This window comes from Pseudomonas sp. FSL R10-2189 (assembly GCF_009600325.1).
GTDB lineage: Bacteria > Pseudomonadota > Gammaproteobacteria > Pseudomonadales > Pseudomonadaceae > Aquipseudomonas > Aquipseudomonas helleri.
Genome location: NZ_WIVZ01000001.1, coordinates 228,773 through 286,443, shown reverse-complemented (window position 1 = coordinate 286,443; position 57,671 = coordinate 228,773). Strand labels below are relative to the sequence as shown.

Sequence of the window (57,671 nt, the reverse complement as noted above, 5' to 3'; positions counted from 1 at the left end):
TGCTGGACTACGCTCCACGCTTCAAACAGGCGAGCGCCCTCAATGCACGTATCGCCAAGTTTTTAGGAAAAAAGACCCGCCAATGGCTGCTTAAAGCCAACGATGCTGACCGTCAGGCCTGGTTTGAGGCGGCTGCGCATTACCGAACCCTCAGTTTCATTGCCAACGACAATGGCGAGCCCTCAGCCCATCAATATGGCGACAGAGCGTTTTTGCTGCGCTACGCCCACGATCAGTTGCAGAACTACATCCAGGCAGAATATGGCCTGATCGTTGACCCGGACACCGTCTTTATCACCACAACGGTGGCCGAGCGCGGTTCTGGACCCATTATCCCGATCAGTGCGTATGGCACGTCGTCCTACACGGCCGTGAACAGCCTGTCGCGCACCGGCCCGTCCATCAGGCTGGTCAGTACGTCCCGAACACTGTCGCAACTGGCCCTGGAGAACGTCGGTAGCCTGGACATTGACTACGCATTGACCGCCACCGTAACAACGGGCAGCGCCAATGGCCCACGGATGGACGCGTTGAGCGCTGCGCAAATCAAGCACATCGTTCGCACGGTCAATATCGGCGATAGCTATGAAGCCTTCTTGCGGGACCGGTTCATCGAGTCCCCCCAAGCCCTCTCTCGTCGCGATACTGCCGCTCAATTGCTGATCGCCCAGATGCGCGTTGATGCACTTGAAGCGAAGATTTCCGGTGACTTCTCGCCAGATCGCCTGGACCGCGGTTATCGCTGGGTTGAGGCCGTTCTCAATGAGGCTGATAACTCTGAGCAACCCGCCATTGTTGAAGGGCATCGCCTTAAGGTTCATCAATTGCTGATCGGTGAGGCCACGGTACGCGGGGTACTGATTATCCCGGCACCGCCTTCAGGGGCTTATGCGCCTGAACCTTTGGAATTGAACCTCATCACACGGCAACCGCTGTCGTCCATCAGCGCCCTGGTTGTCTATACCCCTGAAGCACCTGACGGCAAGCGGTTTCGCGAGTTTGAAAATCGCGCGCACATGGCGAATAAATTCCTCAATGCCCCTGAAATGGCCGGTTATCTGGTTGGACGCGTCAGCGAAGGCACTCAGGCCCGAGTCCAACTACTGGTGACTGAAGGGCTCAGAGCAGCCAATGTTCGGGACACCGCGATTACCGGTAACTTCATAGAGAAAACCTGTTTGGCCGAGATCGAGCATGCCTTGGCCAGCGCAGATGCCTTGAGCCTGTCGACCACAGAAAGCAACCGCCTGGCCGTGTGGAGCGGCATAGAAACAGCGGTGGATATCGTCACGATTATCCTGCCATTTAAGGTCACGGCCATGATTGCTCTGGGGCGCAGTTTGACCGAGATGTGGCATGGCTTTGATGCGTTGAAACGCGGCAATCAGAGTGAAGCGATTGGGCATTTTGTCGGCATGATTGAACGCTGGGTGGATGCCGGGGTGGACATTGGAACCGCTCTCGCCAAATTACCCGCGAAAGGTACCTTGGCCTTACATTCGAAATTGGCCTACAAACAGGGCGTCGAAGGGCTGACCAAGCGCACAGACGGCGCCTATGCAGGCATCTATGAAAGGACGCCGAAACATGGCGGTTTCTCCCAATACTTTATCCAGCAGCAAAAGCACTGGTTTCAGGTGGTGTATGACGCGGACCGCCTGACTTGGCGGGTAATCGATATGCGTCGCCCGCGCGCTTGGTACCGCTCTGCGATTCGTCAGGGCACGGATGGTCTGTGGCGTATCGGCACACCGAAGTTGAGCGTGCTTGGGGGCGGAAAATATTCGCTGGCCACTTTCAAGGTACGTGAGGCTTTTCCACGCTTCAGCCTTGATGAAGCCAAAAAACTGCTCGACCAATACAACTTTCCTGCACCTCGCCGAGACAAGATGGAACTTTATCTGGCCGAGTTCCTGCTAGAGCATAAAGAGCTGCCCCGGTGGGCCCAGCACTATCTCAAGCCAGGGCTAGATGGTGCCCCAGCGCAAGCCCTCACCCCTGCGCCCGGCACTTCGAGCGCCGTCCCGTTAAGCAACAAGCGCAAGCGCCCCATTGTGGATGATGAGCCGGTACAACCTAGACCGCCTCAACCGGTTCCCTCCAGCGGCACTTACGCACCGGGCACCGTCAGCAGCAGCGAATGGCAAAACTGGGCCCGATCGGCTCCCGGCGAAACTTATACCTCGGTCAGCCTGAATCCGCCTATTTCTGAAATAGGCAGCGGCTCTAATCTTCGAGTGATTAAAAAAGACAGTAAGTGGTTCGACATTTTGCCTCAGGGCAACCTGCCACTGGATATACAGGTGTACCTGAAAAAGCCTGGTCAGGTGATCTCGACCTATGAGCAACTGGAAAAGCTGCTCTTGAAAAACAAGTACTTGCAACCGCGCCTGGCCGAATTTGAGAGAGGAGCGTGGGCGGTCAAGGAGCCGCTGCTGCAAAAACCGATCTGGCATTACGTCCTCAAGTCTCTGCCGGGCCTGACGCCAGACTCTGCACAGGTAGTGGCCAAGCGTCTTTTTATGTTGTCCGACAGCAGCACTTGGTTGCTCACACAAACCCGTATGCGCACGTTGACCGAAACGTTGTATGGCTGGTTTACCGGCCATTTGACACATGGCTCCGGAGCATTGCGTGATCCCTTGGCCCTCTTGACGCCAGCTTTGGGCATTCGCCCTAAAACGTTGCTGGTTCGAACACGAGCTTCACCGACCTGGTTTGACCGGATCGACTTCTCATTGAAAGCCGGCGATTTATTAAAACTGAGCACTGCCACTGGACTCAATGAAGTCATGCGTAGCCTGCTTCAGCGGCTCGGCTACACCATTTATGCGGACATCCCCGGGGTCAGTGAGTTGGTGTTCAGGCGATCAGGTATGCAAACCATCAACTTCATGCAGTTGCACAGGGCGGTCGGAGCGGAGCTGGCGCTTGTCATCGAGCTGGAGGATGCGGTCACTCTTATGATCAATAAAAACCCGTTGTCACCCTTATCCCTGGCCCTCACCAATGCACGGGCCGAGGGCAAACTCTTGACCTTTGTGGGAGGCGTCCAGAACACACCGCCGTACGGTCTCACACAGGGCTTTATTTGCCGGACCTAGAGCAGTAACCGGCCAGTCCGTTAGCTGGCCGGGTTTGGGCAACTAGCGAAATACTTTTGCAGCACAAGATGAATGCCTCACGCATTATCTGAACAATTTTTTTCACTACTTATAGCTGAAGGCGCCATATAAATTCGATTTTTTGCTTTAAACGCGCAATTCTCCTAATGTTTTTCAGGCCGCTTGCCAACCTCTGACGCAATGGTTAGGGTTGATCCTATGAAAACACCTCACACCCTCATTCAATTACGCCAGCACCGAAGCCTCTGCCTCGTCAGTGCACGACTGCAAAGCTGAAACGCGCTGCCTCGTCCTCCCCTGCTTTGTATTTCTTCAGCGAGCCACTTTTCGCTATACGGCCCGCACATTAAAGGATTGCCTGATGACCATGCTCAAAGACCCTTCTTCCAAATATCGCGCCTTTCCGGTCATTGATTTACCTGACCGTACCTGGCCATCGAAAACCATCACCCAAGCGCCTATCTGGTGCAGCTCTGACCTGCGCGACGGCAACCAGTCGCTGATCGAGCCGATGGATGCAGTAAAAAAACTGCGCTTCTGGAAGACCTTGGTCAGCGTTGGCGTAAAAGAAATTGAGGCGTCGTTCCCGGCCGCTTCGCAGACCGACTTTGACTTCGTACGTACGTTGATCGAAGACGGCCACATCCCGGACGACACCACCATTCAAGTGTTGACCCAAGGCCGTGAAGACCTGATCGCACGCACATTCGAATCGCTGCGCGGTGCGAAAAAAGCCATCGTGCACTTGTACAACGCGACCTCGCCGTCGTTCCGCCGCATCGTGTTCAACCAGGACAAAGCCGGCATCAAGGAAATCGCTGTCAGCGCGGCCAAGCTGTTCGTCAAATACGCCGCTCAACAGCCAGAAACCCAGTGGACCTTCGAATACTCCCCAGAGACCTTCAGCGCCACTGAACTGGAGTTCGCCAAAGAAGTGTGTGACGCGGTGATCGAGGTCTGGAACCCGACGCCTGAGCACAAAGTGATCCTCAACTTGCCTGCCACCGTTGAGTGCGCCACCCCGAACATCTATGCCGACCAGATTGAATGGTTCGGTCGCCACATCAATCGCCGTGACAGCGTGATCATCAGCCTGCACACCCACAACGACCGTGGCACCGGTGTTGCCGCCACCGAACTGGGCTTGATGGCCGGTGCAGACCGCGTCGAAGGCTGCCTGTTCGGTAACGGCGAGCGTACCGGCAACGTTGACCTGGTGACCGTGGCCCTGAACATGTACACCCAAGGCCTCGACCCGCAGCTGGACTTCTCTGACATCGACGGCGTGCGTAAAGTCGTTGAAGAGTGCAACCAGATCCCGGTTCACCCTCGCCACCCATATGTGGGTGACTTGGTGCACACCGCGTTCTCGGGCTCGCACCAGGACGCCATCCGCAAAGGTTTCGCTCAGCAGAAGCCCGATGCACTGTGGGAAGTGCCGTACCTGCCGATCGACCCGGCAGACATTGGCCGTAGCTATGAGGCCGTGATTCGGGTGAACAGCCAGTCCGGTAAAGGCGGGATTGCTTACTTGCTGGAGCAGGAATACGGCATCAGCTTGCCACGCCGCATGCAGATCGAGTTCAGCCAGGTTGTTCAGCGCGAGACTGACCGTCTTGGCCTTGAAATGACCGCGCAGCAGATCCACAGCTTGTTGCACAGCGAGTATCTGCAGGCCAACACCCCGTACGCGCTGGTCAGCCATCGCCTGCAGGAAGAAAACGGCCACAGCGCGGTTGAAGTTGAAGTGTCGGCTAAAGGCGCTGGCGAGACCAACCTGCGCTGGAACGGTAAAGGCAATGGTGCCCTGGAAGCCCTGGTTGCCGGCCTGCCGGTCAAAGCTGAAATCATGGACTACAACGAGCATGCGATCGGTGCTGGCACCAACGCCAAGGCAGCGGCCTACATCGAGCTGCGGGTGAATGGTGAGCGTGCCGTGCACGGTGTGGGCATTGATGAAAACATCACCACCGCCAGCTTCAAGGCCCTGTTCAGCGCCCTGAACCGCTCACTGAGCGAAGCCGACGCTAAAGCTGCCTAAACGTCTGCTGAAATGCAAAAAGGCCCTGAGGTGCGAACCTCAGGGCCTTTTTTGTTGGGTTCTGTAGGAGCGAGCTTGTCTCGCGATCTTTTGATCTTTCACAGCCTTCGTACCTCGTCAGCGACTACAGCCGGACGTAGCGTCGCAAGGCTCGTCAACTGCTACGGGCGTACGCAGCTCGCGATCTTGTAAAAGATCGCGAGGATGTGTCAGTTAAATCAGGTCGAAGTTGTCAGCATCCATGTACGCCGGGAAGCGTTCACGGTAGGCACCCAACTCGCTCGCGCTCAGGCTGACCTGGAACACGCCGTCGGCCTCGCCCGCACTGAGCAAGGTTTCGCCCTGGAAGTCGAGGATCTGGCTGTCGCCGCTGTAGACCAACCCTTTGCCGTCAGTGCCCACGCGGTTAACTGCACCGACGTAGCAGAGATTTTCAATCGCCCGGGCCGGTAACAGGCGGTTCCAGTGCAAACGGCGCGCACCCGGCCAGTTGGCCGTGTAGAGCAGCAAGTCCGTGTCGTGGGGGTCGCTGCTCCACACCGGGAAGCGTAGGTCGTAGCAAATCAACGGGCGAATACGCCAGCCTTTGACCTCAAACTGAACCTGCCGCTCGCCCGGCGTAAAGTGCTCGTGCTCGCCAGCCATACGGAACAAGTGGCGTTTGTCGTAGTGCAGCACTTCGCCATCAGGCCGCGCCCACAGCAGGCGGTTACGGTGGCTGCCGTCTGCCGCCTGGACGATGACACTGCCGGTCACCACCGCATTGAGTTTTGCCGCCTGGGCCCGCAACCACTGAGTGGCCGGCCCGCCTTCTGGCTCAGCAAGGGTCTTGGACTCCATGCTGAAACCGGTGGTGAACATTTCTGGCAACACCACCAGGTCTGCGCCACGCGCCTGTTCAAGCAACTCTTCGAAGTGCTCGAAATTGGCCTGACGGTCGTGCCACACCAAGGTGGTTTGCACCAACGCCAGGGTTAAATCGGGTAAACCACTTAGATCACGCATAGTTTCTCTGCTGCTTCGCGCAGCGTCTCCTCGCGTTTGGCAAAACACAGACGGACCAGCCGCTGCCCTTCGGGCGGGGTCTGGTAGAACACCGACACCGGAATGGTCGCCACACCGTGTTCACGGGTCAGCCATACGGCCATGTCGACGTCATTGAGGTCCGGACGAATGTGAGCGTAGTCGACCAACTGGAAGTACGTGCCTGCTACCGGCGTGAAGGTAAAACGCGATGGCTTTAACAAATCACAGAACAGATCACGCTTGGCCTGGTAAAACCCGGGCAGTTCTTCAACGTGCTCGGGGCTGGCCGCCATATAGTCGGCCAATGCGTACTGCAACGGCGTCACACCGCAAAAACTCACGTATTGGTGCACCTTGCGCAACTCGGCGGTCAACGCGGGCGGCGCCACCACATAACCGGTTTTCCAGCCCGTCACGTGGTAGGTTTTGCCGAACGAGCTGACAACGAAAGCACGATGGTACAGCTCGGGGTGTGACAAAACACTGACGTGAGGCACGCCGTCGTACACCAGATGCTCGTACACCTCATCGCTGATCAGATAGATGTCGCGATCGGCGATCAAGGCCGCCAACTGGTCCAGCTCTGCACGGCTGATCAACGCGCCGCTGGGGTTGTGCGGGGTATTCAGGATGATCATGCGGGTGCGCGGCGTCAGCGCGTCGGTGAGTTTTTGCCAGTCGATAGAGAAGTCGTCGAGCCCCAACTGCACATGCACGCAACGACCGCCGGCCAACTCGACCGAAGGTTCATAGCTGTCGTAGCACGGGTCGAACACGATGACTTCGTCGCCGGCGTGAATCACCGCCTGGATGGCACAGAAGATCGCTTGGGTAGCGCCCGGGGTGATGGTCACCTCGGTATCGGCATCCACGTGCACGCCATAACTACGGGCAATTTTGGCCGCCACTTGTGTACGCAAGGCGGGCAATCCGGTCATGGGCGAATATTGGTTGTGGCCACTGGCAATGTGTCGGCCGACGGCATCGCGCAACGCTTGCGGGCCATCAAAGTCAGGGAAACCCTGAGACAAGTTGAGCGCGCCGGTTTCAGCCGCGAGTTGCGACATGCGCGTGAAGATGGTGGTGCCGACATTCGGCAACTTGCTGATAATCATGGCCGTTCCCTGATGAGTTCCCGGCTCTGACTACGGCACAGGACCTAGCGAGAATAGCCCAAACGCCAGACACGAAAAAGGGCTCCTAAAGGTGGGATGCCCGTCAGTGCAGACACCTGCAATCTGAACAGTAGGAGCGAGCTTGTTGTGGCTCAATGATTTTGGACCATGATGTAGGAGTATCGACCTAAGGAAAAATCATGGGATATCGGGTTGTTAACGCCGAGGAAAAAGCAGAAGCCATTCGCTTGGTTGTAGAGATGAAGTGCTCTGTACCTCAAGCTTGTGAGCTTACGGGAGTGGGCCCTACAGCTCTACGCCGGTGGGTTCTGCACTGGCGCCGAGAGCACGCAGGAAGTATGCAGCTCCCTCGGCCCCAGGATCAGGATCTGATCGAGTCATTGCAGGCTCAGTTGGCGCTGCTTGAGGCCGAGAACCAAGTGCTAAAAAAGCAATTGCCCTCTCATCTGAAGGTTCTGTTCAATCGAACCAAGTGATTGATGGCGTTAGAGGGGCGATGTCGGTTCGACGTGCGTGTTCGATCTTGAACCTGCCTCGCAGTAGCTTTTACGCGAAACGTAAGCCTGCGGCGCCTCGTGTTATCGAGAAGAGTCTTGAGTCGAAAATTCGTGCGCTGCACAGAGAACATCGCGAGGCGCTGGGCGCCCGCGGCTTATCCAAGGAGCTGAAAAAAGGTGGGATTTCTATCGGGCGTCACCGAATGAGCTCCTTGATAAGCACCCTTGGGCTTACAAGGCGCCGGGCGCGTTATGTCCACTATCGGCGTGCCACTAAACCTGAAATCACAGCGCCGAACATACTTGATCGTCGGTTCAATCCCGTCCAGGCGAACACGCTCTGGGCAGGCGACATCACCTACATCAAGGTAAAAGAAAGCTGGCTGTATCTGGCAGTAGTGATGGATCTTTTTTCACGCAGGATTGTGGGATGGGCTTGCTCACGCACAGCCGATACGAATTTGTCTATCAAAGCGCTGGAGCTGGCAGTTGCGCTGCGTAACCCAATGCCAGAGCTGCTATTTCACTCAGATCAAGGGTGCCAGTACACCTCCAATCGATTTACAAAATGCCTGGAGGAAAAACGGATCGTCCATAGCGTAAGCCGACGAGGCAATTGCTGGGACAATGCGGTAGTTGAGCGTTATTTCAGAACGTTGAAACATGACTGGATGCCCGAGCACGGATATCAGAACCATTACGATGCGGAGAAGGACGTGTTGGATTTTGTATCGCACTACAACCATAGCCGCTGTCACACCGCATCGAACAATCTGCCGCCTGCTCTGTTTGAGCAACAGGCGGCCTAAAAACTCCTACAGAGTGGTCCAAAAAAACTGGACCCCTACAGCTCGCCTCGCGATCTTTCAAACGCTCAAAAGATCGCGAGACAAGCTCGCTCCTACAAGCAGCATTCCCCCAAAGGAACCCTCTTCAGCGCGTTAGCGCTTGTCTCTACGCTTTTTGTCGGCCTTTTTGTGGTGCGACATCATGCGGCGTTTCTTGTTGACCTGACGGTCGGTCAAGGAGTTCTTGTTGGCTTCGTACGGGTTCTCGCCACCTTTGAACTCGATGCGGATCGGTGTACCGACCAGCTTCAAGACACGACGGTAGGTGTTTTCGAGGTAACGCACGTAAGACTTCGGAACCTTCTCAACCTGGTTACCGTGGATCACGATAATCGGCGGGTTAGCACCACCCAAGTGGGCGTAACGCAGCTTGATCCGGCGGCTGTTGACCATCGGTGGCGCGTGCTCGCTGACCGCGTCTTCAAGGATCTGAGTCAGACGGTTGGTCGGCCAGCGTGTAACAGCCGACTTGAAGGAGTTTTGCACCGATTGGTACAAGTTACCCACGCCAGTGCCGTGCAATGCCGAGATGAAGTGGATGTCGGCGAAGTCAACGAAGAACAGGCGACGGGTCAGTTCGACCTTCACGAACTCGCGTTCGCTTGGGGTCATGCCGTCCCACTTGTTGACGGCGATCACCAGTGCACGACCGGCTTCCAGGGCAAAGCCCAGCAGGTTCAGGTCGTGGTCAACCACGCCTTCACGGGCGTCCATGACAAAGATCACCACGTTGGCGTCTTTGATCGCTTGCAGGGTTTTGACCACGGAGAATTTTTCAACTTCTTCGTGGATCTTGCCGCGCTTGCGCACACCGGCGGTGTCGATCAGCGTGTACTTCTCGTCATTACGCTCGAACGGGATGTAGATACTGTCGCGCGTGGTGCCGGGCTGGTCATAAACGATAACGCGGTCTTCACCGAGCATGCGGTTGACCAGCGTCGATTTACCGACGTTAGGGCGACCGATGATGGCGATTTTGATACCGTCTTTTTCGCTTGGGCCAGGAATGCGCTTGGCTTCCTCACCTTCGAGAACGACTTCTTCTTCGCCTTCTTCTGGTTCTTCAGAATCACGCGGGAAATCACCCAAGGCAATTTCCAGCAATTGCGTAATACCACGGCCATGTGCGCCAGCGATCGGGATCGCGTCGCCCATACCCAAAGGTGCGAACTCGGCGCGAGCCATATCCGGGTCGATGTTGTCGACCTTGTTGGCGACGACATAAGAGCGCTTGTTACGTTTGCGAAGGTGCTCGCCGATCATCTGGTCAGCGGCAGTGAAACCCGCTTTGGCATCTACCAGGAACAGAACGACATCAGCTTCTTCGATGGCCAGCAGCGACTGCTCGGCCATTTTTTCGTCCATACCGTGCTCGTCACCGGAGATACCGCCGGTGTCGACCAAAATGTAGGAACGCCCTTGCCACTTGGCCTCACCGTATTGGCGATCACGGGTCAGACCGGACAAGTCGCCGACGATGGCGTCGCGAGTCCTGGTCAGGCGGTTGAACAAGGTGGACTTGCCGACATTGGGTCGGCCCACCAGGGCGATTACGGGAACCATGCGGCTCTCCACTTCGTTATTTCAGAAAATACAAAAGCCGCTGCAAGGCAGCGGCCAGAGTTCGGAACAGCACAAATGTGCCGCAAACCTTGCAAGAGCAAGGCTGCTTGAGACTCTAGAGTCTCAAGCATAGACGCCTTAGCGAATGGTCAGGGCTTCCAGTTTGCCGCTGTTACCAAACACGTAAATCATGTCACCGACCACCAGCGGACGCGCCCGAAGACCGTCGCTGTCAATGCGGGTACGGCCAACAAAGCGGCCATCAACCTGGCTCAACAGGTGTAGATAGCCTTCGAAGTCACCAACGGCGACATAGCTGGAGAAGACTTCTGGTGCCGACAATTGACGGCGGGCCAGTGCATCGTTGCTCCACAGGACGGTGGTCGAACGTTCGTCAACGCCTTCTACGGTGCCGGAAGCCATGCTGATGTAGACGTTGCCAAAACCTTGGGCGACACCCGCGTAGCTGGAAGCATCACGCTGCCACAGCACACGGCCGCTTTCCAGTTCCAGTGCCGCCATGCGGCCCTGATAGCTGGCGACGTACAAGGTGCCACCGGACAACAGCAGACCACCGTCAATATCGACGATGCGCTCCAGTTCCGAACGGCCTTGTGGCACAGCCACACGGGTTTCCCATACCGGCACGCCGTTTTGGGTATCCAGAGCAACGACTTTACCGGTCGAAAGACCCGCAATTGCCAGATGATTGGTCACCAACGGTGCGCCCGTACCACGCAGGGTCAGAACACCCGGCGTGCTGTCGTAGATCCAGCGCTGATTACCGGTGGACGCATCCAGGCCAATCAGGTGGTCGTCCTGGGTCTGAACCACCACAACGTCACCGTTGTTGGCAGGCGGTGCAAGCACTTCGCTGTTAACGCGAGCGCGCCACTTTTCTTCGCCGGTGCTGGCGTCGAGGGCAATCACATCACCCTGCAGGGTGCCGAGCATGAGCAGGCCATAGCCAACACCCACTGCGCCGGAAACAGGCAGTTCGAGGTCTTTCTTCCACTGAACGTCGCCGTTCATGCGGTCGAGCGACATCACGATACCGTTCACGTCAGCGGCGTAGATGGTATTACCTTCAACCGCTGGCGTCAGCATGTTGTAGGTTTTACCCTGGCCGTCACCGATCGAACGGTCCCACTGCTTTTGCAGAACGACTTCTTCTTTGAAGTCCGTCAGCTCAGCTGGCGGAAGTTCTTTTTTGCTGTTGCTGCTGCAACCCGCGGCCAAAACGACCAGAGCCAGCAATGCCGCATGTTTCCAACGCATCACTTCACGCATCCCCTTTGGCCAGGTCATCGAGCTTGATTTGTAAGCCACCTACTGCTGCCTCATCAGACAGTGCAGCCTTGGCTTTTTCGTAGGCAGCGCGTGCGTCATCGGTGCGGCCTTGCTGTACCAGCAGGTCGCCTTTGAGCTCTTCACGGCTGGCCAGGAATGCTTTGTCCGAGTCACCGTCCAGCAACTTCAAGGCCTCGTCTGCCTTGCCTTGTGCTGCCAACACCTGAGCCAGACGCTGACGCGCCACTTCAGCCAGGGTCGGGTTTGCCGGTTTGTCGACAATCGCCTTGAGCTCGGTGGCCGCGTCATCCAGCTTGCCGGTGTCTACGGCCACTTTGGCCACAAACAGACCGCCAAACTGCGCGTAGGCAGAACCGCCGTACTCACTGTTCAACTTGTTGGCCAACTCGGCCACACGGCCCGCATCTGGCTGCCCGGTAGGCGTCAGTGCGGTTTCAAGCAATTGTTGGTAGAGAATCGACGCACCCTGCGACTGGTTCGTCTGATATTTGTGCCAAGCCTGCCAGCCGAACACCACCACCAGCGCCAGCAAGCCGCCAGTGACCAGGGGTTTGCCGTTGCGCTGCCACCAGTCTTTCAACTCGCCCAGCTGATCATCATCGTTACTCGACACCCCAACACTCCTTATTCGATAAATCGGCTGTTAACCCGCTTCAACCCTGCACGATGCAGGTGGCCAAGTGCTCGGAAAGAGCATCCCAGGCAATAGTTTGTTGTTCGCCCTGGCCACGCAGGGGTTTGACACCTACCACCTGCCGGGCCAATTCGTCTTCACCCAGAATCAGTGCAAACAGCGCACCGCTCTTATCAGCCTTTTTGAACTGGCTCTTGAAGCTGCCAGCACCGGCATTGATTTGCAGGCGCAGGTTTGGCAACTGGTCACGGACGCGTTCGCTCAAGGCCAAGGCAGCCAGTTCAGCGGCCTCACCGAAAGCACACAGGTAAACATCCACCTGCCGCGCAATTTCTTCAGGGATTTGCTCCAGGGTTTCGAGCAGCAGAATCAGACGCTCGATACCCATGGCGAAACCAACACCCGGTGTTGGCTTGCCACCCATTTGTTCAACCAGACCGTCATAGCGACCGCCGGCACACACCGTGCCCTGGGCACCGAGCTTGTCGGTAACCCACTCAAACACGGTTTTGCTGTAGTAATCGAGGCCACGCACCAGCTTGGGATTGATCACGTACGGAATACCGGCAGCATCCAGGCGAGCCTTCAGGCCCTCAAAGTGCACACGGGATTCTTCGTCGAGGTAATCGACCAGTTTCGGCGCGTCGACCAACACCGCTTGAGTGTCGGCATTTTTGGTGTCGAGCACACGCAGCGGGTTGGTTTTCAGGCGGCGCTGGCTGTCTTCGTCAAGCTCGCTCAGGCGCGAGGACAGGTAATCAACCAGAGCGGCACGGTAGCGCCCACGGGCTTCGCTGGTGCCCAGACTGTTGAGCTCAAGCTTGACCGCATCTCGGATCCCCAGCTCGCCCCACAGGCGCCAGGTCAGCAGGATCAACTCGGCATCGATGTCCGGTCCATCCAGGTTGAACACTTCAACCCCAATCTGATGGAACTGGCGATAACGCCCTTTTTGTGGACGCTCGTGGCGGAACATCGGGCCGATGTACCAGAGTTTTTGCACTTGACCGCCGCCGGTGATGCCGTGCTCAAGCACAGCACGTACGCAGGCAGCCGTGCCTTCGGGGCGCAAGGTCAGCGAATCGCCGTTGCGGTCTTCGAAGGTGTACATCTCTTTTTCGACGATGTCGGTGACTTCACCAATCGAGCGCTTGAACAGCTCGGTGAACTCGACGATCGGCATACGGATTTGCTTGTAACCGTAGTTATCCAGCAAACGCGCAACCGTGCCTTCGAAGTAGCGCCACAGCGGCGTCTGCTCGGGCAGGATGTCATTCATGCCACGAATGGCTTGCAGAGACTTGCTCACAAAAAATCCTTAATTCGTTTGGTTAGCCGCGCGCGATAACGGCTGCGTCAGCTTCGACCTTGTCGGCCGCCTTCTGCCGGATCAGCTTTTCAAGCTGGTCCACCAGGTTTTCATTCGTCAATTTTTGCGACGGTTTGCCATCGATGTAAATCAGGTTGGGCGTGCCGCCGGTCAACCCTACGTGTGCCTCTTTGGCTTCGCCGGGACCGTTGACCACACAACCGATCACCGCCACATCCAGCGGTACCAGCAAGTCTTCAAGACGAACTTCCAGTTCGTTCATGGTTTTCACCACGTCGAAATTCTGCCGGGAACAGCTTGGGCACGCGATGAAATTTATGCCACGTGAACGTAAATGCAGGGACTTGAGGATGTCGTAGCCGACTTTTACTTCCTCGACCGGGTCTGCTGCCAACGAGATGCGAATGGTATCGCCAATTCCCTCGGCGAGCAGCATACCTAGGCCCACGGCAGATTTCACTGTGCCAGAGCGTAAACCACCCGCTTCAGTGATGCCCAAGTGCAGTGGCTGGACGATTTCTTTGGCCAGCAGGCGGTAGGCTTCAACGGCCATGAACACGTCGGAAGCCTTAACGCTGACTTTGAAATCCTTGAAGTTCAGGCGTTCCAGGTGCTCGACGTGACGCAGGGCCGACTCAACCAATGCGGCCGGTGTCGGCTCGCCATATTTTTTTTGCAGGTCTTTTTCGAGCGAACCGGCGTTAACGCCAATACGGATCGGAATACCGCGATCGCGGGCAGCATCGACCACCGCACGCACGCGGTCTTCGCGACCGATGTTGCCCGGGTTAATCCGCAGGCAATCCACGCCCAGCTCCGCCACGCGCAGTGCGATGCGATAGTCGAAGTGGATGTCGGCGACCAACGGCACTTTAACCAGCTGTTTGATACGGCCAAAGGCTTCAGCGGCGTCCATGTCCGGCACAGAAACCCGGACGATATCGACGCCCGCAGCTTCCAGGCGGTTGATTTGCGCCACTGTTGCAGCCACATCATTGGTGTCGCTGTTGGTCATGCTCTGTACAGCAATAGGGGCATCGCCGCCTACCGGTACCGAGCCAACCCAGATTTTGCGCGATTCGCGACGTTTAATTGGTGATTCGCCGTGCATGACTTATTGACCTAACTTCAGGCGAGCGGTCTCGCCACTGGTGAAAGGAGCCACATCCACAACCTGACCGTTGTAGGTCACCTGCGCGCCGCGGGCATAGCCCAGGCGGACGCTGAAAGGCGGCTTGCCGGTCACATCAAGCGTGTCGCCCTTGCGTTTAAGACCACTGAACAGCACTTTGCCGTTGCCATCAGTGACTTGAGACCAGCAATCAGCGACATAGTTGATATTGACCTTGCCGGCACCCGCAACGGGCGCGGTGCTGGCGGTTTGTGGGGTAGCGGGTACGGCAGCCGGAGCAACTGGCGTGGCAGCGGCTGGAGCCGCTGGCTGCACAGGGGCCACTGAAGTGGCTGGTGCTGCTGGCGTTGAAACAGCCCCGGTAGCTGGCAATGGCAGGTCAGTGCTGGCGGCTTGCTCAGCCGACGGTTGCGGCGCGGCTTCGCCTTCTACATTGGACTGGGCCACCGCCTGGTCTTCCGGCTCATCGAGCGGATGGATCTGGGTGGTGCCATCGGCGCCTTCAACTTCTACGTGCTCGGGTGCCAGACCAATCAGGTCTTTGGCGCGCATGGACGTTTGGTCCTGCCACCAGAAAAAACCACCGCCCAGGACGGCAATGAGCAGTAACAAACTAATGATGCGCAAAATGGTATGCGACACGCGTACGGGCTCTTCAATACGCCCCAGGCTGTGCACATTGCTGCCGTTGGCATCGGTGCCGGTGTACACGTCGAACTCATGCACCAGGCTGGCCTGGTCCATGCCAAGCAATTTGGCATAGGCGCGGATGTAACCACGGGCAAAGGTATGGCCCGGCAGTTTGTCGAACGCTCCCGTCTCAAGGTTGCTCAAGGAACTGGCCGTGAGATTGAGTTTCAGGGCGACTTCAGCCAGGGTCCATCCATTGTTTTCACGGGCCAGACGCAAGGTCTCACCGGGATTGACACGAGTCGCTGCTAGAACTTCGGGTTGCGCCGCTTTCATCATTGCTCCGACAGGTATTGCTGATATTCCGGCGTGCCGGGATAGAGTCGTTGTAGTTGCTGGCCATAGTTGGCTGTGGAGGTGCGCTCATCGAAAACAGTCGCCAGTCGCGCACCGAGCAATAGACTACGTGCATTTTGCCCGCTAAGCAGGCTAAAACGATCGTAATAGTCACGTGCTGGCACATAATGCCTGTCTTCGTAAGACATCTCAGCCATTTCGAGCAGTGCACGGGGTTGCTGACGGTTCAGGCGCAAGGCTTTTTCAAGCTGCTGGCGCCCCACCTCACGCTGCCCCAGCATGAGCGAGGTCACCCCAAGGTTCTCGTAAACACGCGAACGCTCAGGGTACAGGCTATCTGCTGAGGCTTTTAGAAACTGGCGGTAAGCGTCCTGATAGCGCTGTTGCTCAAACAGGAAGCTGCCGTAGTTGTTGATGATTCGCGTGTCAGTCGGCCGCCCGCTTAACGCCGTCTGGAACGCCCGCTCTGCAAGCACCGGCTCCATTTCGTACTGAAACACCAAGGCCAGTGCGGCGTTGGTGTCCGGGTCCGTCTTGTTGAGTTCGAGGGCTTTGCTGAGGGGGACTTTGGCTTGTTCGGCCATCCCTTGCTGGAGATAACCAAGCCCTAGCTGAACATAGGCCTGGCGCGCTTCTTCACGCCCCTTGTCGCTGCTCAACGGGTTTGAATCACCCGATGAGACACAACCAGCCAAGAGGCCGACCATGAGGACAGGGAGCGCAGCGCGCAAGATCATAGGTTTCCTCTCTCAGGGCTGAGCCGCAGCGTTTTGCGCCAGATCAGTCTCAGCATTGAGTTCGCGTGCGGCGATCAGGCGCGAGCTACGGCGGGTGCGGTCATTGACCTGACCGACCAACTGCCCGCAAGCCGCGTCGATGTCTTCACCACGGGTAGTGCGCACGGTCACGTTGTAACCCGCTTGCTGGAGCAGTTCCTGGAATCGGCGAATGGCGTTGTTGCTTGGACGCTCATAGCCCGAATGCGGGAACGGGTTAAACGGGATCAGGTTGATCTTGCACGGCGTATCCTTGAGCAGTTCGATCATTTGTACCGCGTGATCGACGTGGTCATTGACGCCTTTAAGCAGGGTGTACTCAACGGTCAGAACACGCTTTTCGCCCAGGCTCGACATGTAGTTGCGGCAGGACTCAAGCAGCATTTTGAGCGGGTATTTCTTGTTGATCGGCACCAACTGACTGCGCAGTTCGTCGTTTGGTGCGTGCAGCGACAACGCCAGGGACACGTCGATGTGCTTGGACAGCTCATCGATCATGGGCACCACGCCCGAGGTGGACAGGGTCACCCGGCGCTTGGAAATGCCATAGCCCAGGTCATCCATCATCAGATGCATGGCGGCGATCACGTTGTCGAAGTTCAGCAGCGGCTCACCCATGCCCATCATCACCACGTTGGTGATGGCGCGGTCGATGGTTGCCGGGACGCTGCCAAAGGATTTGTTGGCAATCCACACCTGGCCAATGACTTCGGCCACGGTGAGGTTGCTATTGAAACCTTGCTTGCCGGTGGAGCAGAAACTGCAATCCAGGGCACAGCCAGCCTGGGACGAAACGCACAACGTGCCGCGTTTGCCCTGGGGAATATAAACGGTCTCGACGCAGCTGCCGGACTCAACGCGCACCACCCACTTACGGGTGCCATCGCTGGAGATGTCCTCGCTGACGACTTCAGGTCCACGAACCTCAGCAATAGCCTTGAGCTTGTCGCGCAAAGCTTTGCTGACGTTAGTCATGGCGTCGAAATCATCGACGCCAAAGTGGTGAATCCACTTCATGACCTGACCGGCACGGAAACGCTTCTCCCCGATTGAGTCGAAGAATTTCTCCATTTCCGGCTGAGTCAGACCCAACAGGTTAGTTTTGCCAGTCGTTGCAATCATGTCTTCACCCTCACTCACAAGCCAATGCTTAGCGAGTGGTTACTTCAGTAGCTGCGAAAAAGTAAGCGATTTCGCGTGCAGCGGCTGCTTCCGAGTCGGAACCGTGAACAGCGTTAGCGTCGATGGATTCAGCGAAGTCAGCACGGATGGTGCCAGCAGCGGCTTCTTTAGGGTTGGTAGCGCCCATCAGTTCACGGTTCAGAGCGATGGCGTTTTCGCCTTCCAGAACCTGAACAACAACTGGACCGGAGATCATGAAAGCAACCAGGTCGCCGAAGAAACCGCGCTCGCTGTGCTCAGCGTAGAAGCCTTCAGCTTCTGCTTTGGACAGTTGCTTCAGTTTGGAAGCTACAACCTTCAGGCCAGCGTCTTCGAAACGGGTAACGATCTTGCCGATAACGTTTTTAGCAACGGCGTCAGGCTTGATGATGGAGAAAGTACGTTGAACAGCCATGGTGTAACTCCAGAAACAGTGATTTAAGCGAAAAATTAAACCCGCGAATTATACGCGGGTTCTTGGGTATTGCATAATTACGAACGTTGCGGGCTTAGTCAGCTTCTTCGATCCACAAACCCTGAATGGCTTCGAGGACTTTCTCCCCGCCGCGATCCGGGATGTCGTCGAACTCCGGCAACGCCATAACCAGGTCACGCAGCTTGACGAAGTTCACCGTCAGCGGATTAACATCCGGGTGAGCTTCAGCCAGCTGTATAGCAATTTCTTGTACATCAACCCATTTCAGACTCATGACAATTCCTTGAATCAGTGCGGCGCTTCGGCAGCATGGTTGAGTGAGTATTTCGGGATTTCGACGGTCAGGTCTTCTTCACCGACAAGCGCCTGGCACGCCAGACGCGAGTGCGCTTCCAGCCCCCAAGCTTTGTCCAGGTAGTCTTCTTCGAGCTCATCGGCTTCTTCGAGTGAGTCGAAACCTTCGCGAATGATGCAATGGCACGTGGTGCAGGCACAGACGCCGCCACAGGCGCTTTCCATCTCGATGTGGTGCTCATGCGCCAACTCAAGGATCGAAGTGCCAGGCTCAGCCTCTACAACCAAGCCATCCGGGCAGAACTTCTCATGGGGCAGAAAAATGACCTGCGGCATTGTTATTCCTCAATCTCATTCAGGTTGCGCCCCGCCAGAGCGGCTTTGACGGTCAAATCCATGCGGCGGGCAGCAAAAGCATCGGTCACTTGCGACAGACGCTTGGTCTGTTGCTCGATAGCATAGCCATCGGTGCCTTCTAATAATTCGGATAATTCCTGCATTTGCAGCTCGATGACCATGCGTTCTTCGGCATCCAGCAAACGCTCGCCATCGACCTCAAGGGCCGCTTGCACGGCCTCAATCAGGCGCCGGGCGTCAACTTGCTGCTCGCGCAGGACACGGGCGACCTTGTCGTCACCGGCGTACTGGAACGAATCCTTGAGCATCTTGGCGATTTCGCCATCAGTCAGCCCGTACGACGGCTTGACCTGAATGCTGGCCTCAACACCCGAGCCCAATTCACGGGCCGAGACACTGAGCAAGCCATCAGCATCGACCTGGAAGGTCACGCGGATTTTCGCAGCACCCGCCACCATCGGCGGAATACCGCGCAGCTCAAAGCGCGCCAGTGAGCGGCAATCACTGATCAGCTCGCGCTCGCCTTGCAGCACATGAACCATCATGGCCGTCTGGCCGTCTTTGTAGGTGGTGAAGTCTTGCGCACGGGCCACCGGGATCGTGGTGTTACGCGGAATGACTTTTTCCATCAAGCCGCCCATGGTCTCCAGACCCAGCGACAAAGGAATCACGTCAAGCAGCAGCAACTCGCCACCATCGCGCTTATTGCCAGCAAGGGTATCCGCCTGAATCGCAGCACCGATGGCAACCACTTGGTCCGGATCGATGTCCGTCAGCGGCTCACGACCAAACATTTCAGCCACCGCTTCGCGAACACGCGGCACGCGGGTCGAACCACCGACCATCACCACCGCCTGAACATCTTCAAGCTCAATATTGGCGTCGCGCACGGCACGGCGGCAGGCTTTGAGGCTGCGCGCAACCATCGGTTCGATCAGTGCATTGAAGGCATCACGGGTCAGCACTGCCTGCCAATCGCCATAGCTGACCGGCACCGAGGACGCATCGGTCAGCGCCTCTTTGGCCGAGCAGGCAATTTGCAACAGCTGGCGCTGAGCACCCGGATCAAGGTCCGCCGACAAACCGGCCTGCTCGACGATCCAGCTCGCGATGGCGTGGTCAAAGTCGTCGCCGCCCAGGGCGCTGTCGCCTCCCGTGGCCAGAACTTCAAACACACCGCCGGTCAAACGCAGGATCGAGATATCGAACGTACCGCCACCCAAGTCATAGATCGCAACAACGCCTTCAGCCTGCTGGTCCAGACCGTAAGCCACTGCCGCAGCCGTCGGCTCGTTGAGCAGGCGTAACACATTCAGCCCGGCCAGACGCGCAGCATCTTTGGTGGCCTGACGTTGAGCATCGTCAAAATAGGCAGGAACGGTAATCACCGCCCCGACCAATTCACCGCCCAAGGTCTTTTCGGCGCGCTCGCGCAGCACCTTCAAGATGTCCGCCGACACTTCTACCGGGCTTTTCGGGCCTTGTACGGTGTCAATGAACGGCATGTGCGACTCACCGCCGACAAAGCGGTATGGCAGCTGCTCGCCCAATTGTTTGACGTCGGACAGACCACGACCCATCAAGCGCTTGACTGACAACACGGTGTTGTAAGGGTCACTGGAGGCCGCCAGGCGTGCGGATTCACCTACCTCGACGCGGTCTGCGTGATAACGCACCGCAGAAGGCAGGATGATTCGACCTTCGGCATCAGCCAGCGGCTCGGAAAGACCACTGCGCAATGCAGCGACCAGCGAATTGGTAGTACCCAAGTCGATACCCACAGCCAGACGACGCTGGTGCGGTTGAGGACTTTGGCCGGGTTCGGCGATCTGCAGTAGGGCCATTGTGATCAGGACTTATCTGTATATCAGGCGTGCAACCGTGGCGGCACTGGGTTAATCGTCGAGGCGCTCTTCTAACTGGCGCACTTCGTAGGTGAGCTTGTCGAGGAACTGCATGCGGCGCATCAGGCGTTCAGCCTGCTCACGCTGTGCAGCATCATCCCAACAGGCAGCGAAGCTTTCGTTCAATTGGTTCTGAGCGGCTTTAAGACGACGTTTGAATGCGGCAACACCCGCTATATCGGCATCGTCTTGCAGGTCTTCAAGCTCTTCGCGCCATTGCATCTGCTGCATCAGAAACTCGGGGTCATGCACCGTGACTTCAAGGGGCATGTCACCACCGCTCATCGCGAGCAAGTAGCGCGCACGTTTAGAGGGGCTTTTGAGTGTCTGATACGCCTCATTGAGGCTGGCGGATTGCTCAAGGGCCAAGCGTTGCTCACGCTCGGAAGCATCAGCAAAGCGGTCCGGGTGCACACCACGCGCCAACTCACGGTAACGCGTGGCCAACTGATCGAGGTCCAGATTGAAGCCCGGCTGCAGTTCAAACAAAGCAAAATGACAAGGAGTACCCACGACTGGCCTCAGATGTTGAAGCTCTCGCCGCAGCCACATTCGCCGCGCACGTTGGGGTTATTGAACTTGAAGCCTTCGTTGAGGCCTTCCTTGACGAAGTCAAGCTCGGTGCCGTCAAGGTAGGTCAGGCTTTTAGGATCAATGATCACTTTTTCGCCATGGGTTTCGAAGACTTGATCTTCTGCGCCCACTTCATCGACAAACTCCAGCACATAGGCAAGACCGGAACAGCCCGTGGTGCGAACACCCAGACGAATCCCCTCACCTTTGCCGCGCCCATCAAGGGAGCGGCGAATATGCTTGGCCGCCGCCTCTGTCATGCTGATAGCCATCGTGACTCCTTACCTCTCGCCAGTATCATCACCGGCCCCTGCCATCTAAGGCACGGGCCATTCGGGTCAGATCAAACCTTTCTTCTGCTTGTAATCGCGAACGGCGGCCTTGATGGCGTCTTCTGCGAGTACCGAGCAGTGAATTTTTACAGGTGGCAAGGCCAGTTCTTCAGCCAGCTGAGTGTTCTTGATGGTCTCTGCTTCATCCAGAGTCTTGCCTTTCATCCACTCGGTTGCCAAGGAGCTGGAAGCAATTGCCGAACCGCAACCATAGGTCTTGAACTTGGCATCTTCAATGATGCCCTGCTCGTTCACCTTGATCTGCAGACGCATGACGTCGCCGCAGGCCGGTGCACCCACCATGCCGGTACCGACATCTGGATCTTCCGCGTCCATCTTGCCGACGTTGCGCGGGTTTTCGTAGTGGTCAATGACCTTTTCGCTGTAAGCCATGGTACTAATCCTCACTCATCAGAGTCGCTCTTCAGACGCTGTAAAACTGCTATTCGCTGCGTTCTGCAGCGTCTGCTTGCGGCGACTTAAGTTATTAGTGCGCCGCCCATTCGATTTTCGAAATGTCGATGCCGTCTTTGTACATGTCCCACAGCGGCGACAGGGCGCGCAGCTTGGTAACAGCCTCGCAGACCTTCTGCGCGGCATAGTCGATTTCTTCTTCAGTGGTGAAACGACCGAAGGTGAAACGGATCGAGCTGTGTGCCAGTTCGTCATTGCGGCCCAGGGCACGCAATACATAGGACGGCTCAAGGGAAGCAGAGGTGCAGGCCGAACCGGACGATACCGCCAGATCCTTGAGCGCCATGATCAGCGACTCGCCTTCAACGTAGTTGAAGCTCAGGTTCAGGTTGTGCGGAACGCGGGCGGTCATGCTGCCGTTTACGTACAGCTCTTCAAGGTGTTCAACCTGCTTGAAGAAACGGTCGCTCAAGGCTTTGATACGGACGTTTTCGGCGGCCATTTCTTCTTTGGCGATCTGGAACGCTTCACCCATGCCCACGATCTGGTGGGTGGCCAAGGTGCCCGAACGCATGCCGCGCTCGTGACCGCCGCCGTGCATGGCAGCTTCGATACGCACGCGAGGCTTGCGGCTTACGTACAGTGCGCCGATGCCTTTAGGGCCGTAGGTTTTGTGAGCCGAGAAGGACATCAGATCCACTTTCAGCTTGGCCAGGTCGATTTCAACCTTGCCGGTCGACTGAGCAGCGTCCACATGGAACAACACGCCGCGCGAGCGAGTCAGCTCGCCAATGGCTGCGATGTCGTTGATGGTGCCGATTTCGTTGTTGACGTGCATGATCGACACCAGAATGGTGTCTTCACGCAGTGCGGCTTCAACCATGGCCGGGGTGACCAGACCATCTTCACCTGGCTCGATGTAAGTCACTTCAAAGCCTTCACGCTCCAGCTGACGCATGGTGTCGAGAACGGCTTTGTGCTCAATTTTGTCGGTGATCAGGTGCTTGCCTTTGGAGGCATAGAAGTGTGCTGCACCTTTGATTGCCAGGTTGTTCGCTTCGGTCGCACCGGAGGTCCAGACAATTTCACGCGGGTCGGCGTTAACCAGATCAGCAACCTGACGGCGAGCGTTTTCTACCGCTTCTTCAGCTTTCCAGCCGAAGACGTGAGAGCGCGAAGCCGGGTTACCGAAGTTCCCGTCAACCAGCAGGCAGTCGCTCATTTTTTGGGCAACGCGCGGATCAACCGGGGTGGTGGCTGAGTAATCAAGGTAAATCGGCAATTTCATGGACTATCTCCTAAATCAGGCTGGCTGGCGCACCGTCGTTTTTATGCAATCACTCGACGGCGGACGCTTCGATCTTATCCAGGTGCGGCGCTTTGCCATTACAGCGGCGCTGATCCTGACGCTGGGCTACTTCTTGTACCTCACGGCGAGTAACAAGATCAGCCAAGCTGATACCACTGAGAAATTCGTGGATTTGCAGGCTCAAATCGCACCACAGGTGGTGGGTCAGGCACGTGTCGCCGGCATGGCAATCGCCAAGGCCCTGGCAACGCGTGGCGTCGACCGATTCGTTCACTGCATCAATCACCTGGGCAACCTGAATACCTTGCATGTCGCGCGACAGCTGATAGCCGCCGCCAGGGCCACGAACGCTGGAGACCAGGCTGCTGCGGCGCAATTTGGCGAACAGTTGCTCAAGGTAGGAAAGAGAGATGCCCTGGCGCTCGGAAATATCAGCCAGGGACACCGGCCCGTGCTGTGCGTGCAACGCTAAATCGAGCATTGCAGTTACGGCGTAGCGGCCTTTTGTAGTCAGTCTCATGGACAGGTACCACGGAATTCGGAATGGAGGCGAGTATGCTATTCCCGACTGTTTAAGTCAACTATTAGACCTAGTACTTTAGTCGGGATTACCCGCAAAGAGCGGCGGCATTGTAGCAGGGTCTGCGGCGTAATGGCACATGAAGCAGATCCAACGGCCACACACAATCAATGTGGGAGCGGGCTTGCCCGCGATGGCTTCGACGCGGCGCTTCATGCAAACCGCGTAGAGGCTTTCGCGAGCAAGCCCGCTCCCACCGGCCAATTACACCGCTTTGCTTTCGTCCTTGCCCTGGACGCAGGCGAAGTCTTCTTCGCGCAGCTCTGGCAGTTCTTTGGCGCAATAAGGGCTGCCCAAGTCTTTCAAGGCCCCGCACATGCCGTCCAGCTTGCCGTCAACCGCCTGCAAGTGGTCCAGCAGCTGGGCAATGGCGCGCGCCACAGGGTCGGGCATGTCTTCGCTCACACCATAGGCATCAAAACCGATTTTCTCAGCCATGGCCTTGCGCTTCGCTTCGGCCTCATCATCACTTTTGACGATGATCCGGCCCGGAATGCCGACCACGGTCGCACCCGCAGGCACCGCCTTGGTCACCACCGCATTCGAGCCTACTTTAGCCCCTGCACCGACGGTGAACGGGCCCAGCACCTTAGCACCCGCGCCTACTACCACACCGTTTTCCAGTGTCGGGTGGCGCTTGCCTTTGTTCCAACTGGTGCCACCCAGCGTCACGCCCTGATACAGGGTTACGTCATCACCGATTTCAGCGGTCTCACCGATCACAATGCCCATGCCATGGTCGATAAAAAAACGACGACCGACCTTGGCCCCCGGATGAATTTCAATCCCGGTCAGCCAGCGGCCAAAGTTCGACACCAGGCGCGCAAGCCACTTCCAGCCGGCACCCCAGAGCATGCCTGAGAGGCGATGGATCCAGATCGCATGCATGCCCGGGTAGCACGTCAACACTTCGAAAGCATTGCGCGCCGCCGGGTCACGATGGAAAACGCTTTGAATATCTTCACGCAGACGCTCGAACATCATTAATCCTTGCGCTTTAGCAGCTCGCCACGGGCCGCTTTTTGGGTTTCGGTGAGAATGCCACGCAAAATATTCATTTCCGCACGACTGACCGAGCTGCGACCGTACAGCCTGCGCAGGCGCGCCATCAGATGACGCGGTTTTTCCGGATCGAGGAACTCGATAGCCACCAACGTCTGCTCCAGATGCTCGTAAAAGCGCTCCAGCTCATCCATGGTCGCCAGCTCCGTGCTTTTAGTGGAGGCGACTTCTTCTTTTTCAATCTTGCTCGGCTGACCTTGCGCAGCCAGCCAGGCCATGCGGATCTCGTAACTCAGCACCTGCACCGCTGCGCCCAGGTTCAGGGAACTGAACTCCGGGTCGGACGGGATGTGCACATGGTAATGACAGCGCTGCAGCTCTTCGTTGGTAAGGCCGGAGTCTTCACGACCGAACACCAGCGCGATTTCAGCGCCCTGCCCTGCCTCTTCGACGACTTTTTGCCCACATTCGCGCGGGTCCAGCAGCGGCCAAGGGATACGGCGGTCACGGGCACTGGTACCCAGCACCAGATTGCAGCCTACCAGCGCGTCTTCCAATGAAGCGACGACTTGCGCATTTTCAAGAATATCGCCCGCGCCGGACGCCCGAGCATCGGCCTCGTGGTGCGGAAAGACCCTTGGCTCGACCAGCACCAAACGCGACAACCCCATGTTTTTCATGGCTCGCGCAGCACCGCCGATGTTCCCGGGATGGCTGGTATTGACCAGAACGACACGAATATTAGACAGCAATGGGAGCGCTCACAGACCGGTAAAAGGGAGCAAATCTTACCTAAGCCCATCACCTTAAGCTACGTAAGCAAACGCAAACCTTCATCTGCCAAAATTTTCTGTTAGAATGTCCGGCTTTCTTTAACGACCTAGGTGAAACGTCCATGCAGCCCATGCTGAATATCGCGCTGCGCGCCGCCCGCAGCGCCAGTGAATTGATTTTCCGCTCCATCGAGCGCCTGGATACCATCAAGGTTGACGAAAAAGACGCCAAGGATTACGTCTCTGAAGTCGATCGTGCTGCTGAACAGAAAATTATCGACGCCTTGCGTAAGGCCTACCCGACGCACGGCATTCTCGGTGAAGAAACCGGCCTGCACGCAGGCAGCGGCGAAGGTGCAGACTACCTGTGGATCATCGACCCACTGGATGGCACCACCAACTTCCTGCGCGGCGTACCTCACTTCGCTGTCAGCATCGCCTGTAAATACCGTGGCCGCCTGGAGCACGCCGTTGTTCTCGACCCGGTTCGCCAAGAAGAATTCACTGCCAGCCGTGGCCGTGGCGCCCAACTGAACGGTCGCCGCCTGCGTGTCAGCGGTCGCACCAGCCTTGAAGGCGCCCTGCTGGGTACCGGCTTCCCGTTCCGCGATAACCAAATGGACAACCTGGACAACTACCTGGGCATGTTCCGCAGCCTGGTCGGCCAAACTGCAGGCATCCGCCGCGCAGGCGCTGCCAGCCTGGACCTGGCCTACGTGGCCGCAGGTCGTTTTGACGCATTCTGGGAGTCAGGCCTGTCTGAGTGGGACATGGCAGCAGGCGCACTGCTGATCCAGGAAGCTGGCGGCCTCGTCAGCGATTTCACCGGTAGCCACGACTTCCTTGAAAAAGGCCACATCGTTGCCGGCAACACCAAGTGCTTCAAAGCCGTGCTGACTGCAATCCAGCCACACCTGCCGGCCTCGCTGAAACGCTAAGCGAACGCCGCGCACAAAAAAAGCACCTTTCGAGGTGCTTTTTTTTGGCCTGCTTTAACTGTATGAGCAGCCGGTCGACGCTCGATTGCCTCGCGATCTATTGATCTTTTAAAAGATCGCGAGGCAAGCTCGCCCCTACAGATCAGTGCATTAATTCAGGATCAAGTTGCCCTGCTTATCCACGGCAATTTCATTGCCCGGCTCGTGATCCATACGCACTTTGCCTTCCTTGCCATTAAGCGTGTAGCGCACGTCATAACCGACCACCTTTTCACTGATGTCGTTGACGGTGTTACAGCGCGTTTGCGTCGTGGTGTACGTGTCACGCTCCTGCATTCCTTCCTGCACCCGGTTACCGGCGTAACCACCGCCCAAGGCACCCGCTACAGTGGCAATTTTTTTGCCGCTACCGCCGCCGACCTGATTACCCAGCAGGCCACCCGCCACCGCACCAATCACACTGCCGACGATTTGGTGCTCATCCTTGACCGGCGCACGGCGCGTGACAGTCACGTCTTTACACACCTCACGCGGGGTTTTAATTTGCTGCGAGACCGGCTGAACAGCCAACACCTGAGCAGACTCAGGGCCTTTAACCAAGCTGTAAGTGGCAAAAGCGCCACCGGCAGTGACACCGACAGCCCCCAACACCGCACCTACCAGCAAAGACTTGTTCACGTGAACCTCCAGACCATCACAAGTAGGAATATTCCTACATCCATCACTCCCAGCCTTGGAGCATAAAAAAAGGCGCGAGTTCAATACTCGCGCCTTTTAGGTGACCACCGGGATTAACAGAACGTTATGGACGGTCGTCGATTTCCTTCTCGCTCGCCGCTGGAGGAATCAAATCCTCAGCACTGAGTTTGAGCCAGATCAACACCACGTTGGCGATGTAGATCGACGAGTAAGTACCCGCCATCACGCCCACGAACAGGGCAATCGAGAAGCCCCACAGGTTGTCGCCACCAAAGATCAACAGTGCTGCAATGGCCAGCAAGGTCGACACCGAGGTCGCCACGGTACGCAGCAGGGTTTGCGTGGTCGAAATGTTGATGTTCTCAACCAGCGTCGCCTTGCGCAGTACCCGGAAGTTCTCACGAACCCGGTCGAATACCACGATGGTGTCGTTGAGCGAGTAACCAATAATCGCCAGCACCGCCGCCAGCACCGTCAGGTCGAAGGTGATCTGGAAGAACGACAGCACGCCCATGGTCACGATCACGTCGTGCACCAGAGAAACGATCGCACCGACCGCGAACTTCCACTGAAAGCGGAAGGCCAGGTACAGCATGATGCCGCCCAGCGCCATCAGCATGCCGAGGCCGCCCTGGTCGCGCAGCTCTTCACCGACCTGCGGGCCGACGAACTCAACGCGCTTGATGACCGCAGGGTTGGCCGAGTCGGCCTCGCCCAGCGCAGCCGCTACCTTGTTGCCCAGTAGCGGGTCATCACCCGGCATCCGCACCAGCAGGTCGGTTGTCGCACCAAAGCTCTGCACCACGGCGTCGTGGAAGCCGGCCGTAGCCAGCTCATCACGCACCTTGGTCAGATCAGCCGGCTTCTCGTAGGTCAGCTCGATGAGCGTACCGCCAGTGAAGTCCAGGCCGTAGTTCATGCCCTTGTGAAACATGCTGAACAGCGCCAGCACGGTAAGCAGCACAGTGACGCCGAACGCAACGTTGCGCACGCCCATGAAGTTGATAGTACGTAACATGGCAGCCCCTTAAATCCACAACTTCTTGAAGTCCCGACCGCCGTAGATCAGGTTGACCAATGCTCGGGTCACCATAATGGCCGTGAACATAGAGGTGAAGATACCGAGCGACATGGTGACCGCAAAGCCTTTAACCGGCCCGGTACCCATGGCGAACAGAATCCCGCCGACCAACAGGGTTGTCAGGTTGGAGTCGACAATCGCCGTAAATGCACGATTGAAGCCTTCATTGATCGCCCGCTGCGGTGTCATGCCTGTGGCCAGCTCTTCACGAATACGCGAGAAGATCAGTACGTTGGCGTCGACCGCCATACCCATCGTCAGCACGATACCGGCAATACCCGGCAGGGTCAGGGTTGCACCCAGAATCGACATCAGAGCCAGCAGCAAGACCATGTTGCCCGCCAACGCCACCGTCGCGATCACACCGAAGAAGCGGTAGATGGCGATGATGAAGATCGACACAAACAGCATGCCCCACAGCGAAGCATCAACACCTTTGGCAATGTTGTCCGCACCCAGGCTCGGGCCAATGGTGCGCTCTTCAGCGAAGTACATCGGTGCCGCCAGACCACCGGCACGCAACAGCAGTGCAAGTTCCGACGCTTCACCCTGACCATTCAGACCGGTGATCCGGAACTGACTGCCCAGCGGCGATTGAATGGTCGCCAGGCTGATGATCTTTTTGTCTTCTTTGAACGACTGAACCGGTACGTCCTTCTCAACACCGTCAACCACTTGCTTGGTGTAGGTCGTCACCGGGCGTTGCTCGATGAAGATGACCGCCATGCTGCGACCCACGTTGCTGCGCGTCGAACGGCTCATCAGCTCGCCACCATGACCATCAAGCTTGATGTTCACTTGTGGACGGCCGTGCTCGTCAAAGCCCGCCTGAGCGTCAGTCACCTGGTCACCCGTAATGATCAAGCTGCGCTCGATCTGGGCGGCAGGACGATTGCCCTCGCGGAATTCGAAAGTCTCGGAAGTGGCTTTCGATGCGCCCGGCTCAGCGGCCAGACGGAACTCAAGGTTGGCCGTCTTGCCCAGAATACGCTTGGCTTCGGCGGTGTCTTGTACGCCCGGCAGCTCAACCACGATGCGGTTGGCACCCTGACGCTGAACCAGAGGCTCGGCAACACCCAACTCGTTAACCCGGTTACGGACGGTTGTCAGGTTTTGCTTGATGGAGTATTCACGGATTTCCGCCAGCTTGGCCGGGGTCATCGCCAGACGCAGAACCGGCTGGCCATTAAGGTCCGCTGCCGTTACGTCGAAGTCATTGAAGTTTTTGCGGATCAGGCCGCGCGCTTGCTCACGGGTTGCTTCATCGCTGAAACCCAGCTGAATGGCACCATTGAGTTGCGGCAGGCTGCGGTAACGCACTTTCTCTTTACGCAGCAGGCTTTTGACATCGCCTTCGTACACTTTCATGCGTGCATCAACGGCTTTGTCCATGTCCACTTCCAGCAAGAAGTGCACACCACCCGACAAGTCCAGACCCAATTTCATTGGGTGAGCACCCAGGCTACGCAGCCACTGAGGCGTTGTCTGCGCCAGGTTGAGCGCAACGACAAAGTCGTCACCCAACGCTTTACGCACAACATCCTTGGCTGGCAACTGGTCGTCTTTCTTGGCCAGACGCAGCAAACCGGTTTTGCCGTTCTGGGCCAGGGAAGCGCCTTTGACAACGATACCGTCGTCGGTCAGCGCCTTGCTTGCGCGGTCCAGATCAGCTTCAGTCACCTGCAATGCCGTGCTCGCACCCGACACCTGAATGGCCGGGTCATCCGGGTACAGATTGGGAGCGGAATAAATAAAACCGATCGCCAGCACTGCCAGGATCAGTATGTATTTCCACAGAGGGTATTTGTTCAGCATCAATCACGCCGCCCGCTTAAAACGCGGGGCGCCTTGCGCGCCCCGTCGATTGTTAAAAGTTGAAACTTAGATCGCTTTCAGCGTGCCTTTAGGCAGCGTGGCTGCAACCGAGCCCTTCTGAATTTTCAGCTCTACAGTGTCAGACACTTCGATGACAACAAAAGCGTCGGAAACTTTAGTGATTTTGCCGGCGATACCGCCAGTGGTCACAACCTCATCACCTTTTTGCAGGTTACCCAACAGGGCCTTCTGCTCTTTGGCGCGCTTGGCTTGTGGACGCCAGATCATCAGATAGAAGATGACCAGGAAGCCGACCAGGAAAATCCATTCAAAGCCGCCGCCCATTGGGGCAGCAGCGGCAGGTGCTGCACCGTCCGCGAAAGCGGAAGAGATGAAAAAGCTCATTAAGCACTCCAGTTGCAATGTTGGTTCTTAGAGGTACGAAACTTAGTCCAAAGGCGGCACAGGAAGCCCGCGCTTGGCATAGAAGGCATCGACAAAGGTGGCCAATGTACCCTGTTGAATAGCCTCGCGCAAACCAGCCATCAGCACCTGATAGTGCCGCAAATTGTGGATGGTATTGAGCATGCTACCCAGCATTTCGCCGCACTTGTCCAGATGATGCAGATAAGCGCGAGAGAAGTTCTGGCAGGTATAGCAATCGCAGGTCGGATCCAGCGGCGAATCATCATGGCGATGGAACGCATTGCGGATCTTCAAAACACCCGTGTCGATAAACAGATGCCCATTGCGGGCATTGCGGGTTGGCATCACGCAATCGAACATGTCCACACCGCGGCGCACACCCTCCACCAGATCTTCTGGCTTGCCAACCCCCATAAGGTAACGAGGTTTGTCAGCAGGCATCATCGCGGGCAGGTAATCCAGCACCTTGATCATTTCGTGCTTGGGCTCACCTACCGACAGACCACCGATGGCCAGGCCGTCAAAGCCGATTTTGTTCAGGCCTTCGAGCGAACGCTCACGCAGGTTCTGGTGCATGCCGCCCTGAACGATGCCGAACAAGGCTGCGGTGTTGTCGCCATGGGCGATTTTCGAGCGCTGCGCCCAACGCAGCGACAGCTCCATGGACACACGGGCCACGTCTTCATCGGCCGGGTACGGGGTGCATTCGTCAAAAATCATCACTACGTCAGAGCCCAGGTCACGCTGAACCTGCATCGACTCTTCCGGCCCCATGAACACCTTGGCGCCGTCAACCGGGGACGCAAAGGTCACGCCCTCTTCTTTAATCTTGCGCATGGCGCCCAGGCTGAACACCTGGAAACCACCGGAGTCGGTCAGGATCGGACCTTGCCACTTCATAAAATCGTGCAAGTCGCCGTGCTTCTTGATCACCTCAGTGCCCGGGCGCAGCCACAGGTGGAAGGTGTTGCCCAGAATCATCTGCGCGCCGATGGCTTCAATGTCACGCGGCAGCATGCCCTTGACCGTGCCATAGGTGCCCACAGGCATGAAAGCCGGGGTTTCAACCACACCACGGGGGAAGGTCAGGCGACCACGACGAGCCTTGCCATCAGTGGCCAGCAGCTCGAAGGACATACGACAGTTGCTCATGCTTGATCCTCTGGGGCCGGGGCTGGAGCCGTCGGCGCGGGATTGCGGGTGATGAACATTGCATCACCGTAACTAAAGAAGCGGTATCCATGCTCAACCGCAGCCTTATAGGCCGCCATGGTTTCGGGATAACCGGCGAACGCCGAAACCAGCATCAACAGCGTGGATTCCGGCAAATGGAAGTTCGTCACCAGGGCATCGACCACATGAAACGGGCGGCCCGGGAAGATGAAAATGTCAGTGTCGCCACTGAACGGCTTCAGCACACCGTCACGCGCCGCGCTTTCCAGCGAGCGCACACTGGTGGTGCCCACCGCAATCACCCGCCCGCCACGCGCACGGCACGCCGCCACGGCATCGACCACATCCTGGCCGACTTCGAGCCATTCCGTGTGCATGTGATGGTCTTCAAGGCGCTCAACGCGCACCGGCTGGAACGTACCCGCGCCCACGTGCAGCGTGACAAACGCCGTTTCGACGCCCTTGGCAGCGATGGCCTGCATCAGCGGCTCATCAAAGTGCAGCCCCGCGGTCGGCGCGGCCACGGCGCCCAGGCGCTGAGCGTAGACCGTTTGATAACGCTCGCGGTCGGCACCTTCGTCCGGGCGGTCGATATACGGCGGCAGCGGCATATGCCCTACGCGATCGAGCAGCGGCAACACCTCATCGGTAAAGCCCAACTCAAACAACGCATCGTGGCGGGCCAGCATCTCAGCTTCGCCGCCGCCATCAATGAGGATTTTTGAGCCTGGTTTTGGCGACTTGCTGGAGCGCACATGCGCCAGCACCCGATGACTGTCGAGCACCCGCTCAACCAGAATTTCCAGCTTGCCGCCCGACGCCTTTTGGCCGAACAAGCGGGCTGGAATCACCCGGGTATTGTTAAACACCATCAAATCGCCTGGGCGCAAATGCTCAAGCAAATCAGTGAATTGACGATGTGCCAGTGCGCCACTCTCCCCATCCAGGGTCAGCAGGCGACTGTTACGGCGCTCCGCCAAAGGATGGCGTGCGATGAGTGAATCAGGGAGCTCGAAAGTAAAGTCAGCAACGCGCATGATAGGTTTCGTCTAGCAGGGCCGGGGAGTTTAACGGACTTAGTAAAAATAGACCAATAAGTTGTTGACCGACCTAAATGTCATCTCTATACTTCGCCGCCATTGAGCCCTGATGGCGGAATTGGTAGACGCGGCGGATTCAAAATCCGTTTTCGCAAGAAGTGGGAGTTCGAGTCTCCCTCGGGGCACCATCTTAAGAAAGACCTTGATTATCAAGGTCTTTTTTTTCGCCTGTAGAAAAGATCAAAAGATCGCGAGCAAGCTCGCTCCTACAAATGGCGTGCCCCCCTCCCCTGTAGCCATTGACGAGCACCGCGAGGCTACGTCCGGCTGCGACGCAGTCGTAGTTATTTCGCAGCCACGCATCCTGTAGTCGCTGCCGAGGCACGAAGGCTGCGAGCGGCTTCCCAAGATCAAAAGATCGCGAGGCAAGCGCCTGCGCCACGTTTGCCCTTTTCAACCGGGAGGGTTACTCTCGCTCCGTCGCTGCCCATTCAGCGACCGGACGTCGCGGTCCGAGCATATACAGGCGCACAGGCGCCACCATTTCAATAGCTGGCGCTTTTTTGTGCCCGCTAGTCTGTTATGGCGGCTGTGTGTGGGAGACCTTCGGGTCTGCCGGGGTTCCTGTATGCCCGGTCCGCGAACCCGCACATGGCTGCCACCCATATTCGTTTCGCGGCGAACTGTGGCAGCTCCTCACATACAGGAGTTACGCCCAATGACACGCCCTGCTTCCCCTTTGCTCCATACCACCGGTGCTGCCACGTTCGGCACGTGTAATGCTCAGAATCAACGCTTGTTCAGCGTCAACCCCGGTATTTCGGGCGTTGAGGCGATGGAGCATGCCTCTCTACTGATGAACTGCGTCAATACGCTGTCGTTTCTCGGGGCCATGGACGATGGCAACGAAGCCATGCGCTGGGCTTCGCACTATCTAAGCGAGATGGCCAAGGCGGTCATTGATGACCTCACACTAGGGTTGCAGCAGGCTCAAGAAGGGGACGCCGTTTAAGATTACCTGCGCAGAAAACCGGCCACCGCGCCGGTTTTTTTGTGCCACACATCGGTAACCCCGCGCTCAAAGCGCCCTCTCCTGCTCCACCATCTTGCACAATTGCAGCGCGATCTAGACAATGCGACTCATTATCAATCAGTGATATTGGTTGGCCATTTATGCCTGCTCCTGACCATAGCGCCTTGCACCTGTTGTACAGCGAACATAATGGCTGGCTCAAAAGCTGGTTGCGCGCGCGGCTGGGTAACGCCAGCGATGCAGCCGATTTGGCTCAGGACACGTTTGTACGCTTGCTGGCGTCCCGTGATATCGAGCAGATCCGCGAGCCGCGCACTTACTTGAGCGCCATTGCCCGAGCACTGATGATCGACAAGTTTCGGCGCCGTGCCCTGGAGCAGGCGTACTGCGAAGCGCTGGCGCTGCACCCTGAACCAATGGATATTTCGCCCGAAAAACGCCTGCTGATTCTCGAAACCCTGGTGGCGATTGATTCCATGCTGGACGGCCTGGGCGAGCGCACGCGGCAGATTTTCCTCAGCGTTCAACTCGAAGGCCTTAGCTATGTGGCCACCGGCAAACGCCTGGGAGTGTCGGTGACCACGGTTAAAAAGCACGTGATCCGCGCCATGACGCATTGCTTGCTGTTAACGGAAGACTGATGGCACCGCCTCTCGATCTGCACACCCTCGAAGCCGCCGCCACCTGGTATGTGCGGCTCAGCAGCAGCGCGCCCAATGAGGCAGACCAACAGGCGTGGGCCGCCTGGTTGCAGGCCAGCCCGCAGCATGCACGGGCCTGGGCGCGCGTGGAGAAACTGCAAAGCCAATGGGCCGGACTGCCGGCAGAGGTCACACTGACAACGTTGGCCGGGGTGAAGGCGCGTCGCCGCGCGGTGCTCAAAACCCTGGGCTTGTTGCTGGCCGCAGGCGGCAGTGGCTGGCTGGCCACGGAGCACGTGCCTTACCGGGCCATGCTGGCTGATCAGCGCACCGCCACCGGGCAGCGTCGGCACCTGCGCTTAAGCGATGAAAGCCAGATAGACATCAATACCGACAGCGCGCTGGACATTGTTTTCAGTGCGCAAACGCGCCTGATCCGCCTGCACCGGGGCGAAATTCTGGTGCAAACCGCCAGCGACTCTCGGCCTTTTATCGTCGAGTCGCCCCAAGGCAGTGTGCGCGCCTTGGGCACGCGCTTTGTGGTGCGCTGCGGGCCAAGCTTTACCGAGGTGTGCGTGCTGGAAAAGGCGGTTGAGCTGCGGCCCTTGAACCACCCGTCACGGGTGCAGCGCCTGGATGCGGGCCAACAGGCTCACCTGGAACCCAATGAGGTCAGCGCCATCACCGCGGCCCCGGCGGGTGCTGGTGCGTGGAGCCAAGGCATGCTGACGGTCATCGATTGGCGTTTGGGCGATTTCATCACTGAGCTAAGCCGCTACCGCCCCGGCGTATTGCGTTGCGATCCCGGCATTGCGCACTTGCGCCTCAGTGGCGCGTTTCGGATTGATAACACCGACACCATTCTGGAAAACCTCAGTCAGTCGCTGCCGGTCACGGTGCGTTTCATCACACGTTATTGGGCCACTGTCGAAGCGGCTTAAGTTTTTTTGCGAATAATTCCCACTAAGGGTTGCCGATTTCAATTTTCGTTCGGCCATGTACAGAAAGCAGCGATCACAGCTGCGCCTCTGCCCCTGCCAACGGAAGGAAACCTGTATGTCACGATTTACCCTTAGCGCCGCCAAGCCGCTCGCGCAGGCCATCCGCCTGGCGGTGGCGCTCGGTGCCTCTGCGGCCGCAGCCCTGGCCGCCCCCCACGTGTCGGCGCAAACCCAGACCCACGCCTACCAGATCAATGCCGGCTCACTGGGCACCGCCCTGAGCCTGTTTGCGACGGCGGCGAATGTGACGCTGTCGTTTAACGCCGAACAAACCCAAGGCATGACCACATCGGGCCTTAACGGCACCTATGGTGTTGATGAAGGCCTTGCGCGCTTGCTGGCAGGCAGTGGCTTGCAGGCTCAGCGCCAGGCCAATGGGGCCTACGTGCTGGTGCCCGCCGCGAAGGATGGCTCGCTACAACTGGGGGCCACGTCGATCACCGGCCAAGCGCTGGGTGAAGTCAGCGAAAATACCGGTTCCTACACCACCGGCTCCACGACCACGGCCACCAAGCTCAACCTGAGCCTTAAAGAGACGCCCCAGTCTGTCAGCGTCATGACCCGCCAGCGCATCGACGACCAAAACCTCAACAGCATCGGCTCGGTGCTTGAGCAAACGCCCGGTATCAACGTGCAAAGCCCCGGCAGTGATCGTCTGTATGTGTTCTCACGCGGGTTGGCGATTGATAACTATCAATACGACGGCATGCCGACCACCTCGTTCGCGTTCAGCCAGGCATTGCCGCAAGCGCTGTCGGACATGGCGATTTATGACCACATCGAAGTGCTGCGCGGTGCGTCCGGTTTACTCTCCGGCACGGGCGACCCTTCCGGCACCATCAATATGGTGCGCAAAAAGCCCACCTCGACGTTCCAGGGCTACGTCAGTGCCGGCCTCGGCTCATGGGACCTGTACCGCACCGAAGTGGACGTGTCCGGCCCGCTGACGCCGACCGGTAATGTGCGCGGGCGCGCCGTCGCGGCCTATCAACAAGCCAACAGCTTTACCGATTATCTGCAGCAAGAAAAAACCATCCTCTACGGCGTGGCAGAAGCCGACCTGAGTGACAGCACGCTGCTGACCGTCGGGGCCGAATACCTTTACAACGATCCGCGCGGTTTCTCTACCACGGGCCTGCCGATGGTGGACAACAAGGGCAACCAACTGCACCTGTCACGCAGCGAAAACCCGGCCAGCCGCGACAGCACCAACCGCCAGGAGTCGGTGAATGCCTTCGCCTCGATCGAGCAAAAACTGGCCCATGACTGGACGCTGAAGGTCTCCGCCAACTCCCTGTACGGCACCCGCGAGTACGACTCGATCATCGTCGGCACCACCACGGGGTTCCTTAACCCGCAGACCGGCAGCGGCCTGAGTTACACCGCGACCAAGGGCGACAACACCCAAGAGCAAAAAGGCCTGGATGTGATGCTGTCCGGCCCTTACCAATGGCTGGGGCGCGAGCACGAACTGGTGGTGGGGTTTAACTATCAGAGCTACGAAAACCGTCGTAACGGCTTCGGCAATCTGCTGGCCAACGGCACCAGCGACAATGGCGTCAGCGGCAAGCCGGTGAATATTTACAACTGGGACAACTACGCGCCCAACGCCTCTTACAACTTCAACCGCGAAGACGACAACATCAACCAATGGCAGAACGGTGTGTACCTGGCCACCCGGCTCAAACCCACCGATGACCTCTCTGTGATCCTCGGCACGCGCGTGAGCAACTATCGCTACGATGCCTTTTTGCATTACAACGTCGCGAACATGCAGCGCTTCAACACCGATGACACCTTGCGGGTCAATGGCAAGGTCACGCCGTACGCCGGGGTGGTCTACGACCTGACCCCCAACCACTCGGTCTATGCCAGCTACACCAGCATCTTCAAGCCACAGCCCTACCGCAACACCAGCGGCAACCTGCTGGACCCGCGCAAAGGCGACAACTACGAAATCGGGCTCAAGAGTGATTACTATGACGGCCGCTTGAACACCGCCATTGCGCTGTTTGAAGTTGACCTGGACCACGACGCCATCGCCGACGGACTGGTGATCGGCAACGACAACCTGACCGCGTATGTCGCGAAAAAGACCAAGACCCGTGGCATTGATATGGAAGTCAGCGGCGAACTGCTGCCCGACTGGAACCTCAACGCCAGTTATAGCCACAGTGTGGTTAAAGACGCTGATAACGAGCGCGTCAAAACCATCATTCCGGCCGACATGCTGAAGGTCTGGACCACCTACCGCCTGCCCGGCGAACTGGACCGCGTGACCGTCGGCGGCGGGGTCAACTGGCAAAGTGCAATCCATATGACCGTGGACAGCTGGCAGCTCACCGCCCCGGCCAAGGTCAAGCAAAGCGACTACGCCGTTGCCAACCTGATGGCGCGCTATCAACTCACACCGCAGTGGTCGGCCACGGCCACCCTCAACAACGTGTTCGACAAAAAGTACATCAGCTCGCTGGACGAGAACTTCCGCAGCGGCTCTTATGGCCCGCCGCGTAACGTGATGTTGACGACCAAGTACACGTTCTAAACCGGTAACGCTCATAGCGCCGCCCTCTCAGTGATGAGACGGCGGCGTTTTTACTGAGACCCAAGACTTTTTTTTCACCGGCAAAAAAGCCATCATCCCCCGCTCAATCCCCGCCACAGGACCACGCCCCATGGAACGCCCGCTGGAGACCGTCGCCCTTTTCTCGCTCAAGCTCGCCTACGAAACGGAGGGCCAAAGCCCGATTCTGCGCGACGACATGGTCATGGGTGACTATCAGCGCGACGTGTTTGCCTTTCTGGTGCGCAAGGGCGACCTGGAGGCGATCAAGGCCAAAATCGATGAGTGCATCGACCTGGCCATGGACGCCATCGGTGGTGCGGACTCGCCCATGGGGCGCGAATTGCAGAAGCTGGCGCTTGGGGTCCAACAGGCGCACAGCCTGGAGCAACTGAACGCGCCGCTGCTGGCCCTCAAGGATTATTTACACGACATCCTGTGATTACTGGTCTTTGAAGGTTTCGATATAAGCCAGCAGGTTGGCGATTTTCTCCGGGTCGCTGATGCCCCAGAAAATCATGCGCGTGCCCTTCACCACTTTTTTCGGGGCTTCGATGTACGCCGCGAGCGTCTCGGGGGTCCAGACCACGCCTGAATTTTTCATCGCCTCCGAAAACTGGTAACCCGGCAAACTCCCGGCCTGGCGACCGACCACACCATTCAAATGCGGCCCAAAACCGCTGCGGGCGTTTTCCCCGATGCTGTGGCACCCGCCGCAGGTCTTGCTGAACAATTTGCCGCCCGCCTCTGCATCGCCCGCCGCCGCAGCTCCCAGGCTAAACAGTCCGGCATTCAGGGTCACAAGCAAGGTCAGCAAGGCTCGGTACGTCATAGGTGACTCCACATCAGGTCGAGGTGTTCAGGCAGGCGCCACTATAGCCCAGGCCTAAAACCCGTCACGAGACCCAGATCATGTGTTTCGCTCGGCGGTGATTGCAGTTGCCATCATATCGCCGCTAGACTTGAGAACGATTCGCACTCACCTTCTGGAAAACCGACCGGTGCAACCTCTCTCGACTCGCAAGCTGGGCTTTTTTTTCAGCGATCACCACCGTTGGTTGCTGCAGCATATTCGTCGGCGCGTACGTAACCCTGCGGATGCCGAGGACACGGCAGCCGACACGTTTTGCCAAATGCTCGCCGCCAGAGTCGACCCGGACAGCATCGAGCAGCCGCGGGCTTATTTATCGACGATTGCGCGACGTTTGATTTTCGATCGGCACCGGCGCGGCAAATTGGAAAGTGCCTATCTGGAACGCCTGGCCCTGCTCCCGGAAACCGTGGTGCCTTCCCCCGAAGAACAGTTGCAGTTGATTGAAGCGCTGGTGGCCATCGACCGGGCCATCGATGGTTTGCCGCTGGTGGTCAAAGCCACCTTTTTGTACAGCCAGCTGGATGGCCTGAGCTATGTGGCCATTGCGCAAAAACTCGGCCTGTCGGAACGCACCGTCAGCCGCTACATGAAACAGGCCTTGCGCCAGTGTTATCTGTGCGAGGCCGCGCTATGAGCAATTTACGCCTGGACCCGGTCAGCGAACAGAGCATTGACTGGATGGTGAAGCTGCGCGCTGACACGCCCGACGCCGCCCTGCTGGAGCGTTTCAACGCATGGCTGGCCGCAGACCCGGCGCATGTGCACGCGTGGGACACCCTGCAAAAACGCCTCGGTGGCTCGTTCAATACCGTTCGCGCGCTGGACCGGCGCCTGCCCGGGCAAGCGGGTGAAGCGCGGTTAGTGCTGCTGCAACCGAGCACCACACGGCGGGACGCTTTGCGCACGCTGGCCGGTTTGGGCTTGCTCGGCGGTGGGTTGTGGCTGGGCGCCAGCAGCCCGTTGGGTGAGTCGTTGCTGGCCGACCTGTCGACCGGGGTGGGTGAGCGCGATGACTTTAACCTGGCCGATGGCAGCTGCCTTAGCCTCAATGCCAACAGCGCGGTTGACCTGCATTTCAACAGCCAGCAACGGCTGGTGATTTTACGTCGCGGCGAGTTGGTGATTCAGGTGGCGCCCGATGTGCGTCGTCCACTTCGCGTGCGCACCGCCGAGGGCGAGGTACAAGCCCTGGGCACGCGCTTTTTGGTCTCGCAAGAATCAGCGGCCAGCCGCGTCGTGGTCCTTGAGCATGCGGTTGAAACCCGGTTGTTCAACGGCACCACCCTGGCCCTGCAAGAAGGCCAGTCTGCCCTGCTCTACCCGCGGCAGATCGTCCTGCAAGCGGGCGATCAGCATTACCGCGCCGAGTGGTTGAACGGTCGGCTTAACGTGCTGGATGACTCCCTGGCGCAAGTGGTTGATGCGCTGCGCCCTTACACCCGTGGGCTGGTGCGGGTCGCCCCTGAAGTGCGCGGCCTGCGTGTACAAGGCGTGTACCCGCTGAATGACCCCGACCGGGCCTACACCGCGTTGGCCGAAACCCTGCCCATTCGCGTGGACCGCTACAGCCCGTGGCTGACGCTGATCCGGCCAGCCTGAGCCACGGCGCAAAAATATTTTTGATAATTGCTCGCATCCGTGTCCGGTTTTTAATTCTCAGCCCACCTATCTCCTGAGACTTCCACACGATCAGGAGAATGCTGTGCTCAACCCGTGGCCCCACACCCGTTACGCCGCTGTAGCCCTTGCCGCCCTGGCCAACCCGGCCTGGGTGCAAGCCCAAGAGGTCAATTTCAATGTACCCGCAGGTCCCCTGGCCACGACGTTGAACGCCATCGCCAGCCAAAGCGGGCACATCGTTTCGCTGGAACCGGGGCTGGTGCAGGGCAAACAGGCACCTGCGGTGATCGGCCAGATGTCGCCAGAGCACGCCATGGAAGCAGCACTGCGCGGCAGCGGCCTGCAATTGCGCATCACCGCGCAAGGCAGCTTCAGCGTCGAACCGACACCTCACGATGCGCAGGCATTGCAACTGGGCGTCACCAGCATTACCGAGCGCAGCCTGGATGCCACCACTGAAGGTTCAGGCTCCTACAGCGCGCGCGCCGTGACCATCGGCAAGGGCGCGCACAGCCTCAAGGAAACCCCGCAATCCATCACCGTCATGACCCGCAAAATGCTCGATGACCAGAACCTCAACACCATCGAGCAAGTGATGGAGAAAACCCCGGGCATCACCGTGTACGACTCGCCCATGGGCGGCAAGTACTTCTACTCCCGTGGCTTTCGCATGACCGGCCAATACCAGTACGACGGCGTGCCGTTGGACATTGGCAGCAGCTACGTGCAGGCCGACAGCTTCAACAGCGACATGGCGATCTACGACCGGGTTGAAGTGCTGCGCGGCGCCGCCGGGATGATGAAAGGCGCGGGCGGTACCTCGGGCGGCGTGAACTTTGTGCGCAAGCGCGGCGAATACACCCCACACACCCAACTGTCGCTGTCGGCCGGAACGTGGGACAACTACCGCGGGCAGATCGACACGGGCGGCCCGCTGAACGACACCGGCAGCGTGCGCGGTCGGGCAGTGATCACCGAGCAAACGCGCCAGTACTTCTATGACGTCGGACAGCGCAAAGATCAGATCTACTACGGTGCGCTGGATGTCGACCTGAGCCCCGACACCACGCTGGGTGTCGGCCTGGCTTATGAAGACGTCGACGCCACACCCTGCTGGGGCGGCTTGCCGCGCTATGCCGATGGCAGTGACCTGAAGCTCAAGCGGTCCACGTGCCTGAACCCGGCGTGGAACCATCAGCGCAGCAAGCGCACCACCTGGTTCGGCGATTTAAAACATCAACTCAATGACGATTGGGCCGTAAAGGTTGCCGGGGTCTATTCCAAAAACACCCAGGACATGGAATACGCCTTCCCCAGCGGCTCAGTACCGGTGGGTGCGACCCAATCGAACACACTGGTCATTGGCAGCACCTATGACTATGACCAGGTTGACTACGGTTTTGACGCCTACCTCAATGGCACCTTCGATGCCTTTGGCCAGCAGCACGAACTCACAGTCGGGGCCAATGCCAGTCGCTCCAGAAAGGATGACTTCTTCGCCGTGGCCGTGCTCCCGGATCGGCAAGACGTATTCAACCCCAACCACCACCTGCCGCAGCCCGACGACAGCTACTACCTGGCCAATGCCTCCCGTGGCGGCCCGATGGACATGCGCATCAAGCAATACGGCGCCTACTCCATCGCCCGCCTGAAACTGGCCGAACCGCTGACATTAGTATTGGGCAGCCGGGTGAGCTGGTACTCCTCCAACAGCGACTCCGTGTCTTACTGGCGCGGTGAAGGCACCCCGGTGCATACCCAAGCCAAAGAAACCGGGCAAGTCACCCCGTTTGCCGCCGTGTTGTTCGACCTCAATGACAACCTGACCGCCTACGCCAGCTACACCGACATTTTCACCCCGCAAGGCAACTACAGAACCCTGAGCGGCGCAACGCTCAAGCCTCTGATCGGCCAGAGTTACGAAGTGGGCATCAAGGGCGAATGGTTTGACGGGCGCCTGAACAGTGCATTCAACCTGTTCCGCACGATTCAAAAAGATGCCGCCCAAGATGATCCCCTGTGCCCCGACAGCAGTTGCTCGCAGAACTCCGGCAAAGTGCGTGCCCAGGGTTTTGAAGCCGAAGTGAGCGGCGAAGTCATTGATCGCCTGCAACTGCTGGCCGGCTACACCTACACCCAGACCAAAGTGCTGGAGGACGCCGACGCTGCGCAAAATGGCGTGCCCTATAACTCTTACGTGCCGCGCCACTTGCTGCGGGTATGGGCCGACTACGGCCTGAGCGGCGCGCTGGACCGCGTCAGCGTAGGCGCCGGGGTCAATGCCCAGAGCAGCAACTATCGCGTCTCGCCCATCAGCGGCAATGACATGACCCAGTCAGGCTACGCCGTGTGGAACGGCCGCGTGAGCTACCGCATCGACGACACTTGGTCGGTGGCACTGAACGGCAACAACCTGTTCGACAAGCGCTACTACGTGACCGTCGGCACCGAAGGCTTCGGCAACTTCTATGGCGAACCGCGCAATTTCGTCATGTCGCTCAAAGCTGATTTCTGATCGCTGCAAGAGAGCCACCGTCTTCAACGCCGCGCAGTTAACAGGACACCGATAATCGACAGCATCCCCCAATCGGTTCCCTCTCCTTCGGGAGAGGGCTAGGGAGAGGGGGCTCTTAGATCAAAAGATCGCGAGCAAGCTCGCTCCTAAAAAGAAATTCGCGTCAGCCAGCAAAACCGCCCGCGGCGAGGAACGTGCGTTCCTGCTCAGTCGAGACACGCCCCAAGACGTCGTTGCGATGGGGAAAACGCCCGAAGCGCTCAATGATATCGGCGTGTTCCTTGGCCCAACGGGTGTCTTGGGGGTTGAGTTTTTCATGCAGTTCCAACGACAGACGCTGGTCATCGGCGTCTTCGGAATGCTCAAACGGCAAGTAACAAAACCCGCGCAACGCCACTTCAATCTGTTGATCCAGCCCCGACTCAATCACCTGCCGGGCGTAAAACCGAGCCAGCGGATCGGTGGCGAACATGTGCGCGGTGCCACGGAAGGCATTGCGCGGGTATTGGTCCAGCAACAGCAGCAATGCCAGCGCGCCTTCTGGCTGTGCGGCCCAAGGCTCCAACTCGCGCCTGGCGGCCTGAAAATGCGCGGTGTAGAAGGTCTCACGAAAGCGCTTGTCGAAAGCCTCGTCCTTGGCAAACCAATGCGTGGGGCCAGCCTGCTTCCAAAATTCAACCACCGCGTGGGGTGTGGTGTCAGTCGTCACGTTGCGTCCCTCCCTAAAGGTTGTCGATGGAGCTTAGACGCTTTTAATGCGCCACTTGCTCAGCCAGCAACACCACGGCAATCACGATCATGATCGCGCCCGAGACGCGGCTGACGTTTTGCGCCGCGCTGGGGCGGGTCTGCAACACGGCCTTGGCGCCGAAGCCGACCATCAGGTACACCACACCACAGCTGAACGCGTGCAGTGCGCCCAAGGCGACAATTTGCGCGGGTATCGGCCACACGGACAGCGGGTCGGTGAATTGCGGCAACAACGCTAAAAACAGCAGAAACACCTTGGGGTTCAAGCCGCTGACACACAACCCTTTCCAGGCCCAGCGCAACCCGGAATCAGCCACTTGCACGCTGCCTGATTCGGGCGTCGAGGGGTGGCGAATCATGCTGATGCCCAACCAGAGCAAATACCCCGAACCGGCAATCGTCATGGCCCGCAAGATCATCGGGTGGCTCGCCACCAGCCCGCCAACCCCGGCCGCGACCACCACCGTCGCCAGCAAATGCCCCGAGAGCAAACCGGCCACCGCCGGGGTCACCAGACGCCCGCGCATGCCCGCAGAAATCGCGTAAGCCCAGTCTGCGCCGGGGGTAATGATGAACAGAAAAGACACCGCCCAAAAAGCGGCCAATACGCTGAGAGTCACAGGGTTCTACCTTCTACAGTGAGCCGGAGGGGTCAGCACCACGCGGTTATGAAACGTGGGCAGCCCGTAGAAGAATAGGGAAATGCTGATAGGATTATCTTTCGTTTATCCCCCTAGAGCGCTATCAACCTAGAAGGTTCTTCCACGTGGATCGAATTGACCGCAAGATTCTCGCTGAGCTGCACGCCGATGGCCGCTTGTCCCTCACCGAACTCGCAGAACGCGTGGGGCTGAGCCTTTCGCCGTGCCATCGACGGGTGCGGGCGTTGGAGGAATCGGGGGTGATCCTGGGCTATCGCGCCCTGCTGGCGCCCAAGGAGCTGGGCCTGAGCTTTTCTGCGATCGTGTTCGTGACCCTGCGCGAAGTCACCCGCCAGGCCATTGCCGACTTTGAGGCGGCATTGCCAAAGATCCCGCAGATCATCGAAGCGCAGCGCCTGTTTGGCGACCCGGACTACCTGCTGCAAGTCATCACCAAAGACTTGCCGGCTTTTCAGCGCCTTTACGACGAACACCTCACCTCGCTGCCCAATGTGCAGCGGCTGGTGTCGACGCTGGTGATGAAGAACGTCATCAATGACCGGGTGCTACCGCTGTAAGCCGGGCATCAAGCCCTGCGCCAGTGCATCCAGCAGCACCCTGACCTTGGGTAGCGCGTCACGGTTTTTGGGCCACACCAGGTGTATCGCCAGCCCCTCGCTCGCCAGGTGCGGGAGCACTTCGACCAGGCTGCCCTCGGCCAGTTGTTGCTTGATCAGCCAGGTGGGCAACTGCGCGATCCCGCAACCGGCCATGACCGTGATGACCTGCGCCTCGCCATCGCCGACGATGTACTGCGCTGACATCACCCGACGCTCCATGGCGGCGCCCTGCTTGCCCACAAAACGCCAAGGGCTGACGGTGCCGTCTGCGCGACCGTAAGCCACGCACACGTGATGCTCCAGATCGCGCTCGGTCACGGGCTCGCCGTGTTGCTTGAGGTAAGCCGGCGAAGCGCAGAACACATGCCGCTCGCTGCCCAGATAACGGTGCCCCCACGCCGCCGGCCAGACGTCCGGGCCGCCCACGCGCACCACCACGTCCACGTCTTCTTCCACCGGGTCGATAAACCGGTCAGAAAACGACAAGTGTGGCTGCAACTGCGGGTACTGCTGCACACACGCCAACACCACCGGCAACGCCTGCAAACGCCCAAAAGCGGCGGGCAGGTCGATGCGAATACGCCCGCGCGGCTGCGCTGAGTCGGCGTGCAGCGTCAGCTCGGCTTCTTCCAGATCCGCCAGCACGGCCGTGCACGTACGATAAAACGCTGCGCCCGCATCGGTCAGGGCCAGGCGCCGGGTGGTGCGATTGAACAGGCGCACCTGCAAGCGGCTTTCCAGCCGCGCGATGCCTTTGCTGACAGCAGACGCGGTGAGGTTCATGCGCTCGGCCGCCGCCTTGAAACTGCCCGAGTCGCTGACGCAGACAAACACATCGATACCCTTCAAGCGCTCGGAAGAAAACATGACGGCCTCTTACTGATGAACTCAGTTCACTTAATTCGGTAAAAGGTATCGTAAATACGCCCCAATTTCCCCAGTAAGCTCAACGCCACGACTTTACTCACCCCACAGGCGCTTTTATGACCTCGCAAAAACCCACCGTTTTAATCACCGGCGCCACGGGCCAGATCGGCGGTGACACGCTGCGCCTGTTGCAGGACGACGACAGCATCACCTTGGTCGCCGCGGTGCGCTCAACCGCCAAAGCCCAACCGTTCGAGGCGCAAGGCATCCGCACGGTGATCATGGACTTTGATAAAGAACAGACCCTGGCGCCCGCCTTACAAGGCATCGACCGGGTCTTGCTGGTGACCGGCTACACCGTCGACATGCTGCGCCAAAGCAAAGTGTTTGTGGACCAGGCGAAAAAAGCCGGGGTGCAGCACATCGTGCACCTAGGTGCCTGTGGCCGTGACGACGCCAGCATCGGGCATTGGGCCTGGCACCAGTTGGTGGAGCGATACATTGAATGGTCGGGCTGTTCGTACACCCACTTGCGCCCGGAGTGCTTTATGCAAAACCTGCTGAGTTATGACGGGACTCAAGCGGTGAAATCCGGGGTGATTGAGCAGTACACCGGCGATACGCCGTTCAGTTGGGTCGATGGCGAAGACGTTGCCCGCGTGGCCGCGCAAGCGCTGTTGCACCCGGACACACACGCCGGTCAAACCTATCGCTTGGGTTACGACGTGCAATCGTACGGTGACGTGGCCACCATCATGACGCGGGTATTGGGCCAGCCGTTTCGCTACGACGCCCAGCCCCCCGAAGTGTTCCTGGAGAACATGCGCGCAGCCGGTGCCGAGATGGCGTACATGAGTTGCGTGTATGACAACTTTAAACGCATGGCCGCCAACAGCATCCCGGGTGCCCAGGACACGTTTGACAACTTCACGGCCATTACCGGCCGCCAGCCTGTGCGCTGGGAAGAATTTGTGCAAAAGCACCGCAGTGCTTTTGCGTATTGATCCTGTACGGCACAAAAACTGCTCAAGGGTGGGAGCGGGCGTGCTCGCGATGGGCTTCAGAACGCCCCGTCTGTTCGGCAAATACGCGTCATCGTTAACGACCATCGCGAGCAAGCCCGCTCCCACAGAGTGAACTGTATTGTGTGTAGGAGCAGGGTTATGTCAGCTCAGTTGTTGACGCATCGCCAGTTCAACACCGCGTATTTCCGCCAGCCCTTTGAGGCGGCCGATCAAGGAGTAACCGGGGTTGCTCTTGCGGTGCTGGTCGTCCAGTAGCTGGTGGCCGTGGTCCGGGCGCAGTGGCAAGCGCGGGCCGCCGTCGCGCTCGCGGCGCAGTTCTTCTTCGACCAGCGCACCGATCACGCCAACCATGTCGACATCGCCACCCAGGTGGTGGGCTTCGTGGAAGCTGCGCGGGTCGGCCTCGCGGCGGGTTGAGCGCAGGTGGGTGAAGTAAATGAACGGCGCAAATTGCTTGGCCATGGCCACCAGGTCGTTGTCTTCGCGCACACCATAAGAGCCGGTGCAGAAGGTCAACCCATTGGCCGGGCTTGGCGCTGCGTCGAGCAACCATTGCGCGTCCTGGGCCGTCGAGAGAATGCGCGGCAAGCCGAGCAGCGCCCGCGGTGGATCGTCCGGGTGGATGGCCATGCGCACGCCCACTTCTTCAGCCACCGGGATCACTTCACGCAAAAAGTGCCCCAAGTGCTCGCGCAGTTTGGCTTCATCGATGTCGTCATAGGTGCGCAGCAACGCCCGAAAGCTGTCCAGCGTGTAGTGTTCTTCTGCCCCCGGTAACCCGGCGATCAAGGTGTTGACCAAGGCTTCGCTGCGCGCCGGTGTCAGCGCGTCGAAGTAGGCTTTGGCCTGTTGAATATCGTCGGCGCTGTACTCGGCCTGCGCGCCCGGACGCTGAAGAATGAACAGGTCGAAAGCGGCAAAGGCGGTTTGATCAAAACGCAGCGCTCAACCACCGTCTTCCAGTTCCCAGGCCAGGTCGGTGCGGGTCCAGTCCAATACCGGCATAAAGTTGTAGCAGACGATATCGATGCCGCAGGCCGCCAGGTTACGCACGCTTTGCTGGTAGTTGGCGATGTATTCGTCACGGCGCCCGCAACCGCGCTTGATGTCTTCGTGCACCGGAATACTCTCGACCACCGACCAGGTCAAACCGGCGGCTTCGATCATTTTTTTACGCGCTGCAATGGCTTCCACCGGCCACACTTGGCCGTTAGGAATTTCATGCAGGGCGGTGACAATGCCGGTCGCTCCGGTCTGTCGCACATCGGCCAGTGAGATAGGGTCTTTGGGGCCGAACCAACGCCACGTCTGTTCCATGTGTGTCTCCCTTGTTATTCGTTGTGTGCTGCAAAGGTTTTTAAATGGTTAGGCATACCGCTGTGTTGCAGGGCGCTGTAAGGGCGCTGTAAGCCCGCTGCACGGCCTCGCGAAAAGCGCCCCGCGAAGACAGCTCGACCGGGAAGACTTGCTCCAGATCGAGAAAAGCATCGACCCGCGCCGAGCCGTCAAAACGCCCGCCCAGATCGGCGAACGTGGCGCTCAACGGGTCGTCGATAATGTGCATCACGCTGCCCGCCACAGGCTGCGTGCAGTAGTAAATCCAGGCCGCCACGCCGAGGGCGATGCAGTCGATGGGCTGCCCCGCCTCGAGCAACTGCCGGGCGCCTTGCAACCAGCGCTGCGGCAGTTTTTGCGAACCGTCCATGGCGATCTGCCGCAGGCGATGTTGCAGGCTGTCGTTGGCAAACCGTGCGCACAGATCGCGGGCATAACCCGACACATCAATGCCGGCAGGCAGGTTCAGGGTCGGCGCCGCTTCTTCATTCATGTAGCGGCGGATAAAGCGCAGCAGATCCGGGTCACTGATGGCCTCGAACACCGATTCATGCCCTGCCAGCAGCCCGATGTAAGCCATCAACGAATGGCTGCCGTTGAGCATGCGCAGCTTCATGGTTTCGAAAGGCCGTACATCGGCCACCATCTGCACGCCCTCCACTTCCCAGTCCGGGCGCCCCTGGGGGAAGTGGTCCTCGATCACCCACTGGCTGAAGCGTTCACACACCACCGCCGCCGGGTCATGGCAATCAAGCTCTTGCACAAGCCGGGTGAAGGCCTGGGCGTCCATGGCGGGCACGATGCGATCGACCATGCAACCCGGAAACGCCACCTGCTGTTCAATCCACTGCGCCAGCTCGCGGTTGTGTGCCGCCGCCAGACCGCTCACGGCCTGGCGGGTGCGCTGGCCGTTGTCGGGCATGTTGTCGCAACACAACACGGTGAAGGCCGGGATGCCTGCTTCGTACCGTCGGCGCAGGGCTTCGAGCACAATCCCCGGCGCAGTGCGCGGCGTTTGCGGGTGTTCAAGGTCGTGAATGACCGCCGGGGCTTGCAGCTGCAACTGCCCGCTGGCCGGGCTCAGGTAATAGCCTTTTTCGGTCACTGTGAGCGTGACGATTCGGGTGTTCGGGTCGGCCATGCGCTGCAATAGTTGCTCCAGCTCTTGCCCGCCATCCCCGACAAACAGCGCCTCACGCACCACCGTGATGTCGCGCAAGGTCACCTGTTCGCGGTCCTGGTACTCCGCCACCGCATAGCGGTTGTGCTGCTCGCGCAATTGCTCGACCAGCGCCCGGTTGGAGCGCAGGTTGGCACTGCACACGCCCCAGGCGCTGTGACCGTGGCGATTGAGATGACGCTGCACATACACCGCCTGATGAGCGCGGTGAAACGCTCCCAGACCCAAATGCACAATCCCGACTTCGGCCTCGGCCGCGACCGAGGGCACACGCTGAACAACAGGCATCGCGACTCTCCTCAAAGCTCAGGGCTGCGACAGCGCCGGGCGCGGCACAACCGTGTCTGTTGGCGGCACAGCAACGTCGGTGACGGGCAGCGGTCTGACATAACGCGCCACACACACGGCTCCGATGATGGTCAGCAGCCCCGCCAGCAGGAAGGCACTGGTGAACGAGCCGGTGAACTGCACCAGAAAGCCGGTCAAGGTCGGGCCGATGATGCCCGAGGTGTTGGCCAGAAAATGCATGAAACCACTGACTCCACCCACCCGTGCGGCGGGCACGGTGTCCTGGATGATCGCCCAGTAAATGGCGCCGGTGAGGTACAGAAAGAACACCGCCAAGGCAACCAGCGCGACCGCCGGGTACAGGGTTTTGACGATACCGGCGAAACCGATGCACACCGCACAGGCCAGCAAGCACGTGACCAGCACCACTTTGCGCGAGAACATCATGCGCCCGGTTTTTTTGAACACGAAGTCGGAGATAAACCCGCCCAGCGCCAGCCCGAGGAAACCCAGCACCCAGGGAATGACCGTGGCGATGCTCATCTCTTTAACGTTGAGGCCGTGAGCCATCGTCAGGTAGCTGGGGAACCAGGTCAGGAAGAAAAACAGCGTGTAGTTGTACGAGAAGAACGCCAGAGAGGTAAACAGCACCGTCGGTTGCTTGAGGTAGTAACGCAGCGGATGCACCGGCAGCGCCGCCATGTCGCTCTGGCCTTCACCTTCGGCAATCTCTTGCGCAACCTTGCCGGTAGGTTTGTCCTTGACGAACTTGTACCAGACCGCCGCCCACACCAGGCCGATCAACATAATGATGATGAAAGAGACCTTCCAGCCGTAGCTGATGGCAATGAAGCCCACCACGGGCCCGGAAATCGCGCCCCCCAACGGGGTGCCCGACATGGAGGAGCCCAACGCCCGCGCCCGTTGTTTAGGCGTGTACCAGTTGTTGACCATTTTGCTGGTGGTCACGCTCAGCGGGCCTTCACCCATGCCGAACAGAATGCGGATAAACACCAGCGACATGAAGCCGACCGTGAGCACAGTCAAGCCACTGAACAGCGACCACAACACCATCGCCAGCAGCAGCGTGGTTTTGGCGCCATAACGGTCGGCCGCCCAGCCGCCGATAAAGTTGAAAGCGGCATAGCCGACAAAAAAACTACTGAAAATCATGCCCATCTCACCCGTAGTCAGACCGTAGTCTTTTTGGATGAAAGGGGCTGCCACGGACAATGCCGAGCGATCCAGGTAGTTAATGACGCCTGCCAGGAACAGCATGATGATGATTAACGTACGACCTTGACCAAACATTGGAACCTCCCGCTTTTTATGTTTATTCGGTGAGGGTGCCCAGCAGCGGGCACATGGAGCTGAGGTGTTCAGGAATGAGCGGTGTTGAGCTGCACCAGCACTTTGCGGGTTTGCTCGGGGTGGTTTTCGATCAGGGCGATCGCCTCGGGCATGTCATCAAAGCCGATGCGGTGGCTGATCATTTCCTGAACCTGCAATTTGCCGCTGGCGATCAGTTCGATCACCCGTGGGAACTTGCGGTTGTTGAGGCGCGAACCCACCAGTGTGAGTTCCTTTTTGATCATCTCCAACTGCACCAGGTCGGTGGGCGTGGCGTTGAACCCCAGCAGGCCAATCCGCCCCGCCGGCGAGGCCAGGCGCACCATTTGCGGCATCAATGCCGGGATACAGGCGGCATCGACAATCAGCGGCACGCCCTGGCCCTCGGTCAGTTCACGCATGGTCGCTTCAACGTCGACGTCCTTGCCATTAAGGGTTCGGTTAGCACCCAGCGCGCGCGCGGTTTCAAGGCGCTCGTCAATCACGTCGGTCACCGTAATGTCGGTCAACCCCAATGCGCGGGCCATTTGCACCAGGGTCAGGCCGATCACGCCGGCGCCGTAAATCAGCAGGCTGTCGCCGGGGTGCGGCTGCATGCGATCCAGTACGTTGAGGGCGATGGAGTACGGTTCGACCAGGGCGGCGTGGCTGAGGGACATCGAGTCTGGCAGGCGATGGACATTGCTCGCCGGCACGCTGACTTGCTCGCTGAAACCGCCGTCGCGGTGCACGCCGATCACTTGCAACTGGGTGCACACGTTGGGCCGGTTGATGCGGCACGGGTAGCAGGTGCCGCAACTGATCACCGGGTCGATGCACACGCGATCACCGACCTTGATGTGCTCTACGCCTTCGCCCACTTCGCGCACCACGCCCGAAAACTCATGGCCGGTGACGCGGGGGAACCGCACAAAGGCATTCTGCCCGTGAATGATGTGCAGATCCGAACCGCAGATACCGGCGTAGGCCACATCGACCTTCACTTCATTACGGGCGACCTGCGGGACTTCAACCTGAGCCAGGCCGAACTCAAAAGGTGCTCTCACTTGAAACGCTTTCATCGGATAACTCCTGCCAAGGCATGACGCCCAATTTTTTATAGTTATTAAACAGTCGCGCAAAAAGCTTTAAACGGTGTGTTACCAGTGCCAGAGCGTGCCGTCTTCGAGGCGGTTGACCGGCAGGCTGGCGCGTTTGTAGGGGTATTGAGCGGCCAGTGTTTCGTCGATATCCACGCCATGGCCCGGGGTGTCGCCGGGGGTGAAATGGCCGTCTTCAAAGCGGTAGGCGTGAGGGAACACGGCCTCGGTCAACGGGTCGTGGGGCATGTGTTCCTGGATGCCGAAGTTGGGCACCCACGTGTCAAAGTGCAGCGCCGCGCCCATGGTCACTGGCGAAAGGTCAGTGGCGCCGTGGAACCCGGTGCGCACCTGGTACAGCGCGGCAAAATCCGCGATCCGCCGCACATGGCTGATGCCGCCTGCATGCACCAGCGTGGCTCGGATATAGTCGATCAACTGCTCTTGAATCAGCTCGCGGCAGTCGTGAATCGAGTTGAACACCTCGCCCACCGCCAACGGCGTGGTGGTGTGCTGACGGATCAGGCGGAAGGCCTCCTGGTTCTCGGCGGGTGTGCAGTCTTCAAGCCAGAACAGGTTGAACGGCTCGACAGCCTTGCCCAGACGCCCGGCTTCAATGGGCGTCAGCCGGTGATGGACGTCATGCAAAATGTGCAGGTCATCGCCAAAACGCTCGCGCACGGCGGCGAACAGCTTGGGCACATGGTTGAGGTACTTGGCGGTGTCCCACACATGCTCGGCGGGCAGGTCGCTGTCAGCCGGTTCATAGCGTTCGCCGCTGCGCTTGGCCACGCCATACGTGGTGGCAATGCCCGGGATCCCGCACTGCACGCGCACGGCTTTGTAACCCAGCTCAACATGGCGGGCGACTTCCTCCAGGCAACCGTCGATGTCCTTGCCCGTGGCATGCCCGTACACCATGACCCGCTCGCGGCTCTTGCCACCCAGCAACTGGTACAACGGCATGTTGGCGGCCTTGGCCTTGATGTCCCACAACGCCACGTCGACGGCGGCAATCGCGGTCATGGTCACCGGGCCACGGCGCCAGTAGGCCCCGCGATACAGGTACTGCCAGATGTCTTCGATACGCTGCGCATCGCGGCCGATCAAGGCGGGCAAAACGTGCTCTTCAAGGTAAGCCACCACGGCCATTTCGCGGCCATTCAAGGTGGCGTCGCCGATGCCATACAGGCCGGAGTCGGTGACAATTTTCAGGGTGATCAGGTTGCGCCCAGGGCAAGTGACGATCACCCGCGCTTCAACAATTTTCATACGCTCAAGCCTCAGCCACAGAAGACAATGCGGGCATGCTCAGTGTCGGCATGGCCGCGCGCGGGATCAGCGCCCCGGGGTGTTGCACCACTTGCGCGGCCAGCCGATGGCCCCAGCGCGCCGCCAGTGCGGGTTCGCCGCCTTGCAAACGGCAAGCAAGGTACGCCGCGCTAAACGAGTCGCCCGCCGCGGTGGTGTCGACGATGTGCTGTACGTGTTCGGCGGGCACTTCAACGTGCCCCGCCGCGCACTGAATCAAACACGAGGCCGCGCCACGTTTAAGCGCGACTTCGCCTACGCCGAAGGCTTTATAAGCGCGAAACAGTTCTGTGTGATCGGCATAACCGAACAGCGCGGCGTCGTCTTCCCAGGTGATCAGGGCCAGGTCGGTCAGGCGCAGCATGTCGCTGTAGGCCTGGCGTGCGGCGTGCACGTCGGGCCATAAATGGGGGCGGTAATTGTTGTCGAAGACGATGCGCGTACCGGCCGCTCGGGCCAGGCTCAGGGCTTGCATCAAGCGTTCGCGGCCACCGGCCGTGAGGATTGCCAGGCTGATGCCGCTGACATACACATAGTCATAATCGGCCAACGCACTGAGCAAGGCATCGGCTTGCGGCCCGTCGAACACCCGGCGGGCGGCGGCTTCGCCACGCCAGTAGGCAAAACGGCGTTCGCCCTGGTCGTCGGTCTGGATAAAGTACAGCCCCGGCAGTGCATCGGGAATCACCCGAACATGCTGGTCACCCACGCCTTCGTCGCGCCACATCTGGCGCATGGCAACGCTGAAAGCGTCGGCACCGACAGCGGTTATGTAGTCGACACCCATCGCGCTGCCTTGGCTGACACGGGCCAGATAGACCGCTGCATTCAGCGTGTCGCCGCCAAATGTCTGGCTGAACGTCGCGCCCGGCTCACCGCGCATCTCAATCATGCACTCGCCAATCAACGCCACCTTGAGGGGGCGGGATCGTTCGGCCTGTGGGCAATGCCCGAGCATTACTGTCATCACTGCGCGCCTTGTGTTTTGCGTCAACGCAGACCCGTAAGGGAGGGTCTTGTGCAGCGCTATTATTGTTTTCGAAACGGCGTTTCATTTTTTAGCTTGTGGCCGATTCTAATCCTAATTCCTACACCGTCAAGCAAAATGGAACAGCGTTTCGATTCGCCAGGGTATATCCTTGTTTTTTTTAATTGTGTTGGAGCCTCCATGGACAACAGCACCACCCAGAACAATGAACTGGTGTCGGCCGTAGGCCGGACCATGGCTGTGCTTGAAACCCTGGCCGAGCACCCTGAAGAAAGCGGCGTGTCAGAAATCGCGCAAAAGCTGGACATGTCAAAAAGCACGGTTTACCGCTTTTTGCAGTCGCTCAAAGCCCGCGGCTATGTGGTCCAGGATGCCGAAGACCGCTACCGCCTCAGCGTTCGCCTGTTCGAACTGGGCGCCCAGGCCCTGCCCCACCTGGACATCGTGCGCGAAGCCGAACCGGGCATGCGGCGCATCAATGAGCTGACCGGCGAGACCGTGCACCTGGGCATCCTCGATGAAGGCAGCATCGTTTACGTGCACAAGATCGACTCCAAGTACAACCTGCGCATGTACTCGCGCATCGGCCGCCGTGCCCCGCTGTACTGCACCGGGATCGGCAAAGTGTTGATGGCCTGGCTGGAAGAAGACGAGTTGCTCGCGCACCTGCGCGAAGAAAGTTTTGAACGTCGAACCGCCAACACCCTCACCAGCATTGATGAGTACCTGCACGAACTGGCGTTGGTGCGCGAGCAAGGCTATGGCGAAGACCATGAGGAATTCGAAGACAACATGCGCTGCCTGGCGGCGCCGATCAGAGACCGCTTTGGTCATGTGATCGGTGGCATGAGCGTGTCCTTTCCGTGCTTTCGCTTTCGCGAAGAACTGAAACAGGACTACGTCAAACAACTGATGGAAGCCTCGCAACAAATCTCCAGCCAACTGGGCTGGCGCCCTTAGAGGTGTTGTGGGTGTCGCAGGCGGCACCCACATCAAGTAATCCTGAAATTTAGGAAGCGTCCTACAGACCTTGATGCTAGTTACTGCTAGTTTTGCCGAGGTAATTAGGTGAAGCATCTTAAATCACACGGGACTTAAACATGACCACGTTCAAGATATTGTTATTGGCCCAACTTTCCTTGAACTTTGGTCATATCTCTCTCGAAGTCCCTTGACGTTAACCCCTATATCAACACCCCTCATAAAAAGCCCACGTCTGCAGTTGCAATGCCAACTTTATTAAGTGCCTCTGCGTGAGGCATTAACAGGTCAGAAGTGTTGGAGATAACGCCATGAGGCTCTCTTGCGTTCCGCCAGTTGCTGCATCACTGATTGCCACTACCGAAAACATATTACATATCGCACCCGTGTCCAGTGGCTGGAAAGCCGATGCACCCAGCAATGTGATCTTTCTGCCCCCGACCTTAACCAAACAAACACTGCTGATACAGATCGCACTGCTGCGCCCGTCAACCCTCGTTGTCGGGGATCAAAGCATTGATGCCGAGGTGATTGATCAATGGCGCACTTGCCACCCATTCGGCGATCTTGTGCTAATTCGCAGAGGGTCGAGCCTGGATAAAGTGCGGCTGGACCTGTGCGCCCCCAACCATGTTCGGGTGATCAATACGCCGGGGGTCAACGCGCCGCACGTCGCGGCCTATATCGCCCACTGGCTGACACTGGCCGATGGCGGCACAGCACAGGCTGTTTGCGTGCTGGGCTACGGCAATGTCGGCAAAGCCCTGGTTAACCTGTTGCTTGAGCAAAGTCCGGACATCCGGGTCACGGTGTTAGTGCGCCCCGGCCAAACGCCAGCGCCAATCAGCCGGGTCTCATTTGTCGCTGACTGGCTTGAAGCACTGCAAGGGGCGCACGCCGTTGCGATCTGTTTGTCGCTGAATGAGGACTCCACCCAGCGCATTGACCGGGCCCTCATTGAGAGCTTGCACCCCCAAGCCCGTGTGGTCTGTGTCGCCAAACCGGAGGTGTTCAGCGATGCGGCGTTGCAGGCTCTGGCACAAGCGCAAGGCATCCAGTTAATCGTGGACTACGGGCCCGCAACACTGGACGCCTTTCGTCTGCGCACCCTGGCGCTCGGTTGTAGTACCTCAACGTGGTGCAAGCCGGCGACGCTGACGACGCAGGCGGCAACCTCTGAAGCCTGCCATCGCGACCTTGACTACGCCGTCTGCGTGCAACTGAGCCTCACCGCCTTGCGCGGCCTTGTCAGGCGTCAATGTGCCCGCTCATTGATGATTCCGACCAAGCCGGTACAGGCCGGAGCGCCCAGCGTGTCGATCATTGGCAGGGGGATCAATGGCCTGCTCCAGGCGGTGATGTGCCGCCTGGCGAATTATCAGGTCACGGTCTACGGCGGGGATCAGGAGAGCGATGGCGCCAGTCACAAGAACGTCAATATGCGCCATATGTCTGCAACGGAGACGGCGGCAAAGCCGCTGCATAACGACTACCTGCTCCCCGCTAATCAACACTTGGCGATTGCGTGCAACCGCGCAGGCATCGAGCTGTTTGAAAAGCTCCTGGCTGACAACCCGTCACTGCGCCCCTTCGCCAAGGCGGGGATTGTGCGCGCCTATCGGGAAGGTGACGAAGGCGTAGACGCGGCAATTGGCGAACAACGCGCGATTGAACGCTCACCCTGGCCAAGTGGCAGGCCGGGCGGTGACCTTGTTGAGATCAGCCAGCAGCAATTTGAGGCCAGGTATGCAATCCCCGGGATCAGCCGCGCCATTGAGGTGTCGGGCTACGACCTGGCGTTTGTCGAGGTGATGGCCGAGCTGGTGATGCTTTTGCAGCGCGCCGGGGTTCAGTTCCGGCCTCAGCGTCTGAGCCGGGGGCAGATTACCGAACTGAGCAGAGAGCACTTCGTCATCACCGCCATGGGCGTTGAGCAACCAGACGTCTTACCGATCACCGGCTGGTTTTTCAAATTGATCGCTGTCGGCAACGAAGGCGCCGACCTGCGCGGGGTCAAGTTGCATTACGCGTTGCCAATCGGCGTCATGAATTGCCGCCTGGACGCAGGCCACATTCTGGTCTCCGGCGGCCAGGTGCCACCCGATGCAAGCCCGGCGGATAAACAACAGATACTCGCCGCCTGCCTGGCCGCTGTTGCCCGGCACTTCCCAAACACCTATGCCAAGGCGATTGAAAGTGACAACTTACAGATCATTGAATGTGCCCGGCCCGGTACTCAAGATGGGCTGTCGATTGTGCATTGGTGTGCATTTAATCGTGTTGCCGCCGGAGCAAC

At 58.7% G+C, this 57,671-nt stretch carries 53 protein-coding genes, 1 tRNA gene and 1 pseudogene (2 of these 55 running past the window's edge); 18 read left to right on the top strand and 37 right to left on the bottom strand.

Features of this window, described 5'->3' with window-relative positions; translation table 11 throughout:
* On the top strand, nt 1-3,104 hold the 3' portion of the coding sequence (locus tag GHO32_RS01325; RefSeq protein WP_153337859.1) for a dermonecrotic toxin domain-containing protein. It extends 1,132 nt beyond the left edge of the window; the window shows 3,104 of its 4,236 coding nt (coding positions 1,133-4,236); its start codon lies off the left edge, out of view; its stop codon occupies nt 3,102-3,104.
* A gap of 382 nt (nt 3,105-3,486) precedes the next feature.
* Complete coding sequence (leuA, locus tag GHO32_RS01320) at nt 3,487-5,166, top strand: 2-isopropylmalate synthase (RefSeq protein ID WP_153336034.1); 1,680 nt, start codon at nt 3,487-3,489, stop codon at nt 5,164-5,166.
* A gap of 213 nt (nt 5,167-5,379) precedes the next feature.
* Here the strand turns inward: leuA and GHO32_RS01315 are convergent, their stop codons facing one another.
* Both GHO32_RS01315 and GHO32_RS01310 read right to left on the bottom strand, forming a co-directional pair.
* The gene (locus GHO32_RS01315) at nt 5,380-6,171 is read right to left on the bottom strand and encodes an amidohydrolase (protein WP_153336033.1); all 792 of its coding nucleotides are present in this window, start codon (nt 6,169-6,171) and stop codon (nt 5,380-5,382) included.
* Nucleotides 6,159-7,307, bottom strand: coding sequence for a pyridoxal phosphate-dependent aminotransferase (locus tag GHO32_RS01310; RefSeq protein WP_048367077.1), 1,149 nt, complete (start codon nt 7,305-7,307; stop codon nt 6,159-6,161). Before GHO32_RS01310 ends, GHO32_RS01315 begins: the two co-directional genes overlap by 13 nt.
* 200 nt (nt 7,308-7,507) lie before the next feature.
* Between GHO32_RS01310 and GHO32_RS27120 the strand changes: the two genes are divergently transcribed.
* On the top strand, nt 7,508-7,804 hold the full coding sequence (locus tag GHO32_RS27120) for a transposase (protein ID WP_153336032.1): 297 nt from the start codon (nt 7,508-7,510) through the stop codon (nt 7,802-7,804).
* Nucleotides 7,801-8,634, top strand: a complete 834-nt coding sequence (locus GHO32_RS01300; RefSeq protein ID WP_368668306.1) for an IS3 family transposase — start codon at nt 7,801-7,803, stop codon at nt 8,632-8,634. The genes GHO32_RS27120 and GHO32_RS01300 overlap by 4 nt, the downstream gene beginning before the upstream one ends.
* A gap of 132 nt (nt 8,635-8,766) precedes the next feature.
* Here the strand turns inward: GHO32_RS01300 and der are convergent, their stop codons facing one another.
* From der to trmJ, 19 genes are all read right to left on the bottom strand, one after another.
* Nucleotides 8,767-10,236 (bottom strand): ribosome biogenesis GTPase Der, encoded by a 1,470-nt coding sequence (gene der, locus GHO32_RS01295; protein ID WP_153336030.1) that lies wholly within the window; start codon nt 10,234-10,236, stop codon nt 8,767-8,769.
* Between the two features lie 138 nt (nt 10,237-10,374).
* Entirely contained in the window at nt 10,375-11,526 is a 1,152-nt protein-coding gene (gene bamB, locus GHO32_RS01290; protein ID WP_153336037.1) for an outer membrane protein assembly factor BamB, read from the bottom strand.
* Nucleotides 11,519-12,160 (bottom strand): tetratricopeptide repeat protein, encoded by a 642-nt coding sequence (locus GHO32_RS01285; RefSeq protein ID WP_048367082.1) that lies wholly within the window; start codon nt 12,158-12,160, stop codon nt 11,519-11,521. The genes bamB and GHO32_RS01285 overlap by 8 nt, the downstream gene beginning before the upstream one ends.
* Nucleotides 12,161-12,200: 40 nt before the next feature.
* Nucleotides 12,201-13,490, bottom strand: coding sequence for a histidine--tRNA ligase (gene hisS, locus GHO32_RS01280; protein ID WP_123751403.1), 1,290 nt, complete (start codon nt 13,488-13,490; stop codon nt 12,201-12,203).
* Nucleotides 13,491-13,512: 22 nt separating this feature from the next.
* Nucleotides 13,513-14,622, bottom strand: a complete 1,110-nt coding sequence (gene ispG / locus GHO32_RS01275; protein ID WP_019408672.1) for a flavodoxin-dependent (E)-4-hydroxy-3-methylbut-2-enyl-diphosphate synthase — start codon at nt 14,620-14,622, stop codon at nt 13,513-13,515.
* A 3-nt stretch (nt 14,623-14,625) separates the two neighbouring features.
* Entirely contained in the window at nt 14,626-15,609 is a 984-nt protein-coding gene (locus tag GHO32_RS01270) for a RodZ family helix-turn-helix domain-containing protein (protein WP_153336029.1), read from the bottom strand.
* Nucleotides 15,609-16,367: a type IV pilus biogenesis/stability protein PilW gene (gene pilW, locus GHO32_RS01265; protein ID WP_153336028.1), complete on the bottom strand. Its 759-nt coding sequence runs from the start codon at nt 16,365-16,367 to the stop codon at nt 15,609-15,611. The genes GHO32_RS01270 and pilW overlap by 1 nt, the downstream gene beginning before the upstream one ends.
* A 12-nt stretch (nt 16,368-16,379) precedes the next feature.
* Nucleotides 16,380-17,528, bottom strand: coding sequence for a 23S rRNA (adenine(2503)-C(2))-methyltransferase RlmN (gene rlmN / locus GHO32_RS01260; RefSeq protein WP_048367086.1), 1,149 nt, complete (start codon nt 17,526-17,528; stop codon nt 16,380-16,382).
* A 28-nt stretch (nt 17,529-17,556) separates the two neighbouring features.
* Nucleotides 17,557-17,982: a nucleoside-diphosphate kinase gene (gene ndk / locus GHO32_RS01255; RefSeq protein ID WP_019408668.1), complete on the bottom strand. Its 426-nt coding sequence runs from the start codon at nt 17,980-17,982 to the stop codon at nt 17,557-17,559.
* A 94-nt stretch (nt 17,983-18,076) separates the two neighbouring features.
* Nucleotides 18,077-18,277 (bottom strand): Fe-S cluster assembly protein IscX, encoded by a 201-nt coding sequence (gene iscX, locus GHO32_RS01250; protein ID WP_153336027.1) that lies wholly within the window; start codon nt 18,275-18,277, stop codon nt 18,077-18,079.
* A gap of 14 nt (nt 18,278-18,291) precedes the next feature.
* A complete protein-coding gene (gene fdx / locus GHO32_RS01245; RefSeq protein ID WP_048367090.1) occupies nt 18,292-18,633 on the bottom strand; it encodes an ISC system 2Fe-2S type ferredoxin in 342 nt (113 codons plus the stop codon).
* A gap of 2 nt (nt 18,634-18,635) precedes the next feature.
* Nucleotides 18,636-20,498, bottom strand: coding sequence for a Fe-S protein assembly chaperone HscA (gene hscA / locus GHO32_RS01240; RefSeq protein ID WP_153336026.1), 1,863 nt, complete (start codon nt 20,496-20,498; stop codon nt 18,636-18,638).
* Between the two features lie 51 nt (nt 20,499-20,549).
* On the bottom strand, nt 20,550-21,071 hold the full coding sequence (hscB, locus tag GHO32_RS01235) for a co-chaperone HscB (protein ID WP_262126434.1): 522 nt from the start codon (nt 21,069-21,071) through the stop codon (nt 20,550-20,552).
* An 8-nt stretch (nt 21,072-21,079) separates the two neighbouring features.
* Nucleotides 21,080-21,403 (bottom strand): iron-sulfur cluster assembly protein IscA, encoded by a 324-nt coding sequence (gene iscA / locus GHO32_RS01230; protein WP_153328862.1) that lies wholly within the window; start codon nt 21,401-21,403, stop codon nt 21,080-21,082.
* 66 nt (nt 21,404-21,469) lie between these two features.
* Nucleotides 21,470-21,856, bottom strand: a complete 387-nt coding sequence (gene iscU, locus GHO32_RS01225; RefSeq protein ID WP_003443374.1) for a Fe-S cluster assembly scaffold IscU — start codon at nt 21,854-21,856, stop codon at nt 21,470-21,472.
* Nucleotides 21,857-21,950: 94 nt separating this feature from the next.
* A complete protein-coding gene (locus GHO32_RS01220) occupies nt 21,951-23,165 on the bottom strand; it encodes an IscS subfamily cysteine desulfurase (RefSeq protein WP_048367095.1) in 1,215 nt (404 codons plus the stop codon).
* Nucleotides 23,166-23,214: 49 nt separating this feature from the next.
* Nucleotides 23,215-23,706: a Fe-S cluster assembly transcriptional regulator IscR gene (gene iscR / locus GHO32_RS01215; protein WP_047273839.1), complete on the bottom strand. Its 492-nt coding sequence runs from the start codon at nt 23,704-23,706 to the stop codon at nt 23,215-23,217.
* A 264-nt stretch (nt 23,707-23,970) separates the two neighbouring features.
* A complete protein-coding gene (gene cysE, locus GHO32_RS01210) occupies nt 23,971-24,747 on the bottom strand; it encodes a serine O-acetyltransferase (RefSeq protein ID WP_048385870.1) in 777 nt (258 codons plus the stop codon).
* Nucleotides 24,748-24,749: 2 nt separating this feature from the next.
* Entirely contained in the window at nt 24,750-25,520 is a 771-nt protein-coding gene (gene trmJ / locus GHO32_RS01205; RefSeq protein ID WP_048367099.1) for a tRNA (cytosine(32)/uridine(32)-2'-O)-methyltransferase TrmJ, read from the bottom strand.
* Between the two features lie 143 nt (nt 25,521-25,663).
* Here trmJ and suhB point away from each other — a divergent pair, with 143 nt between their 5' ends.
* Nucleotides 25,664-26,479 (top strand): inositol-phosphate phosphatase, encoded by an 816-nt coding sequence (suhB, locus tag GHO32_RS01200; protein WP_047273836.1) that lies wholly within the window; start codon nt 25,664-25,666, stop codon nt 26,477-26,479.
* Nucleotides 26,480-26,629: 150 nt separating this feature from the next.
* Here the strand turns inward: suhB and GHO32_RS01195 are convergent, their stop codons facing one another.
* From GHO32_RS01195 to queA, 6 genes are all read right to left on the bottom strand, one after another.
* Entirely contained in the window at nt 26,630-27,157 is a 528-nt protein-coding gene (locus tag GHO32_RS01195; protein WP_048367100.1) for a glycine zipper 2TM domain-containing protein, read from the bottom strand.
* 124 nt (nt 27,158-27,281) lie between these two features.
* Complete coding sequence (gene secF, locus GHO32_RS01190; RefSeq protein WP_048367102.1) at nt 27,282-28,196, bottom strand: protein translocase subunit SecF; 915 nt, start codon at nt 28,194-28,196, stop codon at nt 27,282-27,284.
* Nucleotides 28,197-28,205: 9 nt separating this feature from the next.
* Nucleotides 28,206-30,074, bottom strand: a complete 1,869-nt coding sequence (gene secD, locus GHO32_RS01185; RefSeq protein ID WP_048367103.1) for a protein translocase subunit SecD — start codon at nt 30,072-30,074, stop codon at nt 28,206-28,208.
* A 66-nt stretch (nt 30,075-30,140) separates the two neighbouring features.
* Nucleotides 30,141-30,479: a preprotein translocase subunit YajC gene (yajC, locus tag GHO32_RS01180; protein WP_048385865.1), complete on the bottom strand. Its 339-nt coding sequence runs from the start codon at nt 30,477-30,479 to the stop codon at nt 30,141-30,143.
* A gap of 42 nt (nt 30,480-30,521) precedes the next feature.
* Nucleotides 30,522-31,637, bottom strand: coding sequence for a tRNA guanosine(34) transglycosylase Tgt (gene tgt, locus GHO32_RS01175; RefSeq protein ID WP_082148614.1), 1,116 nt, complete (start codon nt 31,635-31,637; stop codon nt 30,522-30,524).
* Between the two features lie 11 nt (nt 31,638-31,648).
* The gene (queA, locus tag GHO32_RS01170) at nt 31,649-32,710 is read right to left on the bottom strand and encodes a tRNA preQ1(34) S-adenosylmethionine ribosyltransferase-isomerase QueA (RefSeq protein WP_048367107.1); all 1,062 of its coding nucleotides are present in this window, start codon (nt 32,708-32,710) and stop codon (nt 31,649-31,651) included.
* A 106-nt stretch (nt 32,711-32,816) separates the two neighbouring features.
* Between queA and GHO32_RS01165 the strand changes: the two genes are divergently transcribed.
* The 6 genes from GHO32_RS01165 (at nt 32,817) to GHO32_RS01140 (ending at nt 38,393) form a co-directional block, all read left to right on the top strand.
* Nucleotides 32,817-32,901, top strand: a tRNA-Leu gene (locus tag GHO32_RS01165).
* A 530-nt stretch (nt 32,902-33,431) separates the two neighbouring features.
* Nucleotides 33,432-33,725, top strand: a complete 294-nt coding sequence (locus GHO32_RS01160) for a DUF3077 domain-containing protein (RefSeq protein ID WP_153336024.1) — start codon at nt 33,432-33,434, stop codon at nt 33,723-33,725.
* Nucleotides 33,726-33,886: 161 nt separating this feature from the next.
* A complete protein-coding gene (locus GHO32_RS01155) occupies nt 33,887-34,387 on the top strand; it encodes a sigma-70 family RNA polymerase sigma factor (RefSeq protein WP_153336023.1) in 501 nt (166 codons plus the stop codon).
* Nucleotides 34,387-35,328: a FecR domain-containing protein gene (locus GHO32_RS01150; RefSeq protein ID WP_153337860.1), complete on the top strand. Its 942-nt coding sequence runs from the start codon at nt 34,387-34,389 to the stop codon at nt 35,326-35,328. The genes GHO32_RS01155 and GHO32_RS01150 overlap by 1 nt, the downstream gene beginning before the upstream one ends.
* A 115-nt stretch (nt 35,329-35,443) precedes the next feature.
* Nucleotides 35,444-37,933, top strand: a complete 2,490-nt coding sequence (locus GHO32_RS01145; protein ID WP_153337861.1) for a TonB-dependent receptor — start codon at nt 35,444-35,446, stop codon at nt 37,931-37,933.
* Between the two features lie 130 nt (nt 37,934-38,063).
* The gene (locus GHO32_RS01140; RefSeq protein WP_153336565.1) at nt 38,064-38,393 is read left to right on the top strand and encodes a hypothetical protein; all 330 of its coding nucleotides are present in this window, start codon (nt 38,064-38,066) and stop codon (nt 38,391-38,393) included.
* On the opposite strand, the gene GHO32_RS01135 is transcribed toward GHO32_RS01140, so the two are convergent.
* A complete protein-coding gene (locus GHO32_RS01135) occupies nt 38,394-38,783 on the bottom strand; it encodes a cytochrome c family protein (RefSeq protein ID WP_153336566.1) in 390 nt (129 codons plus the stop codon).
* 169 nt (nt 38,784-38,952) lie between these two features.
* On the opposite strand from GHO32_RS01135, the gene GHO32_RS01130 reads away from it, so the two are divergent.
* The 3 genes from GHO32_RS01130 to GHO32_RS01120 all read left to right on the top strand — a co-directional run bounded on the left by GHO32_RS01130 (nt 38,953) and on the right by GHO32_RS01120 (nt 42,960).
* Nucleotides 38,953-39,459 (top strand): sigma-70 family RNA polymerase sigma factor, encoded by a 507-nt coding sequence (locus tag GHO32_RS01130; protein WP_048367786.1) that lies wholly within the window; start codon nt 38,953-38,955, stop codon nt 39,457-39,459.
* A complete protein-coding gene (locus GHO32_RS01125) occupies nt 39,456-40,424 on the top strand; it encodes a FecR domain-containing protein (RefSeq protein WP_153336567.1) in 969 nt (322 codons plus the stop codon). Before GHO32_RS01130 ends, GHO32_RS01125 begins: the two co-directional genes overlap by 4 nt.
* Before the next feature lie 103 nt (nt 40,425-40,527).
* Nucleotides 40,528-42,960 (top strand): TonB-dependent siderophore receptor, encoded by a 2,433-nt coding sequence (locus GHO32_RS01120; RefSeq protein WP_368668307.1) that lies wholly within the window; start codon nt 40,528-40,530, stop codon nt 42,958-42,960.
* A gap of 163 nt (nt 42,961-43,123) precedes the next feature.
* Here the strand turns inward: GHO32_RS01120 and GHO32_RS01115 are convergent, their stop codons facing one another.
* Together GHO32_RS01115 and GHO32_RS01110 are read right to left on the bottom strand one after the other, a co-directional pair.
* Complete coding sequence (locus GHO32_RS01115) at nt 43,124-43,669, bottom strand: DUF924 family protein (protein ID WP_368668308.1); 546 nt, start codon at nt 43,667-43,669, stop codon at nt 43,124-43,126.
* A 43-nt stretch (nt 43,670-43,712) separates the two neighbouring features.
* Entirely contained in the window at nt 43,713-44,330 is a 618-nt protein-coding gene (locus tag GHO32_RS01110; protein ID WP_368668309.1) for a LysE family translocator, read from the bottom strand.
* A gap of 146 nt (nt 44,331-44,476) precedes the next feature.
* On the opposite strand from GHO32_RS01110, the gene GHO32_RS01105 reads away from it, so the two are divergent.
* Nucleotides 44,477-44,929, top strand: a complete 453-nt coding sequence (locus GHO32_RS01105) for an Lrp/AsnC family transcriptional regulator (protein ID WP_368668310.1) — start codon at nt 44,477-44,479, stop codon at nt 44,927-44,929.
* On the opposite strand, the gene GHO32_RS01100 is transcribed toward GHO32_RS01105, so the two are convergent.
* Nucleotides 44,918-45,838 (bottom strand): LysR family transcriptional regulator, encoded by a 921-nt coding sequence (locus GHO32_RS01100; RefSeq protein ID WP_153336569.1) that lies wholly within the window; start codon nt 45,836-45,838, stop codon nt 44,918-44,920. The two genes, GHO32_RS01105 and GHO32_RS01100, sit on opposite strands and share 12 nt — an antisense overlap.
* A gap of 116 nt (nt 45,839-45,954) precedes the next feature.
* Between GHO32_RS01100 and GHO32_RS01095 the strand changes: the two genes are divergently transcribed.
* The gene (locus GHO32_RS01095) at nt 45,955-46,842 is read left to right on the top strand and encodes an SDR family oxidoreductase (RefSeq protein WP_153336570.1); all 888 of its coding nucleotides are present in this window, start codon (nt 45,955-45,957) and stop codon (nt 46,840-46,842) included.
* A gap of 162 nt (nt 46,843-47,004) precedes the next feature.
* On the opposite strand, the pseudogene uxuA reads toward GHO32_RS01095, so the two are convergent.
* The 6 genes and pseudogenes from uxuA to GHO32_RS01065 form a co-directional block, all read right to left on the bottom strand.
* Nucleotides 47,005-48,180: pseudogene (gene uxuA, locus GHO32_RS01090) on the bottom strand (mannonate dehydratase).
* Nucleotides 48,181-48,220: 40 nt separating this feature from the next.
* Nucleotides 48,221-49,666 (bottom strand): mannitol dehydrogenase family protein, encoded by a 1,446-nt coding sequence (locus GHO32_RS01085; protein WP_153336572.1) that lies wholly within the window; start codon nt 49,664-49,666, stop codon nt 48,221-48,223.
* An 18-nt stretch (nt 49,667-49,684) separates the two neighbouring features.
* On the bottom strand, nt 49,685-50,977 hold the full coding sequence (locus tag GHO32_RS01080; RefSeq protein WP_153336573.1) for an MFS transporter: 1,293 nt from the start codon (nt 50,975-50,977) through the stop codon (nt 49,685-49,687).
* Between the two features lie 68 nt (nt 50,978-51,045).
* Entirely contained in the window at nt 51,046-52,077 is a 1,032-nt protein-coding gene (locus GHO32_RS01075) for a Zn-dependent oxidoreductase (RefSeq protein ID WP_153336574.1), read from the bottom strand.
* Between the two features lie 78 nt (nt 52,078-52,155).
* Nucleotides 52,156-53,367, bottom strand: coding sequence for a D-mannonate dehydratase ManD (gene manD, locus GHO32_RS01070; RefSeq protein WP_153336575.1), 1,212 nt, complete (start codon nt 53,365-53,367; stop codon nt 52,156-52,158).
* A gap of 4 nt (nt 53,368-53,371) precedes the next feature.
* Nucleotides 53,372-54,373, bottom strand: a complete 1,002-nt coding sequence (locus GHO32_RS01065; RefSeq protein WP_153337862.1) for a sugar kinase — start codon at nt 54,371-54,373, stop codon at nt 53,372-53,374.
* Nucleotides 54,374-54,574: 201 nt separating this feature from the next.
* Between GHO32_RS01065 and kdgR the strand changes: the two genes are divergently transcribed.
* Both kdgR and GHO32_RS01055 read left to right on the top strand, forming a co-directional pair.
* Nucleotides 54,575-55,354: a DNA-binding transcriptional regulator KdgR gene (gene kdgR / locus GHO32_RS01060; RefSeq protein WP_048367132.1), complete on the top strand. Its 780-nt coding sequence runs from the start codon at nt 54,575-54,577 to the stop codon at nt 55,352-55,354.
* A 332-nt stretch (nt 55,355-55,686) separates the two neighbouring features.
* On the top strand, nt 55,687-57,671 hold the 5' portion of the coding sequence (locus GHO32_RS01055; RefSeq protein WP_153335721.1) for an FAD-dependent oxidoreductase. The gene runs 112 nt beyond the window's last position; only the first 1,985 of its 2,097 coding nucleotides appear in the window; its start codon is at nt 55,687-55,689; the stop codon falls past the right edge of the window.

Coding starts and splice junctions, on each gene's coding strand:
- GHO32_RS01085 (WP_153336572.1), bottom strand. CDS start 49,666: ATGCCTGTTGTTCAGCGTGTGCCCTCGGTCGCGGCCGAGGCCGAAGTC.
- queA (WP_048367107.1), bottom strand. CDS start 32,710: ATGCGCGTTGCTGACTTTACTTTCGAGCTCCCTGATTCACTCATCGCA.
- GHO32_RS01135 (WP_153336566.1), bottom strand. CDS start 38,783: ATGACGTACCGAGCCTTGCTGACCTTGCTTGTGACCCTGAATGCCGGA.
- iscR (WP_047273839.1), bottom strand. CDS start 23,706: ATGAGACTGACTACAAAAGGCCGCTACGCCGTAACTGCAATGCTCGAT.
- bamB (WP_153336037.1), bottom strand. CDS start 11,526: ATGCGTGAAGTGATGCGTTGGAAACATGCGGCATTGCTGGCTCTGGTC.
- GHO32_RS27120 (WP_153336032.1), top strand. CDS start 7,508: ATGGGATATCGGGTTGTTAACGCCGAGGAAAAAGCAGAAGCCATTCGC.
- der (WP_153336030.1), bottom strand. CDS start 10,236: ATGGTTCCCGTAATCGCCCTGGTGGGCCGACCCAATGTCGGCAAGTCC.
- iscU (WP_003443374.1), bottom strand. CDS start 21,856: ATGGCTTACAGCGAAAAGGTCATTGACCACTACGAAAACCCGCGCAAC.
- GHO32_RS01140 (WP_153336565.1), top strand. CDS start 38,064: ATGGAACGCCCGCTGGAGACCGTCGCCCTTTTCTCGCTCAAGCTCGCC.
- cysE (WP_048385870.1), bottom strand. CDS start 24,747: ATGTTCGAGCGTCTGCGTGAAGATATTCAAAGCGTTTTCCATCGTGAC.
- suhB (WP_047273836.1), top strand. CDS start 25,664: ATGCAGCCCATGCTGAATATCGCGCTGCGCGCCGCCCGCAGCGCCAGT.
- GHO32_RS01310 (WP_048367077.1), bottom strand. CDS start 7,307: ATGATTATCAGCAAGTTGCCGAATGTCGGCACCACCATCTTCACGCGC.
- secD (WP_048367103.1), bottom strand. CDS start 30,074: ATGCTGAACAAATACCCTCTGTGGAAATACATACTGATCCTGGCAGTG.
- manD (WP_153336575.1), bottom strand. CDS start 53,367: ATGAAAATTGTTGAAGCGCGGGTGATCGTCACTTGCCCTGGGCGCAAC.
- kdgR (WP_048367132.1), top strand. CDS start 54,575: ATGGACAACAGCACCACCCAGAACAATGAACTGGTGTCGGCCGTAGGC.
- rlmN (WP_048367086.1), bottom strand. CDS start 17,528: ATGATTGCAACGACTGGCAAAACTAACCTGTTGGGTCTGACTCAGCCG.
- tgt (WP_082148614.1), bottom strand. CDS start 31,637: ATGTCCTTCGAGCTGCTGGCCACTGATGGCAAGGCTCGTCGTGGTCGC.
- GHO32_RS01150 (WP_153337860.1), top strand. CDS start 34,387: ATGGCACCGCCTCTCGATCTGCACACCCTCGAAGCCGCCGCCACCTGG.
- GHO32_RS01315 (WP_153336033.1), bottom strand. CDS start 6,171: ATGCGTGATCTAAGTGGTTTACCCGATTTAACCCTGGCGTTGGTGCAA.
- fdx (WP_048367090.1), bottom strand. CDS start 18,633: ATGCCGCAGGTCATTTTTCTGCCCCATGAGAAGTTCTGCCCGGATGGC.
- GHO32_RS01095 (WP_153336570.1), top strand. CDS start 45,955: ATGACCTCGCAAAAACCCACCGTTTTAATCACCGGCGCCACGGGCCAG.
- yajC (WP_048385865.1), bottom strand. CDS start 30,479: ATGAGCTTTTTCATCTCTTCCGCTTTCGCGGACGGTGCAGCACCTGCC.
- ispG (WP_019408672.1), bottom strand. CDS start 14,622: ATGCACGGCGAATCACCAATTAAACGTCGCGAATCGCGCAAAATCTGG.
- pilW (WP_153336028.1), bottom strand. CDS start 16,367: ATGATCTTGCGCGCTGCGCTCCCTGTCCTCATGGTCGGCCTCTTGGCT.
- GHO32_RS01160 (WP_153336024.1), top strand. CDS start 33,432: ATGACACGCCCTGCTTCCCCTTTGCTCCATACCACCGGTGCTGCCACG.
- GHO32_RS01220 (WP_048367095.1), bottom strand. CDS start 23,165: ATGAAATTGCCGATTTACCTTGATTACTCAGCCACCACCCCGGTTGAT.
- GHO32_RS01100 (WP_153336569.1), bottom strand. CDS start 45,838: ATGTTTTCTTCCGAGCGCTTGAAGGGTATCGATGTGTTTGTCTGCGTC.
- GHO32_RS01125 (WP_153336567.1), top strand. CDS start 39,456: ATGAGCAATTTACGCCTGGACCCGGTCAGCGAACAGAGCATTGACTGG.
- hscA (WP_153336026.1), bottom strand. CDS start 20,498: ATGGCCCTACTGCAGATCGCCGAACCCGGCCAAAGTCCTCAACCGCAC.
- GHO32_RS01065 (WP_153337862.1), bottom strand. CDS start 54,373: ATGACAGTAATGCTCGGGCATTGCCCACAGGCCGAACGATCCCGCCCC.
- secF (WP_048367102.1), bottom strand. CDS start 28,196: ATGTTACGTACTATCAACTTCATGGGCGTGCGCAACGTTGCGTTCGGC.
- iscA (WP_153328862.1), bottom strand. CDS start 21,403: ATGGCTATCAGCATGACAGAGGCGGCGGCCAAGCATATTCGCCGCTCC.
- GHO32_RS01145 (WP_153337861.1), top strand. CDS start 35,444: ATGTCACGATTTACCCTTAGCGCCGCCAAGCCGCTCGCGCAGGCCATC.
- GHO32_RS01270 (WP_153336029.1), bottom strand. CDS start 15,609: ATGAAAGCGGCGCAACCCGAAGTTCTAGCAGCGACTCGTGTCAATCCC.
- ndk (WP_019408668.1), bottom strand. CDS start 17,982: ATGGCTGTTCAACGTACTTTCTCCATCATCAAGCCTGACGCCGTTGCT.
- leuA (WP_153336034.1), top strand. CDS start 3,487: ATGACCATGCTCAAAGACCCTTCTTCCAAATATCGCGCCTTTCCGGTC.
- iscX (WP_153336027.1), bottom strand. CDS start 18,277: ATGAGTCTGAAATGGGTTGATGTACAAGAAATTGCTATACAGCTGGCT.
- GHO32_RS01155 (WP_153336023.1), top strand. CDS start 33,887: ATGCCTGCTCCTGACCATAGCGCCTTGCACCTGTTGTACAGCGAACAT.
- GHO32_RS01080 (WP_153336573.1), bottom strand. CDS start 50,977: ATGTTTGGTCAAGGTCGTACGTTAATCATCATCATGCTGTTCCTGGCA.
- GHO32_RS01075 (WP_153336574.1), bottom strand. CDS start 52,077: ATGAAAGCGTTTCAAGTGAGAGCACCTTTTGAGTTCGGCCTGGCTCAG.